This window comes from Arcobacter sp. s6 (assembly GCF_040884245.1).
GTDB lineage: Bacteria > Campylobacterota > Campylobacteria > Campylobacterales > Arcobacteraceae > Aliarcobacter.
In genome coordinates this window covers 107,639-149,068 of record NZ_JBEVTN010000005.1, presented here as the reverse complement: position 1 = coordinate 149,068, position 41,430 = coordinate 107,639, and the positions used below count along the sequence as shown (strand labels likewise).

Below are 41,430 nucleotides of genomic sequence, written 5' to 3'. Positions count from 1 at the left end.
TATAATTCAAAGGGTTCTTTTACATCTCCAATTCTTACTTTTGGTCCTGAAATATCTTGTAAAATTCCTACAGTTTTACCTGTATTTTTCATAGCTGTTCTAATATTATTTAATGTTTCTAAGTGATATTCATGACTTCCATGAGAAAAGTTTAATCTAAACATATTTGCGCCAGCTTTAATTAATCCTTCAATCATTTCTATACTATGGCTCGCTGGGCCTAATGTTGCTAATATTTTTGTTCTTTTTTGCATAAATTCTCCTTTTAACTTATGAAAATTATAACATAAAATTATTACAATAAAGTAACTAGACTTGTTCAATTATTCTTTCACAATAGTTATGTTAAAATTAATTACAAAATAAAAAAAGGTCTAATTATGAAATTAATTAATATAAAAACTTTATTATCAAGCGCCCTAATTGCTACTATGATTAGTGGATGTGCACAAAAAACTGGAAATGAAACTTATGACCAAAATCAAAACGCAATTATTGGAACAACATTAGGAGCAATTGCAGGTGTTGTTCTTGGAAATAATGTTGGTGGTGGAAGTAAAAGTCGAAACAAAGTAATAGGAGCAGTTGCAGGTGCTGCAATTGGTGGAGCTATTGGTTATAGTATGGATAAACAAGCAAAAGAAGTGGCTGAAAGCTTAAATACAAATGTAAATAATAATCCAAATGCAGCTTTAGATCCAAACCAAGATTTAATAGTGTCAAATACAGACAATTACGTAAAAATCATGTTTAGAGATGATATGATGTTTGAAACAAACTCTGCAAATCCGACTCCAAGTGCTAGTGCTAAAATCATGAAAATCAATTCTGTTTTACAAAAATATCCAAATACTTTAGTGCAAGTAGTGGGTCACACAGATAGTAGAGGAAGTCATGCATATAATTTAAATTTATCAAATCAAAGAGCTACAAATGTTGGAAATATTATTTTTAACTCAGGTGCTCAAAATCAAATCTTCTCAAGAGGTTGTTCATTTGATAAACCAGTTGCTTTAAATAACAGTGAAGCTAATATGGGATTAAATAGAAGAGTAGAAGTTTATTTATATCCAAATCAAGAATCAGTTATTGATGTTTGTAAATAGAAAGAGGAATCTTTTTATTTACACTCTTTTTGATACAATTGCTTTATGATAAAATTTAGCGATTACTTTAATGATTGGCTATATGGCCAAGATGCATACTACTCAAACTACAAACAAATTGGGAAAGATGGTGATTTTTTTACCTCTGTTTCAACATCACCTTTTTTTGGTGGCTCAATAGCAAAAAAAATAATTGATTCTATTGAAAGTGGTTTTTTAGCAAATAATACAACTATTTTAGAAATTGGTGCTCATCATGGATATTTATTAGCTGATGTTATTCAGTTTATTTACACATTAAAACCTACTCTTTTAGAAACATTGAGTTTTGCAATAGTTGAGAGATTTTCAAATCTACAAGAACAACAAAAAAAATATATAAATGACTCTTTTGGAGATGTAATAAAATTAAAACATTATAATGATATAAGTGAAGTAAAACTACAAAATGCTTATGTACTTGCAAATGAAATATTTGATGCTTTTGCTTGTGAATTAGTTTATACAAATAAAGAAAATAACTTACAACAAGCCTTTGTATCAAATAATAAAATAGAGTTTATAGATTGTATTGATGAGAATATCATAAATCATTGTAAGAAATACTCTATTACAAAAGGTGAAGTTGCACTTTCATATAAAGATTTTATAAAAACTCTTTGTGAAAATATAGAGTGTTTTGAATTTTTAACTTTTGATTATGGAGATAGATATCCAAGAAATGATTTTTCAACAAGAGTTTATGAAAAACATAATGTTTATCCTATTTTTGAAGATAATTTACCTTTAGAAAAGCTATTTAAAAAGTCTGATATTACCTATGATGTTCATTTTAATTATCTAAGTGACTGCTTTAAAGAAAATGGTATAACTCAAATAAAATTTAACACCCAATTAAAATCTTTAGTTGAATTTGGAATTTTAGATTTATTGGAGATTTTAAAAGCAAATGTAAATGAAAATGAGTATTTAAGACAAACTCAAAAAGTAAAAGTATTGCTAGAGCCAACTGGAATGGGAGATAGATTTAAAACCTTGAATATAAGAAAATAAGTTAACTACTTGTATAATCATTTTTTTATAAAATATTAAAGGTTTTAAAATGACACTTATTATAAATGGTGAAACAAAAGATTTTAAAGATGATTTTACACTTCAAAATATTATTACAAACTTGCAAATAGAAGATAAAGTAATGGCTGCTGCTGTTAATATGAATATAGTTAAAAAAGATGATTGGAATAGTTTTATTCCAAAAAATGATGATAAAATCGAACTGCTTCAGTTTGTTGGTGGTGGTTGATTTTTTATGAGTAAAGAAAAAGGAGATTTTGCTGAAAAAAGAGCAATCTCTTTTTTGGAAGATCTAAATTTTAAAATAATAGAAAAAAACTTCTATGCAAAAAAGTTAGGTGAAATTGATATTATTGCTTTAAAAGATAATATCTATCACTTCTGCGAAGTAAAATCAGCAAGTGATTATGAAACTGCTATAAATAATCTAACATCTTCAAAACTCTCAAAAATCAAAAGAAGTGTTAACTACTATTTACAAACAAAAAAACTAGATGTTGCTTTTTGTATTGATGCTATTATTGTTGATGATAAGGAAATTACTTTATTAGAAAATATAACTTTATGATTTTTTATTAAAATGAAGCAAGAGGTGAAGGTCGCAAAAACACCTCTTACTAGTTTGTGTTTGTATATAAAATTAGTAGAAGGAATTGTAACAATATAAAATAGCAATAGTCTAGCATCCTATAAATTTATTAATTTATCTTATTCTTAATAGTTTTTAGTTAACATACAAAAATACTTATGGAGAATTTTTTGTACTCAAAAGAACTGTCATCTATTAAAAAATCAAACCGCTTTAGAACTAGAGAATTATTCAATGAAAACCTTATTGATTTAGCATCGAACGATTATTTAGGATTATCAACAAAAAAAGAAATTTTTCAAAAAGCTTATCAAAAAGTTTTAAAAGAAAATTACCATTCTCCAAAAGCATCAATGCTTGTAAATGGTTATAGTAAAATACATAAACAATTTGAAGATAAACTGTGTGAATTAAATAAATTTGAAGCTGCAGTTACAGTTGGTTCTGGGTTTTTAGCTAATATCTCTATGATTGAAGCTCTTTGTAGAAAAAATGATACTATTTTCATAGATGAAGAGTATCATGCAAGTGGAATTCTAGCAAGCAAGTTACTAAAACCTGAGCAAGTAATTGTTTTTAATCACAATGATTACAATGACTTAAAAACAAAAATATTAAACAATAAAAGAACTGGTAGAAATATAATTGCTATTGAAGGAGTTTACTCAATGGGTGGAGATTTAGCACCTATTGAAATATTTAATTTAGCAGATGAATATAAAGCTATTTTAATTGTTGATGAAGCGCATAGTTCAGGTGTTATTGGTGAAAACCTACTAGGTATTTTCGATTATTATAAAATTACACCAAATAAATATCATGTAAAAATGGGAACACTAGGAAAAGCTTATGGATCTTATGGGGCTTATATTTTAGCTTCTAAAGAGATAATAGATTTTTTAGTAAATAGAGCTAAACCGATAATCTATTCAACTGCACCATCTTTATTTGATACAGCACTTGGTTATGAATCATTAAAATTTATTATTGAAAATAAAAAAGAACTAAAAAAAAGAATTGAAGAAAATTTAAATATTATTTATAAAGAATTAGGAATAAGATCTCAAAGTTTAATTATTCCTATATTAATAGGAGATAACAAAAAAGCCAAAGAAATTCAAGGAATTTTAAAAGAACATGGTTATTTAGTTGGAGCTATTAGGCAACCAACAGTTAAGGAAGCAATTATTAGATTAATTGCAAAAATTGATATACAAAGTGATGTTTTAACAAATATATGTAAATTATTGAAGGATTTAAATGTTAATAAATGATTTAATTAAAGGTAATAAAAAATTTAGGGAAGTTAGTTTTCCAAGATATGAAGGTGATGTTAAAGAATTAGTAGAAAATGGTCAAAAACCTGAAATACTTTTTGTAGGATGTAGTGATAGTAGAGTTACTCCTGATTTAATGCTTGATACAAAACCAGGTGATATGTTTATTTTAAGAAATGTTGGTAATTTTGTACCCCCTTATAGTCCTGATGATGATTTTCACGGTAGTTCTGCTGTTATTGAATATGCTGTTTCAATTTTAGGAGTAAAACATATTATTATTTGCGGTCATTCTCATTGTGGAGCATGTAAAAGTTTATATCAAGATATTGGTCCTTCACCTGATTTAATACACGTTAAAAAATGGCTTGAACTTGGGAAAAGAGCAAAAGAATACACCCTTCTTGCAATTCAAGATAAATCAGATCAAGAGAAATTATATAGAGCAACAGAGAGAATTTCAATCGTTCATCAAATGGAAAATCTTTTAACTTTCCCACAAGTGGAGAGAAAAATTAAAAGTGGTGAATTACAAATTCATGGTTGGTATTATAGAATTGAAGATGGAACTATTGAATATTATGATGGAGAAGAGTGTTCATTTAAACCACTAAAAGAAAATATAAATGCAAAGTGAAATAAGAAAATTACCTAAAAAAACTGTATTTATTATTTCAATTTTAATTTTAATGGGATTTGTAGTATTCTTTTTATTAAAAAATCTAAAAGAATTAAAATTAGAAGAAGTATTAGCTAAAATTGGTCACTCTAATATTGAAAAATTGGAAGTTATAAATAAATTAAGCGTTGAAGATACACAAACTAGGTACAAAAGTAGTGTTTTTAAAGTAACATTTTATGATAATGATTTAAAGCAGACATGTATTGGCTTTGTTCATCAAAATAGAGATGGAAGCTATACAAAAGATTTTGATTGTAAATAGGAAAAGAAATGAATATTATAGAAAAATTAGAAAAACAAGAAAGATTAAATTATGAAGATGCGATTAAATTATATGATTTAGATTTATTTACATTAGCATCTTATGCAAATAAAATTAGAGAAGAAAAACATGGTAAAAAGACATATTTTAATATAAATAGACACATTAATCCGACAAATGTATGTAAAGATGTATGTCAGTTTTGTGCATATAGTGCAAGTAGAAAAAATCCAAATCAATGGACAATGACTCATGAAGAGATTTTAGAAATTGTTAAAAATTCATCAAAAAATGATATAAAAGAAGTTCATATAGTATCTGCTCATAATCCAGATACTGGATTACAATGGTATATGGATGTATTTAAAAAAATAAAAGAGAATTTTCCATCAATTCATGTGAAAGCGTTAACAGCAGCAGAAATTCATTTTTTAGCAACAGAATATAAACTTTCATACCAAGAAATTATTGATATGATGATATCTCATGGTATTGATTCAATGCCAGGTGGTGGTGCTGAAATTTTTGATGAAAAAGTGCGAAAAAAAATCTGTGGTGGGAAAGTTACATCAGAACAATGGTTAGAAATTCATAGACTTTGGCATACAGCAGGTAAAAAATCTAATGCAACAATGCTTTTTGGTCATGTAGAAGATAGAAATCATAGAATTGATCATATGATAAGACTAAGAGATTTACAAGACATTACAGGTGGATTTAATGCATTTATTCCTTTAGTATTTCAAACGGAGAATAATTACTTAAAAGTAAAAGAACCATTAACTGGTCAAGAAATACTAAAAACTTATGCAATTGCTAGAATTTTACTTGATAATATTCCAAATATAAAAGCTTATTGGGCAACTTCAACTGTAAAATTAGCTTTAATAGCTCAAGAGTTTGGGGCAAATGATGTTGATGGAACAATCGAAAAAGAATCAATTCAAAGTGCTGCAGGTGCAACTAGTGCAAATGGAATTGCTCAATTAGAGTTTGTTGATTTGATTAAAAATTCTGGCTTTATTCCAGTTGAGAGAGATTCTATTTATAATGAACTAAAGGTTTGGTAATTCCAAATCTTTAATTCTTTATTTTATTTAAGCTGATTAAATACTAAATTAAATTCTATTTCAATACCAGTTTCAGTTCTTATCATACTTAAAGGATAAGCTATATTAATAGAATATAATTCATGGCTAATTGTATCAATTAATTCAAAAAATTCATTTGGATCTTTTACTAATATATTTACAATATAATTGTATTCCGTTACATAATTATTTGAAGATGATACAAATTTTATAATAGAGTTTTCGGGCATCAATATTTTTAATTGTTCGCTAACTCTTTCTACCGAAATAAGTTCATCTGTAATATATTTTTTTGTATTTACTTTATATGTTACATCTTTTAATTCAAGTATATCTTTTGCAAAAACTGTACCTTCAATATTTACTTTTTTACTTTGATCTAAAGGTAGATATTGTGTATCTTTATACAATAAATCTAATTTTTGCTTTAATGAAGTAAGATATGTATCTTCTTTTAAAAATATTCCTTTTAACTCTAATGAATTTTCTTCTATTTTTAACTCTTTTAAAATAATATCATATTCAATTGTATTAAAAATAGCTCTTATTCTTTGTTCTATTTTATCATTTAATGTTATATGATCAGGCAATTCTAATTTTTTCTCTATTTTTTTTGATTCAAGAACTTTTTGTGGAGTATTTTGTTTTGACATAATTAATTCATAGAAATAATATACCCCAATTAATAATAAAATTAGAAGAATAAATGCAGATATATTATTATAATTTCTTTTTTTAACTTTTTTTCTAGGTTTAGTAAAGCTCTTTTTTAAATGCTTATCTTTCGATAATTCAAATATTTCTTCATCTATATTAATAGGATGATATTCTACTTCTAACATTAATTCATTATTTAGTTGCTCTATTTGCTCATTTGAGAGTTGTTTTAGAACATAAAGAAGAGTTACTTTTTCAACAAATACATCAGTTTTCTTTTCATAAAAAGTTGCTAATACATTATGAATTATTTCATTTAGTTCTAAATAATATATTTCATCAAACAATTTCTGACCATCTACATCATCTTCATAAAAATGTGTTTTTTTTACTGATTCAAAAGTTGGTAAATCAAATGTTTGATGAAATGCAATCAATCCTTTTTGATCAACTATTATAACAAAGGCTTTATTATTGAACAAAAATAGTAATAACTCATTTTTACATACTTTTTTTTCTAAGTGTAAATTCATAATATGAAAAGCAGAATAGATATAATCAATCCCTGTTTTTATAAAATAATTTTTAGTTTCAAAAAGTGTAGTTTTTAATACTGCAATATCGAATTCATTATTAAATTTTGCTATTTCACAATCTTTTAATTTTGAAGATAATGCTTTTGGTACAAGCTTTGTTGTATCACTAATTAAAAGTGTAGAAATATAAGTAAAATCATTTTCTTCTTGTGAAAGATTTAGTTTTTCTGCAATTTCAGTAGATAAGATATCATCATCAACTAAATAAATAGCATTAGTATTATCTATAATGATTTCATTAGTTATTTTTTTATAGTCAAGCTTTAACTGAGAATCATATTTGATAACATTAATATACAAAGACTCTTTAGTAAACATATATTTCCTATTTTAATTCTTTAAAGTATTGCATTTAACATCATTTTATCTTTGATAAAACTTCTTGCCTCTTCAAACTCTAAATCATTTATATTAAAAGGCTCAGACATATAAAAATTTATTTTTCCAAAAGGTTTTGGCAAAATAAATTTATCCCAAGAATTAAATTGCCAATAAGATGAGGGTTTAGAATTTAAAACAACAATTCTGGCACCACTTTTTTGAGCAATTGCAATTACACCATCAGCTACAGTGTGTCGGGGTCCTCTTGGACCATCAGGTGTTAACGCAACATCAGCACCAGACTTAATTTCTCTAATTGTACTAATTAATGCTTTAGTTGCACCTTTAGAAGAAGAACCTCGTATAGTTTCTCCCCCAAATAAATTGTAAATCTTAGATAAAATTTCACCATCTTTACTTTGACTAATTAATGTTTTTATAGTGCCATTGGGTCTATTATGATAATAATTCAAAGGCTGACAAATTAGATCATCATGCCAAGTAACAAATATCAAAGCTTCATCATCATTCAGTTTAGGATGATGAAACTCTTTTCTATTTGTTAGATAAATAAACTTTACTATTAAATATAATACATAAGGTAATATTTTTAATTTAAGAAAGTTTTTCATTATGGAACCACAACACCTTTTAAAGAAGTTCGTGATGCTTCTGTAATTTTAATATTTACAAATTGACCTAAAAGCTCATCGCTTCCTTTTGTAAATACTTGTAAAAAATTGTCTGTAAATCCACAAACTTCACCATTTGGCTTTAAAGATTCAATCAATACATTCATTGTTTCACCAACATAAGTATCCATAATTTCTACTAAATGTTTTTTATGTAATTCAATTAATTCAATTAATCTTGCACTTCCGATTTCATCAGGAATTTCAATATCAGCAAAATTCAAAGCTTCCGTTCCTGGTCTTGGTGAATATTTAAAGTTAAAGATTTGATTAAATTTAACTTGATTTACAACATCTAATGTATCTTCAAAATCTTCTTGTGTTTCACCTGGAAATGCAACAATAATATCTGTTGTAATTCTAAGATTTGGAACAAGTGATCTCAGTTTAGCAGCTCTATTTAAAAACCACTCTTTAGTATATCCTCTTTTCATCGCTCTTAAAATAGTTGTTGACCCACTTTGTAAAGGCATATGAATACATTTAGAGATTTTTGGATTTTTTGCAAATTCTTCAATAAATTCATCATCCATATGTAAAGGATGTGGTGAAGTAAATCTAATTCTTTGTAAACCTTCTACTTTTGAAACATCTTGTAAAAGATTTGTAAAAGTATACTTTGATCTTCCATCGGAAAAATTTCTTCCATAAGAATTAACATTTTGTCCTAGAAGTGTAACTTCAACAGCACCTTCTGCAACAGATCTTCGTACTTGATCAACAATCATTTCAGGAGGAATTGAAATCTCTTCACCTCTTGTACTAGGAACAATACAATAAGTACATTTTTTATCACAACCAACCGAAATATTAACACTTGCTCTATATTTATTTGTTTTTGCAGTCGCAAATTCATAAGTTGATTCATCGTGGTTAATAGAAATCTCTACTGAACCTTTAATATCTACGATATCTTTAATTTTTGATATATTTCTAGCACCTAAAACAAAATCAACTGCAGGTGCTCGTCTAATAATATCTTCACCTAAATGTGATGCAGTACAACCAGCAACACCAATTTTTGCACCTGCTTTTTTCTTTTTATTAAATTGACCTATTTCAGAAAAAAGTCTAGACACAGGTTTTTCTCTAACAGAACAAGTATTTATGATAATTAAATCTGCTTCTTCCATTATATTTGTTTGAACATAATCTTTATGCTTTTCTAATTCAGATGCCATATGCTGACTATCTGTATCATTCATTTGACAGCCTAAAGTTTGTATAAATAGTTTTTTGTTTGAACTCATATTTTTTATAACACTATTAAAAGATTAAAGTGCATGAACCTCATACATATATTCATCATCAGCTAAACCATATTTTACTTCTCTAAAATATACGTTATACCCATCAGCTTCTAAAGCATCTACTAATGCCATCATGTCTTTGTGTGAATTATCTCTGTCAAAATAAAATATTCTTTGACCATCTTTTTTCAACTCATCTTTTATTTTATCTAGTTGCACTTTTTTTGGTTTTTCATTTAACTCATTTCTTGCAAATAATAATTCCATATATTAAGCCTTTTCTCTTTATTAATTAATCATATATTTTATCTCAAAATTACTTTAATTTGTATAAAAGGCTATTTTAGCTATACTAATATTCTATACTACATTGGAAATCAAAACAATCATTTCAATGTCAACAAATAAAAGGTTATTAATGGATAAAATAATAGATATTTTAGATTCAATTGCATATGAAAAAGGTCTTAAAATTGACGACGTTGAAAATGCACTTAAAGAGGCTTTAATTAAAACTGCTCAAAAAATGGTTGATGAAACACTAACTTTTGATGCAAATATAGACAGAGCAAATAAAAAACTTGAACTATTTCAAAAGATTGAAGTTGTAAGTCAAGATGATGAAAGATTACTTGCAAATGCAGTTAATAAGTATGGTGAAGCTTTAAATTTTGAAAATTATATTACATTAGAAGAAGCAAAAGAAATTGATCCAGATTTAGAAATTGGTGATTTTATGAACTATGACTTAGAGTTCGAAAATATGGGTAGAAATGCAGCTACTATATTACACAGTAATTTTGAATTTAGGCTTCAAAGATTTGTTGAAGAAAATATTGTAAATAAATACAAAGATAAAATTGGAAAAACTGTTTCAGGAACAGTTACAAGAATTGATAAACAAGAAAATACATTCATTGAGATTGGTGAAGTAAAAGGTATTTTACAAAGAAAAAGTAGAATAAAAGGTGAAACTTTTAAAGTTGGAGATGTTGTTAAAGCTGTTGTTAAAGGCGTAAACATTGATAAAGCGAATGGATTATTAGTTGATATTTCAAGAACATCACCAAAATTCTTAGAAAATCTTTTAGTGTTAGAAGTTCCTGAATTAAAAGATAAAAAAGTAACTATTGAAGCGAGTGCTAGAATTCCTGGAACTAGATCTAAAATTGCCTTATCAACTATTGAGCCACAAATTGATCCAATTGGGGCTGTTGTAGGGGTAAAAGGTGTTAGAATTGGTTCTGTTTCAAAACAATTACATGGTGAAAATATTGATTGTGTAGAATATTCAACAATTCCAGAAATGTTTATTTCAAGAGCATTATCACCTGCTATGGTAAGTAGTGTTAAAATTGAAAAAGCACCTGAATATGGAGAAAAAGGAAAAGCAATAGTTACAGTTCCAAGTGATCAAAAATCAAAAGCAATTGGTAAAGCTGGATTAAATATCAGACTTGCTTCTATGCTTACAAAATATGATATTGAACTTGTTGAAATTGCAGCTTTAAGTACTGGAACTGCAAATAATGAAACTAATAATGTGGCTGAAGAAAAAACAACAGATACGGCATCTTTAGAGGCATTATTTAAATAAAATGAATAAAATACACATATATGACTCAGTAAAAAAAGAAAAAGTAGAGTTTGTTTCTATTAAAGAAAAAGTTGCTAAGATTTATGTTTGTGGACCCACTGTTTATGACGATTCACATCTAGGACATGCTAGAAGTGCAATTGCATTTGATTTACTTCATAGGGTTTTAAAAGCCAATAACTATGAAGTAATCATGACTAAAAACTTTACAGATATTGATGATAAAATTATAAAAAAAATGCAAGATACAAATAGAACTCTAGCAGATATAACAAACACTTATATAAATACCTACAAAGCTGATATGAAAGCTTTAAACATCTTAGAAAATACAATTGAACCAAAAGCCACTGAAAATCTTGAAAGTATGAAAAATATGATTTCTAATCTGATGTCAAAAGATTTAGCTTATAAAACAAGTGATAGTGTTTATTTTGATACATCAAAAGATTCCTTATATGGTTCTATCTCACATAAAGCAAGTGATGAAAATTCACAAGCTAGAGTTGAAGCTAATATTGAAAAAAGAAATCCATCTGATTTTGCACTTTGGAAGTTTGCTAAAAAAAATGATGTAAGTTTTGAAGCACCATTTGGCCTTGGTCGTCCTGGTTGGCATATTGAATGTTCTGCAATGATTGAAAAACATTTAGCTTATAAAGATGGTGATTTTCAAATAGATATTCACGGTGGTGGAGCAGATTTACTTTTTCCTCACCATGAAAATGAAGCAGCGCAAACAAGATGTTCATCAAATCAACAATTAGCTAAATATTGGATGCACAATGGTTTTGTAAATATTGATGGTGAGAAAATGAGTAAGTCACTTGGAAATTCATTTTTCTTAAAAGATGTTTTAAAATCATATTCAGGTGAAGTAATTAGATTTTATTTAATGTCTACACACTATCGAGCAAATTTCAATTTTAATGAAGAAGATTTATTATCATCTAAAAAAAGATTAGACAAACTTTATAGAATTAAAAAAAGAGTATATGCTCTTGAATCATCAAGCGTAAATAAAAAGTTTTCTGAAGATATTTTTAATGCTTTAAATGACGATATAAACACTTCTAAAGCACTTTCTTTAATAGATGAAATGATAGGTAATGCAAATGATAAATTAGATTCTAATCCAAAAGATAAAAATCTAAAAAAAGAAGTTCTTGCTAATATCTTATTTATTAATGATATTTTAGGAATAGGTTTTAACGATGCCTATGAATATTTCCAATTTGGAATAAATGAAGAGACTAAAGCTAAAATAGAAGAATTAATTGAAAAAAGAAATGCAGCAAAAAAAGAAAAAGATTTCACAACAGCAGATGCTGTAAGAGAAGAACTTAGTAAAATGGATATCTCTTTAATGGATACAGTAAACGGAACTGTTTGGGAAAAACTATAAGTTTTTCTCATACTCTTCTAATAATTTAGGCATTATTAAAGAAATCTCTTTAAAATCATACTGCAAACTTTTAACTACAACATCATATAAATCATGCCCTTTATATCGTTCATGCCAAAGTTTTTCTTTATTTTCATAAGTGTTATAATACATAAAACGTAATTTCAAAGCTTCTTTTAAGTACTTTTGCATATTTTTCTTTCTATAAATTTTAGATATAAAAAAAGGGAAGAAGTAAAACTTCTCCCCTTTTTAGCTTACTAAAAATAATTCTTAGTAAAATGATCTTGCATATGCAGAATCAGTAATATTTTTAGTATCAACAATGTAAGGAACTAAAGCCATATGTCTAGCTCTTTTGATTGCTTTCTCTACCATTTCTTGTGAATTTTTAGAGTTACCAGTAAGTCTTCTAGGCATAATTTTACCTCTTTCACTCATTGATAATTTTAATAAATCTGTATTTTTATAATCGATGAAATCAACTTTCATTTCAGTATATTTACAATATTTTTTTCCGTATTTTCTTCTTTCTGCCATTTGATTTTCCTTTTCTATTAGAACGGTATTTCGTCTTCGTCTATATCAATTTCAGGTATTCTTTGCTCAACTTTTGGTTTAGCTTGATTCATACCACCGTAGCTTCCTTGAGAACTTGATTCATTGTATTGAGGTTGTTCTGGTTGATTATATGATCCTTGAAGATTATAACCTTGGTTGTCCCCAGAACTTGATGAATCACCCTTAGAATCTAACATTTTCATAGAATCAACTCTTAAAGAGTGTCTACTTCTTGTTGATCCATCTTGAGCTGTCCATTGTTCAAATACAAGTCTTCCTTCTAATAAAACTTTAGAACCCTTTTTCAAATATTGATTAGCAACCTCAGCAGATCTACCAAAAATATTAAAATCTAAAAAACAAACTTCATCTTTTTGTTCACCAGTTGAAGATTTGTATTTAAAAGATGTTGCGATTGCAGATTTTGCAATTGCAGAACCTGAAGGCAAATATCTTAATTCAATATCTCTTGTTAAATTTCCTACCATTATTACTTTATTATACATGTTAAGGTTCCTAAATAATTGTTACTTGTTAGCTTTTTTAGCTGCTTCGTCGCTCATTTTAGTCCAAGAAGTAATCTCTTTTTTACTATCATATTTAATGAAAATAAATCTGATTAAGTTCTCGTTAATTCTATAATTTCTTTCGATTTCTGCGATTCCAGATGGATTACCTCTGAAATAGATTACATAGTAGTAACCTCTTTTACATTTTTCGATTTCGTAAGCAAGTTCTCTTGTTCCTACGTTATCAAATGATACGATTTCTCCACCATTTTTCTCAATGATAGCTCTGATACCCTCAATTTGTGCTACTGTTTCTTCTTCAGTAAGAGTAGGTTTTAAGATAAACATAGTTTCGTAATGTTTTAATTTTGACATTAATTCTCCTTATAGATTGTGCCGGTATTCTTTACATTTCCTAATATCAGCAAGGATTTCTTTTTTTGTAAAGTTTGAGATTTTATCTAAATAAAACTGTAAACTTTCTTAGACTAGCCTGAATATATGAATTTTGATCAGTGATTTTTGAAGTTTTCAATTCAAGTTCGATATTTAAAAGATATTCCAAAATTTCTTGAAAAACTTCTGGTTTTTTATTAATTGCTAATTTTGATTTCTTTTCCCATACATTTTTTGGAGGAACAAAACCTAGTATTTCTTTTGGATTTGGTTGACCTAAAGTTCTTGCATATGAGCTTATCATAAATAATTGTTGAACAAAAGAAGTAACTTGCGTTAGTAAAAATATTTCATTCATTCCCTCTTCTAGAATTAAACTCAAATTATCACCAATATCTTTACCACTTAATAAATCATGTAAAAAATCTTCAAAATTAATAGCACCAATTCCAAAACAGTTTGCATCGACTAAATTTATAGTTATTAATTGATCTAAAATAGCTAATTTTTTTAAATCATTTACACATAACGCTAAATCATTTTTGTGCATAAAATATAAATGATTCAAGGCAGATATTTCATACTGCATTTGAAGTAATTTTGCTTCATATTCTAAAAATCTAATAGCTTCCATATCAGTTGGTTGAAAAAATCTAACTGCTGCAGAATTTGTTTTTAGTGAAAAACTACCTTCCATAGTTTTAAAATCACTATCACCTAAACATGCAAAGATAAGAGTACTATCAGGATTTGCATTACATGCTTCAATTAAAGTATCAACTTCTTTTTTTGGCAGTTTTTTTTCTACTTTAATCAATAAGATATTATTTGATGAAAATAGTGAAGATTGCAACAATTTATCTTTTGCATATTTAAAATTATAATCCTCAAAATATAATTTTTCTATTTCATCATTTTTTCCAAATGATTGAGCAATTGCAAGAGAATATTGTTCAACCAAAAATATTGATTGCCCATAAAACATATAAGATTTAAACTTTTTATTTTGTTTTAAATAATTATCAAACTCATTTTTATACATGCTAAAATACTATCCTAAATTTACTGTTAATAGAATTTAATTATCTATTTATCTTATTTTGTTACTTTATTATTGCAACTATAACTTTTGTTACTACATCGGCAGATTTTATTTTCACTTTCATTTTAGAAAATAATTTCTGTCCTTTATAATTTTCTAAAATCACTTTCATTCCAATCATATTTTCATAACAAACAGCTCGTCCTTTTTCAGTATCAACAACTTTTACTTTTATATCTTCATCAATATTATCAGCAGCCCATCGTGCGTATTTCCTATCTTCAAAATCCCAGACAAGTTGATCAACTTTTCTTTCATTTAAAGAAATATGAGAACAAATATCATCAATATTTTTTGGAGTCTGTTTAGTTTTTAAAATTCTATGTAAAACTAAATCCGAATATCTCCTAATAGGAGATGTAAAATGTGAATATGAAGAAAATCCCAAACCAAAGTGTCCTAAGTTTTTTGATGAATATTTAGCTTGTGTTTGTGATTGAATAATAAGTTCATCTATTTCAGCACTTAACATAGCTACTTTTGCTTTTTCTTGAATATGTAAAATAGTTTCATGAACATCACTTTGGAGTTTAGCATTCACTCCTAAAATATTTACATCATCAACTAGTTTTGAAATTGCTTTAAAAGCTGGTTCTTCATGTATTCTATAGATTCCAACTGTATTTACTTTTTTACTTGCTTCAATATTAGCTAATAACATACACTCTTCGACTAATTGATGAGAAGCGGTAGATGTTTCAACTTCAATTGACTCAAGCTTTGAACTTTTTAATTTTAATCTATTTTCACTTGTTCTAAAGTCATAGCCCTTTAACAATCTTTTTGCCCTAAATTTTTTACTTATATCATATAATGGAATTAAATAATCGAATATCTCTTTTTCTAACTTTGAATATTGATCAAGATGTCCTTCAATAACTCTATCAATTCTTCCATAAGAAAAGTTTTTATGTGAGTTAATTATTGCTTCAAAAAGTTCAGCTTTTTTTACACTTTGATTTTGTACATCCAAATACATTTTAAATACATAAGAATACCTATCTTGTCCCTCTTTTAATGAACACATTTCTTCACTTAAAATAGGAGGAAGCATTGGAAGTACTTTTTGAGGAAGATAAATAGAAGTTGATTTTTTAAAAGCTAATAGATCTAAGTCACTTCCCTCTTTTACAAAATATGAAACATCTGCTATTGCAACATATAATATATTTTCTTTTGTATCAAAATAAATAGCATCATCATGATCTTTTGCACTATTTGGATCAATTGTACAAAAATATAAATCTCTTAAATCCACTCTTTGTTTTGTATCATCCATTTTAGCATCAACTTCTAGATGTTTTTCAAGTCTATATATTTCTTGATATAAATGTAAAGAGATTAATTCATCAATTTTAGGGTCTTCTATATTTCCTAAATTTTTTATTAAATCTAAGGATTTATTGTCAACAAGTAAAACATCACCCTCACTATATTTTAATGCATTTTTATTTTCTAAGGTTATATTTTCTTTTATTGTATGAAAGGCTTTATCTTTTATATAGACTAATACATCATTTTTTTTACCATCAAGAATTTTTACTATTTTTGCTTTTACCCTACTTCTTGGATTGAAGATTCTTTTTGCTAAGACTAAATCTCCATTATAGGCACCATTTAAATCATCAAACTCAATTTTAATATTTTTATGCTCACTTAATAAGTCTTCTAGAATTACTAAATTCTTTCCAACATTTACAATTGCTACTTTATATTTTGAATTTAATTCATAGTTATTGTTTTCATTTTTAACAATAATATCTTCTTTTAAAAAATTTTCAATTTGAATTAATTCATCTTTTGAGTATGTTTTACAATCAGTTTGAATTTTTTTAAATAATTCTTTTAACAAATTTATTCCTTTTTTATAATCCTATAATAGTAGCTAAACTAAGAGTATTCTTCCCTTTAATTTTATAAGTTATCTAACATTTAGATACTTTTTTGTATAATCACTAAAATTTTATATTTAGAGGGTTTACATATGGCATTAGACGTATACTATGATAAAGATTGTAATATTGATTTAGTTAAATCAAAAAAAGTAGCAATGATTGGATTTGGATCACAAGGTCACGCACACGCTGAAAACTTAAGAGATTCAGGTGTTGAAGTTATTGTTGGTTTAAGAAAAGATGGTGCATCTTGGAAAAAAGCTGAAGCAAAAGGTTTTGCTGTTAAAACAGTTGCTGAAGCTACTGCAGAAGCTGATATTGTTATGATTTTATTACCTGATGAAAATCAAGGTGATATCTATAAAAATGAAATTGCTCCTAACTTAAAAGCTGGTGCAACTATAGCATTTGGACATGGATTTAACATTCACTATGGAAGAATTATTCCTGCAAAAAACATCAATGTAATGATGGTTGCTCCTAAAGCTCCAGGTCATACTGTAAGATCTGAGTTTGTAAAAGGTGGGGGAATTCCTGACTTAATCGCAATTCATCAAGATGCAACTGGTAATACTAAAGAATTAGCATTATCTTATGCTTCTGCAATTGGTGGTGGTAGAACTGCAATTATTGAAACAACTTTCAAAGATGAAACTGAAACTGACCTTTTCGGAGAGCAAGCAGTATTATGTGGTGGAGCTGTATCTTTAGTTCAAGCTGGATTTGAAACATTAACAGAAGCTGGTTATGCTCCTGAAATGGCTTACTTTGAATGTTTACACGAATTAAAATTAATCGTTGACTTAATGTTCGAAGGTGGAATCGCTGATATGAGATATTCAATTTCTAATACTGCTGAGTATGGTGATTATGTATCTGGTAAAAGAGTTATCAATGCTGAATCAAAAGCAGCTATGAAAGAAATTTTAAAAGAAATTCAAGATGGTAGATTTGCAAAAGACTTCATCTTAGAAGGTCAAGCTGGATACCCAAGAATGAATGCTGAAAGAGCGAATGCTAGAGCTTCATTAATTGAGCAAACAGGTAGAAACTTAAGAGAAATGATGCCTTGGATTTCTTCTAACAAAATCGTTAACCAAGAAACTAACTAAAAATTAATTTAAGGAAGATTTTCTTCCTTGAATGAAACTACTTATATGAATCATAAAAAAAATAAATCAAAAAATAAATCAAAAAAGAATATTCAGAAAAATAAACTACCTCAGTATTTTCTCTCAATATTAATAATTACTATAATAGCTTCAGCTCTTAGCTATTACTTAATGAAAAAAGAAACTCCTAGTAAAGAAACTTCTAGTGCAGTAAAAACAGATAATATTTTAGAAAATAAAAAAGAAATACTCAAAACTCAAACAGATGAAATCAAAACATTTGAAGAAAAAACACCTGAAGAATATTTTGATGAACTTAATAAAACACAAGATAAACATGAAAAATTTGAAGAATATACAAAAGAATTTGAAAATATTATTATAGAAAAAGATGAAGCAGCAGATTTAATAAACAAAGAAAATGAAAAAGTATTAAAAAAAATTGAAGAAATAAAAGAAGATAAAAAAAAGTTAGAAACAATTATTAAAGATAATAAAGAGAAAAAAGAAGAAGTTAAAGAAGAAATAAAAGAGATTAAAGAAATAAAAAAAGTAGCTCCTGTAGATGATAAAAATATTGTTACAAAAAAAGATACTTTTAAATATGATAAGAATTCTAAACCAAAAATTGTAATACTAATTGATGATGTTAGCACAAAAGCTCAAAAAGATAAAATACTAAGTATTGGTTATACTGTAAATATGGCATTTTTACCTCCTACAAAAATGCATAAAGATTCTGCAAAAATAGCTCAGGATTTACCATTTCATATGATACATTTTCCAATGCAAGCATCAAGTGCTTTTAAAGGTGAAGAGATTGATACTTTGAAAATTACTGACTCTTATGAAACTATCGAAAATAGAGTTAAGCAACTAAGAGCTTGGTATCCAAATGCAATTTATACAAATAATCACACAGGTTCTGTTTTTACTGAAAATGAAGAAGCTGTAGATAAATTATTTAAAGCATTAAAAAAATACAATTTTATTTTTGTTGATAGTAGAACAAGTGCAAAATCTGTAATCAAAAAATATGCGGCAAAATATAATATGCCTTACATTGTAAGGAATACTTTTATAGACAATGATAGAGATTATAAATCTATACAAAGTCAATTAAAAAAAGCTATAGATATTGCAAAAAAACAAGGATATGCAATAGCTATTGGGCATCCGCATAATATAACACTTCAAGTTCTAAAAGAGTCAAAACATCTTTTTAAAGATGTTGATGCTATTTATATGAACAAACTTCCATATTTGTAAAAAATCCGTTATAATAATTTATTTTATTATAATGGAGATAAATGATTTCAAACATAGACTTTAAAATTGATGAATTATCATCAATGAAAAAATACCCAGATGAACTTTTTTATATTGGTAATACTAAATTATTAAAGAAGAAAAAGATTTCAATAGTAGGAACTAGAAGACCAAATTCTTATACAAAAGAGTTCACATACAAGCTAGCATCTAAACTTTCTGATGCTGGAATTTGTATTGTAAGTGGTGCTGCTATGGGAGTTGATGCTATTGCTCATCAAGGTGCAAAATCAAATAATACCATTGCTGTTGTTGCAAATGGATTGGATATAAGATACCCTACAATAAATAAAAATTTAATTATCGATATTGAAAGAAATGGATTAATTCTTTCATCTTATAAAAAAGGTCAAAGTGCAAGAAATTATACCTTTGTATTAAGAAATGAAATTGTTGTAGCCTTAGGAGAAATATTAATTGTAACCCAAGCTGATATAAATTCAGGAACATTAACTTCAATTGAATATGCAATTAAAATGGGGAAAAAAGTTTATACTATACCACATAGACTAAATGAAAGTTTAGGTACTCAAAATCTAGTTAAACAAAATTTAATCAATGTAATTTATGATATTGATGAATTTATTGAAAAAATTACTGGTATTAAAAATAGTTCTTCAGAAGATGAAGTTTTAACATTTTGTAAAAATAATCCAACTTATGAAGAGGCTATGAATAAATTCCCCAATAAAATATTTGAATATGAACTAGAAGGAAAAATAAAAATAGTAAATGGAAAAGTTCAAGTAATTTAAATTGATTTCTTATTTTTTACATTTAATAAAATGATATAACCAGTAACACCAGAAAATAAAGATCCTAATAATATAGCCAATTTATCAGTATAAAAAAATGCTGATGAATCAACATAAGCTAAAGAATCAATAAATAAACTCATAGTAAAACCTACTCCTGTAAGTATTGCAACACCATATAATTGAGGCCATGAAACATTTGTAGGAAGCTTTGTTAAGTTTAATTTAACAGCAATATAAACAAAAGAAAAAACACCCAATTGCTTTCCTATAAATAATCCTAAAAATATTCCCCATGAAACAGAGTTATTCATTTGCTCTAAAGATATCAATCTTAAATCAATTCCTGCATTTACAAAAGCAAACATAGGTAAGATAAAATACGCTACCCAATTATGAATAAAATGCTCTAAAGTTCTAATAGGAGAAGTATGTTTTCTTTTATCATTTATAACACTTAGAGGTATTGTAAAAGCTAAAATTATCCCTGTTAAAGTGGCATGGACTCCTGTTTTTAATACACAAATCCAAAGAATAAATCCAATAAGAGCATATAAACTTAAATATGTAACTCGAAATTTATTTAATAATATTAATAAGAAAATACATATTGTTCCAAAAGCTAGTGATATAAAAGATAATTCAGCTGTATAAAAAAACGCAATAATTAAAATTGCTCCTAAGTCATCAAAAATAGCTAAAGCCATTAAAAATATTTTTAATGAAGTTGGTACTCTTTTACCAAGAAGAGATAATATTCCAAGTGCAAAAGCAATATCAGTAGCTGTAGGAATTGCCCAACCTCTTAAGGCAAAATCATCACTGTAATTAAAAGCTGCAAAAACTAAAGCAGGAATTATCATTCCTCCTAAAGCCCCAATTAAAGGAAGAGTCACATGTGAGAATTTGGACAGATGTCCAAGTATCAATTCTCTTTTTATTTCTAAGCCTATCATTAAAAAGAATATTGCCATAAGGCCATCATTTACCCACAATATTAAGGGTTTAGATATTTCAAGTACTGTTCCTACTTTAAACTCTATTTTTGTATGTAAAAATGTATTATAAAATTCTGAAAGAAAAGTATTACTAAATATTAATGCAACAATAGTAACAAAAATTAAGATGATGCCAGAAGAAGATTCTTTTTCTAGAAATTTTCCAACTAAAACTTTCATAATAATTATCCTTAAAGTTAATACATATATTTTAGTATAGAAAGCTTTATTTATTTTTAAATATTAACTATAACATAAAAGATACACTTATTAAAAATGATAATAATAAAATCTAAAAAAAGAACAAACCCATCTTCAACTTAAAAAAATAAAATTAGAAAATGGGGAATTTAAGAAATTTTAGTGTCTTAATTGGTAAGTAATATCACCTGCTCCAACACCTAAAAATATACCCTCATCATAACTTTTTACAATCTTTTCGTCTTTAATTAAATCAACTCTACCTTGAGTTGTAGAAATTCTATCAGCAAAAATAGGATTATAAGAAGCAAACTCTTTTTGGAAATCTATTTCAATTTTTTTCTCACCTGGGATTGTCCAAATTGGTAAAATAATTAGCTCATCACATCTTCTAAAACATTTTTTAAATCCTTCAAGATTATCACTTGTTCTACTATATTTATGTGGTTGCCAAAGAACTATTCTTTTATTTAGATTTGTTAGATTATCATATAACTCAACTGATTTCATAGTTGCTTCAATCTCTGTTGGATGGTGAGCATAATCATCAATTACAACAAATTTATCATTTGCTTGAACAATATCAAATCTCTTTTTAATACCTTTATAATTTAAAAGATTTTTTCTAATAGTTTCAACATCAAGTTCATTTAAAGCAGCTAATATCGCCAATGAAGCATTTGAAGCCATATGAAACCCAAAGCCCCAAACTTCAAATGTACCTAAATCTTTCAAATCAAATTTAGTACAAGGCTGATTATCTTTTAATGTATAACAAAGATTTTTAATATCTTTTGATGGATAAAGATAAATTGCATCATCTATTTTTAACTTATTTATATCTTTATCTTCACCATTTACTACTCTTTTTGTTGCAAGAGAAATAAATCTTTCGTATGATTCATAAAATTTATCATAATCATAGTGATAATATTCCATATGTTCAGGCTCCGCATTTGTAACAATTGCACAATATGGATTTGAAAGTAAAAAAGAGGCATCAGATTCATCGGCTTCAAATGCTATTAAATCATTTACATATCTAAAATTTGAACCAAAATCCTTTGATATAGCTCCAATTAATGCACTACTTTGTAGTATTGAAGCTAAAATTGCAGTTGTAGTAGATTTCCCATGTGCTCCTGCTACACAATAGTTTTTCTTATCGCCTAAAATAATAGGAAGTGCTTCTTTTCTTGAAAGTGTTCTTATTTGTTTAAGTCTTGCTTCTATTAATTCAGGATTTTCATCTGTAACAGCAGCTGAGTATATTACTAAATCAAAATCATCTTTTATATTTGTTTCACTTTGTGGACAGAAAACTTTTATTCCTTCATCCTCTAAAGCTTTTGTAATCAAAGAGCTTTTCATATCAGAACCACTTACTTCATGCCCATCAAAATTTAAAAATCTAGCTAAGGCAGAAAGTCCAATTCCACCAATTCCAATAAAATGTACTTTCAATTAATTTCCTAATAAATGTTTTAAGTTTTTATATTCTGTTTCTAAAATATTTTTATTTTCATCTAAAAATTCTTCATTATCAAATCTAAATTTTGTAATAAAATATCCATATTTTTCATCATCAACATCAGCTTCTAAATCAACTCTTGTATCATAAAAATCATCAAGACCTATTTTTGAAAATAAAAAGATAATTAAAATATTTAAAGATTTTACTAAAGCAGCATCCTCAACTATATTTGCTAATACAAAAATTAGATCTTTTGCTCCATCAAAATTATCATGTGACCATTTCTCAATAGCGTGTTCATATAGCGCTCTTACATATAATAAATTATCACCTTCAAGATCTAATTTCGCATGCTTACTTAATAACTTTTCTACATTAGAAAATGATGTTTTTAAAATTTGCTCATATAATTTATTTACTTTCTCTTCATCTAAATCAAGAACTAACATAGAGTCTAATGTTTCATACATTAGCCCTATATCTTCAGCTTTCATAGAATTAATTCTAGCTTCTTCTAAATATTTTAAAAAATCCGGGTTTGTTCTTGCTTGAAATAGCGCTTCTTTATCCATCTATAAAATCCTTTAATCTTGTAAGAACATCTCTTGTTTTTTCTTCATTTTCAACAAGAGCAATTCTAATATATCCTTTTCCTAAACCATTTCTTCCTAAATAACTTCCTGGTAATACTTTTATATTTTTTTCTTTATATAAATTTTTTGTAAATTCAAGCTCATCTTTTACTTCAAGCCAAATATAAAAAGTTGCATCAGGAATTGGCGTACCTAAAATCTCATTTGCTATTTCAAAATTCTTTTTATAAATTTTCCTAAAACCTTCTACATGCACTTGATCATTCCAAGCAACCGCAGCTGCTTCTTGTAAGGGAACAGGACTTGCACACCCTACATAAGTTCTATATTGTAAATACTCTTTTAAAATCTGCTCATCACCTGCAATGAATCCACTTCGTAAACCTGGCGCACTACTTCTTTTTGATATAGAATTCATAACAAGAACATTTTTGAAGCTTTCATTTCCAACAAGAATTGAAGCTTCTAAAAGTGAAGCTGGTTTTGTTTTTTCATCAAAATATATTTCAGAATAACATTCATCATTTACTAAAATAAAATCATATTTTAAAGCTTTTTCAACCCAAGATCCAAGCTCTTCTATACTCATTGAAGCTGATGTTGGATTGTTTGGGAAATTTATTATTACTAAATCACATTTTTTTAAATCTTCATCACTAAGAGTTGCTTTAAAATTATTCTCTTTTGTTAAATCTATATGAATAACTTCTGCTCTTGATGCAATTGCAGCACCTTCGTAAATTTGATAAAAAGGATTTGTAAAAGCAATTACAGGATCTTTTTTATTAAATAAAGCAAATTGAGGAAAATTAAATAAAACTTCTCTTGTTCCAAAAGATGGAATAATTTGATTCATTTCTAATGATACATTAAATCTAGTTTTTACAAAGTTTATCATTGATTCTCGTAAATATGGTTCACCTATTGTTGATGGATATTTTTTCAATAAAGAACTTGTTTCTTTTAATTTATCTTGTATAAATTGAGGTGTTTCAAATTTTGGTTCACCTATTGTTAAAACTGATAATTCATATTTTTCATTTGGTACAATATCTTGCAATAATTCATTTAATCTTTCAAATGGATATTTCTCAAAATTCATTAATTTTTCCTTTTACTCTTCAACTATTGGAATCAATAGTTGATTAAATTTATTCATATCAAATGCTATAAAATCACTGTTTGTATAGAAAAATTTAAAAGAGAATCGTTTCTTAAACATTTCATCTTTTAAAGGTAATATTTGTAGCATATTTCTTTGTTTTTTTAACTCTCTAATTGGATTTTCACCACTAGTAACAACTTCAAGTTTTTCATTGAATATTTTTGCAAGATTTTCAAAATGATCTAAAAGAGTTGATTTTCCATCTTTTTCACCAATTGGATCTAGATCGAATATCTTAGTTTTAACTTTTAATTGACTTGAAATATCAAATACAATTGGTGAAATTTGCTCATAAGAGTTTGTATCATTTAAAACAACAACTGTTCTTTTAATAGATTTCAATTTTTCTTTTCCAAACTTGAATACAGGAATCCTCAATTCCATAACTGATTTAGTATGCTCTTTATTTTTAAACATTTCAGAAGTTAACATAATCATACCAATATTATTTTTTCGTGAATCTTCTTTTATGATTTTTGAAAAACCTTTATTTGAATAATCAATTAATAGATTAATAGTTGGGAAATATTTTAATTCATTTTTTATTAAATCCATAATCTGAACAGTTGTTGGTCTTGTAACTCTAACTATCAATAAATTATTTTTTAATTTCTGATTTAAATATTTAGCTTCTTCAATAGCTTTTCTTACACTATTTTCATCTTCAAAGTATAAATCTAAATATAAATAAATATTACTTCCAAATGGCATAGGAAATTGACCTTGTGTTTTTCCTATTACATTATAAACTTGCATTAGAACTTCAGGTTTTCCAATAACTAAAATAAGATCATTTGGTTTTAAAACTAATGATGGTTTTATTGTAATCATCTTTTGATTTCTATAAAGTCCAAAGATTTTCCACTCTTTTTGCTCAATAGAACCAATGTATCTATATGCATAAGAACTTCCAAAAGGAACTCTAATTTCCATAATTTCACCTTGTTTTAATCCAATATTTTGAGCTAAAACAGGTACATTTGGAAGTTTTTCAACCATTCCATTAGCAAGAACATCAATACCTCTATAAATATTTACTAAAGGATCAGATGATTTCATTCCCCAATAATCTAAAACAGTCATTTGTAGATTTTTTGTATGTTCTCTTATGTTTTTTATTACATTTAACATTTCATCTTTTGAGTTAAGTGCAATTAAAACTTCTGTATGGATATTTTTATCCAAGACCATTGATAATTTAGATTTAGAAGTTGGATCAAACTTATAAAATGTAAAATTAGAAGGTTTTTGTACAGGTAATATTACATCACTTATATAAATAACATCATAACTATTGTCACCTGTATTAGCTTCAATAATTCTTTGCATTAATTTTTTTGCAACAATACCATCTAGTATAATTAATATTTTTTTCATAAAAGGATTATATCTTTTTCGTACTAAATATTTGTTTTGAAAAAAATATTGTTAAATTTACTATTTATTTTTTGGAATTGCAAAAATAAATTTTGCTCCGTTTACTGTATTTTCAACACTTAAATTTCCATTCATATTTTTTTCGACAATCATTTTTGACATATAAAGACCAATACCTGTACCTTGATTTTTATGTTTTGTTGTAAAATAAGGGTCAAAAATTTTAGTCATAATATCATCATTTATTCCACCAGCATTATCTTCTATTTCTAAAAAACCATACTTTTTATTTTCATAAATATATATTGATACAAATGGATTTTCTATATTTTTTTCTATTAATGCATCTTTTGCATTAGCTAGAACATTTAATATTGCTTGAGAAAATTCATTTGGAAATCCATAAACTTCTTCTATCTTATTAAAGTTCTTATTTATGGTGATATAATGAAAATTGAAACTTGCTGCTACTAAAGTAATAGATTGTTCAGTCATTTCTTCTATTGAAAAATTAACTTTTTCTTTATTTGGCTTAAAAAAATTTCTAAAATCATCAATTGTTTTTGATAAATAATTTGAAGATTGAATAATTGTATTTAATTTCTCAATTTCTATTTCTTGAGTGGAAATACCAAACTCTTTTTCAAGTTTAATTCCACTAGCACAAGTAGTTATCAAAGATAAAGGTTGTCTCCATTGGTGGGCAATATTACCTATCATTTCACCTGTTGCTGCTAATCTTGATTGCTGAACTAATATACTTTCTTGTTGAATTCTTTTTTCAATCTCTTCTTTTATTTTAATGTCAAGGTTTTTATTAAGTTTTTCAAGTTCTATTGTTTTTATTTCAAGTAATTTATTTGTAGAATCTAATTCTTTTGTTCTTGATTTTACTCTTTCTTCAAGTTTTTCATGGGAAAGTTTTAACTGTGTTTGTGTTTCATCAATTGCTGCTATCATAGTATTAAAACCTTCTGCTAAAGCTCCTACTTCATCATTACTTTCATATTTAGCTCTTAATTTTAAATTACCTTCAGAAATTTTACTTACGATATTTTTTAATGAAACAATTGGATCTGAAATTGATTTTGATAGAATATATGAAATAAATAAAGAAAATCCTAACAGTATTATAAAAAATGTGAAAAAACCTAAATATACAGTTTCTAACCTCTTATTATATTCCTCAAGACTCATACTTAAATGAATCCATCCTAAATGTATTCCTGAAGAATATATAGGAAAAGTATAATGAAAAACTTCAGTATTTAGTATTGGTGATTTTAATAATGAAGAACTCTCAATACTTTTTTCCAAATTTTTATATTTTTGGTCTAATTGTGGCTCAAACGACCAGAAATCTTTTTCAATAATTATGTAATCATTATTTTCTTTTGAAATAATTATATTTTTTAGCTTTTCATTTTTCTTTGAGTAATCTATTAAAAACTCTACAATAGCTGAATTATCATTTAGAAGTAATGCATCAGATAAAGCAAATTCAATAAATTTATTTATATCTTTTGCCTCAATTTTTAAAGAATCTAAAAGCATTTTCTTTTGAGTAGCAATAGAATAAATTATTAGTGGGATACTAACAAAGATAAACAATACAAATAATAATCTAAATATTTTTAGAAATATCGTATTTTTAGTAAAAAACATTTATTATTCTTTTCTTTTTAGAAATTTGTACTCAGAATAAAAATCTTCAAAATCTTTTAAATCTTCAAATTCAATTCTTAGTGCTGAATCAAGATTTATCAATTTCAAAAATTCTTTAAAATCATCTTTAAAACTTTTATTATCAAGTGTTTGATTTATTAAAGTTATTAATTCAGCAGATGCATCTTTATGAATTGATGTAAGAGCAGAAAAAAATATCTCTGGAGATTTTTCTATAATTTTTAGTTTTTTTTCTAAAGATGGATTAAGAATTAACATATTCACATAGGTTTCTTTTTCAATTACACAAAAATCTGCTTTATTAAAGTAAACATCCAATAATGCAGTAGATGATTTATTAGATATTAATTGATTTCCAATTACATTTTTATATGATTTATTGAAATTCTTCAATGTCAAGTAATCTAACCAAGTCCAATAAGTATCATTAAAATCTATATTCATAAAAATTTTATTATTTATATCATTGATTGAGTTAATATTCGAATTTTTATTAGCTATTAAAAATAATTGAGAATTACTAGAAGCACTACTTTTATAAATAAATGGATTTTTTGATATTTTTTTTATTAATTCTTTATTATCAAAATAAAACTCTGGATAGATAACAACTGCATTTATCTTTTTTTTATCTTTAAAATCTTTTAATAAAGATGTTTGATTATCATAAAAAATTGCATCAAAATCTTTTTTATAGTCAACATTCATTTTATTAATCATATTAGAAGCTAATTTTCTTATACGGTGTTCATCAGCTGCATAGTTTTGTCCAACTGTAATACCAAAAACTAACTTTTCTTCAGCATATAAAGTTATATTTAAAAATAAAAAAATTAAAAATAAAAAGTTTTTAAAAATTTTCATTTATTTTTTGCCCTACTAATTTATCAATTGTAGCTAATGAGAGTAAATAATCATGCATATTTTTCAAATAATCAGCTCTTATATAAGCTTCCGTTAACTGTGACTGAACTAAATCTCTTGCTTCTACCATTTCATACTCGAAGCCTTTTAAATTTAATTCACTATTTTCACTAGCTGTTTCAACTGCTTCTTTTAATATATTAATTTGCTTAAATCCTAATGCTGAAGTTAAAAACTCATTTTTCAACTGTAAAGCAAGAGCATTTTCTAATAATATTTTTTGCTCATTAATTACTTTTTTATTTAAACTTTTTTCTAAAACATTATTTTTGGTTTTAAAACCATCAAATAATGACATTTGTATTGCAACCCCAATATTCCAAGTATCTTGATTATCATCACTTAAATATCCATATTCATAAGAATTATAAGTACGACTTATTCCTCCAAAAACTCCTACTTGAGGATAATAAGCTGATTGAGCTTCCTTTATCTGTTCATCTTTTATTTTTACTGCTATATTTATTTGATTTATATCTGGATTTAATTCATATGCTTTTTCTACTATTTTTTGTAAAGAAAGATTTTGATTTAGAACTTCATTTTCTTCATATAAAATTTCAACTTTATCATCCCAATTTAAGCCTATTAAATTTCCAATTGCATTTTTTAACATTTCTCTATTTAATTCTAATTTAGAAAGTGTTGATTGAAGTAAAGAAGTTGTTAATTTTGCATTTAAATAATCAGTTTTATTTATTTTCAAAGTAGTACTATTTTCTAAGAATTCTTTTGCTAAATCTGTACTAAATTTCATATTCTTATAAATTTTATTTACAATTTTATGCAATTCATTAGTTAATATATATCCATAATAATATTTTTTTACATCAAAAGTAACATCATTTTCACTTCTCACTATTGCAACTTTTGATAGCTCTTTATTTAATTTGGCTTGATTAATAATAGCATCAATTTTCCCACCTGTATAAAGTGCATAATTCATTTCAAGTGAACCTTTAATTGTGTCTCTTCCATATGCTGTTGCATCTATATCTGCGGGTATTGTAGTAACTGGTTGTCCATTATTAATAGCTGATAATCCATATGCTAATGATGTGGGTAAAGTAAAAGTACCCCTTTGTTGATATATTAAATCTTGCTTATCTCTATTTGCATATAAAACGGCATCCAAACTTGGATAATTTGCACTTAAAGCTTGTTGATATTGAGCTTCTGCAATTTCTAAATTTATTTTTGAAATTTTATTTAAACCATTATTTTCTAAAGCTAAAGAGATAGCTTCATCTATATTTATTTTTATATCTTTTGCTAAAATTTGAGTGATTATAAGAATTGAGAGAAAAATAATTTTTTTCATATTTACCTTACTTGATTTTATTATTATATTATACATCAAAATTATTTTTATTAGTATAAAATACTATATAAATATTACAAAACTTTATTATTATTTAACTTTAGATATAATCAATATATTTTATTTAAGGTTTATATTATTTATGCAATTTACAATAAACGCTACATCAAACAAAGCTAGAGCTTGTACTATAGTTACAGCTCATAGTACAATTCAAACTCCTGTTTTCATGCCTGTTGGAACTCAAGGTACAGTAAAAGCACTTGATGCAAATGACATGTTAGAACTTGGAGCTAAGATTATTCTTGGAAATACTTATCACTTATATTTAAAACCAGGAAGTAAATTAGTTAAAAAATTTGGTGGGCTTCATGGTTTTTCAAAATTTCCTAACTCTTTTTTAACAGACTCAGGTGGTTTTCAAGCATTTTCTTTAAGTGATAATTCAAAACCTGACGAAAATGGAATTATGTTTAAGTCACATCACGATGGAAGTAAACACTACTTTACTCCAAAAAGTGTTCTTGATACTCAGTATGACTTAGGAAGTGATATAATGATGATTTTAGATGATTTAGTTGCACTTCCTAACACTCAAGAAAGAATTTCAAAATCTATTGAAAGAACAACTGCTTGGGCAAAAGAAGCTATTGAATATCATATGAGCCAAAAAGAAAAAGGTATTGGTGTAAATCAAAATATCTTTGCAATTATTCAAGGTGGAACAGACAAAAACTTTAGAAAACAAAGTGCTGAACAACTTTGTGCACTTACAGATTATGATGGTTTTGCTATCGGTGGACTTTCTGTTGGTGAACCAAATGCTGATATGTATGAAACAGTTGAGTGGACTACTCAATTTATGCCCGAAGATAAACCAAGATATCTAATGGGAGTTGGAACACCTGAGGATTTAATAGAAAACATCGAACGTGGTGTTGATATGTTTGACTGCGTTATGCCTACAAGAAATGCAAGAAATGGAACACTATTTACTACTTTTGGAAGATTAAATATTAAAAAAGCTGAGTATAAAGATGATATGACACCTATTGATGAAGCATGTGATTGTTATACTTGTAGAAATTTTTCAAAGGCTTATTTAAATCATTTATATAGAGCAAAAGAAATTACATATTTTAGATTAGGCTCTATTCATAATATTCACTACTATTTATCACTTATGAAACAAGCGAGAGAGGCTATTTTAAACGATAATTGGCTTGAATTTAAAAAAGAATTTTATGCTAAAAGAAGCAAATAAACACTTTTTAGCTAAAATGTATTAATAAATATTTTGGTTCTATAAAAAAGAACTTTTAAAAGGACAATTATGACTGTTGATGATAATTTAATAACAAAACTATCAAAACTTTCTAGTTTAGAAATTGATGATTCTAAAAAAGAAAAATTAAAATCAGAATTGGGTGATATTATAAATTTTGTTGAAAATTTAAATGAAATTGATGTTTCAAAAATCGAAGCTACATTTAGTACAATTGAGGGAGGAACTCCTCTTAGAGAAGATGTTGCTATTCAAGATTTAGAATTATCTTCACATATTTTAAAACATGCACCAAAAACTGAAGATGGATACTTTATAGTTCCAAAAATCATAGAATAAAAGTTGGTATTATGATAAAAGTTTACGGAATAAAAACTTGTGGTAGTGTAAGAAATGCTCTTAAATTTTTTAAAGACAATAATATAGAAGTTGAATTTTCTGATTTTAAAAAAGAAACACCATCTACTAGCACAGTTAAAACTTGGACACAGAAATCTGATATAAATATACTTTTTAATTCAAAAGGTACAAAATATAAAACATTAAATCTAAAAGAATTAGATTTAGATGAAAATGGTAAATTTGAATGGTTATGTAAAGAGCCTATGCTTTTTAAAAGACCAGTTATTGAGTATGATGATAAAGTTCTTGTAGCTTGGAATGAAGAAATTTATAAAGAAACTTTTTTATAGAGTAGAAAATTCTACTCTATTTTTAATCTATTTTTTAAAATAGGTCGTTTCTAGCTTCTTTTAAAGTATCAGCTATCATAAATGATAATTCTAATGCCTGATCAGCATTCATTCTAGGGTCACATTGAGTATGATATCTAGAAGCTAATCCTTCTTGTGTAACGTTAGAGCTTGCACTTCCTGTACATTCAGTTACATTTTGACCTGTCATTTCTAAGTGAATTCCACCTGCATATGTACCTTCTGCTTTATGGATTTGGAAAAATTGTTTTACTTCTGATAAAATTGCTTCAAAATCTCTTGTTTTATAACCATTATCAGCTTTGATTGTATTTCCATGCATTGGATCACAAGACCATAATACATTTTTACCCTCTGATTTTACTTTTTTCAATAATTTAGGAAAATAATCACCTACTTTATTAGCACCCATTCTAACAATTAGATTTAATCTTCCTGCTTCATTTTGGGGATTTAAAGTATCAATCAATTGAATTAATTCATCTTCTCTCATAGTTGGTCCTACTTTACAACCAATAGGATTTTTGATTCCTCTGAAGTATTCAATATGAGCATCTCTTAAATCTCTTGTTCTATCACCAATCCATAACATATGAGCAGCACAGTTAAACCAATCACCTGTGATTGAGTCTTTTCTTGTAAGAGCTTGTTCATAATTTAATAATAGTGCTTCGTGAGAAGTAAACAGAGTTGTTTGATTAATTTGAGGAGTTGATTCACTAGTAATTCCACAAGCTTTCATAAACTTTAATGTTTTTGAAATTTCATCTGCTAACTCTTCATATTTAGCACCTAAATAGTTATCTTTTACAAAATCTAAATTCCATAAATGAACTTGATTTAAATCAGCCATTCCACCTCTTGAAAATGCTCTTAAAAGATTCATTGTTGCTGCACTTTGATTATATGCTTTTAAAAGTTTTTTAGCTTTTGGGTTTCTAGCTTTTTCAGTAAATTCAATATCATTTACAATATCACCTCTATATGAAGGTAATGATATTCCATTTATTTCTTCAAAATCTGAGCTTCTAGGTTTTGCAAATTGACCTGCAACTCGCCCTACTTTTACAACTGGACATCCACCTGAAAAAGTTAAAACAACAGCCATTTGCATCATTACTTTAAATAAATCTTTAATATTTGCTGCATTGAACGATGAAAATGATTCTGCACAATCTCCACCTTGAAGTAAAAAAGCTTTTCCATCTACAACATCAGCTAACTGTTTTTTTAAATTTAATGCCTCACCTGCAAAAATTAAAGGGGGATAAGAGGCTAATTCATTTTCTACTTTTTTTAATTTTTCTAAATCATTATAAGTAGGTTGTTGCTTTATAGGGAAATCTCTCCAAGAGCTTGGATTCCAATTATTCATTTAATCTGCCTTTTGTTTTTAATTAATTGTATAAATTTTATCTAAATAATTCTTAAGTTGTTGGATTATTATTGTTCATAAATTGTAATAGTAGTTTTTGGAATTCTTATTTAAGTAGCTAAAAATAGCTACTTAAAAATATTTAGTTAATTAATTTTGAAAGTAAATCTCTAAAAGAAACTTTAAATGCATCTAAACCGTCAATTAAAAGTTTGTCATAAATAGCTTGCATTTTGATACCTTTTTGTTTTAAAGTCTCAAAATATTTATCACATTCAACTTCGCTCATAAGTGGTGTTTCTTCCTTTGAACCATCTGTTAACCAATCTTCAATAGTTGCAAGTGGTGCCGTGTTTACAGAGTTTGGGAAAATTAAGTTATCAATATAGTAAGATGGACTTAATTCATTTCCTTTAACTCCTGTACTTGCAAATAATGTTCTAATATTTAGATTTTTAAATTTATTTACTTCGTGATAGCATTTAATTGCATTTATGATTCCAAGTTTTGAAGTTTGTAGACCTTTTAATGCAAAATCACCATCAGTTAATCTATCAAATCTTGAAACAAAAACTGAAATAACTGCTTTAATATCTTTATTTGAATCTTTAATTCCTTCATCTAAAGCTTGGGCACATTTAATAGCTTGAGCAGGAGAAAAAATCAAAGTTGCATTTACATTAATTCCTCTTGATGTTAATTCTCTCATAGCGATATATCCAGCTTCAGTCGCAGGAACTTTAATCATTACATTTTCAGCATTAATTTGAGAATAAAGCCTAACACCTTCTTCAATTGTTCCAGCTGCATCATCACATAATAATGGGTCAACCTCTATCGAAATAAATCCATCATCACTATCATTTTTATGTAATTTATCAAGTAAAAATGCAGCTCTTTTAATATCTGTTAAAGCTAATTCTTCATAAATTGTTTTTGCATTATTTGCTTGTAACATATCAAGTTGTTGTTTGTATGCAACAGAGTTTGAGATTGATGATTCAAAAATCGCAGGATTTGAAGTAGCACCTTGGATAATACCTTTTTTTATAATCTCTTTAAATCTATTTTCTAAGAAATCTCTTTCAATAAAGTCACACCATAAAGAGTAATTAATTTCTTCTTTTAAACTCATTTTTAATCCTTTAAAATGTCCTAGTAAAAGGACTTATATTTTCGACTTCTTACTATATATAAGAAGCAAAGCCTATTTAATATAATCTAAAATTTTTGTTAAATCTTTTGTATCAACAACAACATTGGCTTCTTTTTTAAGAACTTCTCTTGCACAAAAAGCAACTCTAATATCAGCATGAGCAAACATAGATAAGTCATTTGCACCATCTCCACATACTAATGTATCAGCTCTTGTAATACCCATCAATGATTGAATTCGTTGAAGCATATCACCTTTTGAATATCCAAACATCATATCTCCACCAACAAGACCTGTTAATTTTCCATCTTTTTCATGTAATACATTTGAAAAATCTGCATCAAGTCCAAGTTTTTCACGAGCAGGACCTGTACCTAATCTAAATCCACCTGAGAAACACACTACTTTATATCCCATTTTTTGTAATTGGGGTACAAGTTGCTCTGCACCTGGCATTAAAGGAAGTTTTGAACAGATATCAACAACTTTTTGATAATCCATACCTTTTAGAAGAGCAACTCTTGTAGTTAAAGATTCAAAAAAATCTAGTCTACCACTCATTGCTTCTTCTGTAATTTTTGCAACCTCTTCTCCAATACCTAATTCATCTGCAAGAAAGTCAATAGTCTCACCATCCATAAGTGTTGAATCAAAATCAAAAACAGCTAATTTCATTAATTTTCCCTAGTTTTAGTCTTTTAAGGGTATAATATTACCTAAATTTAACTAAATATACTAAAAGGAATGTTTTTCACAATGTTTGAAACACTAATACAAAAACTGCAAGAAGACAAATTTTTAACACTTGAAACAACACCTCAACACGAACCTTCTATGCATAATATTATTGAAAGAATCAAAAAATTTAAACTGCAAGATAGAGTTGATGGTTTTTCATGTACTGATAATCCACTGGCAAAATTAAAATATAACGCACTTTTTGCATCACTTAAATTGCAAATGGAATTTAAAAAACCTGTAATCGCAACTATGACTATGAGGGATAGAAATAAGATTGCATTACAATCTGATTTAATGGGAGCAAATGATTTTGATGTAAGAGCAATACTAGCCCTTACGGGAGATCCTGCAAAAATGAGTGATCAACCTCATACTAAAGGTGTATTTGAATCAAATTCTTTAATGCTTTTAAAAATCATAAAATCATTTAATTATGGAATGGATTATTCAGGACATCCTTTTAAAATCGAACCAAAGCAAATTTTTCCTTTTGCTGTTGTGAACTCTTATGCTAAAAATTTTTCAAGTTTAGAAAGAAAAATGCATCAAAAAATTCAAAATGGAGCTTTGGGAATAATTTCACAACCTGTTTTTGATATAGAAAATGCAAAAAAACTTTTAGAATCATTTAATACTGCACGAGAAGATGTTGAAGGTGATAAGAAAAAAGCACAACTTATTTTTGGATTATTTCCAGTTACAAAACTTCGAACTGCTCTATTTTTATCAGCACAAGTTCCAGGTATTCATGTGCCTCAATTTTGGATTGATGCTCTAGAAGCTGCTCATAATATTTCTGAAGAAGAAGAATATAAAGTAGGAATGCAATTAAGTTCTGATTTATTTAAAGAAATAAATAAAATTCATCCAAAAATTCACTTAATGACAGCAAATAGATTTGATGTAGCAAATGAGATTATTTCTTGAAATTAGCTTGTATTGATGTGGGTCTTAAAAGAATTGGTCTTGCTATTTGTTTAGCTTCAAATATTGTAACTCCACAAAATGCAATTTTGCGAAAAAATAGAGACCAAGCAGCAAGAGATGTAAATACATTTTTAAAAGAATGGGAAATAGAAAAACTTATTGTTGGCTTTCCAAGTGCAAGCGAAGAAATGCAAAGAAGAATAAAACACTTTGTCTCTTTACTTGATTTATCAATTCCTTATGAATTTTGTGAGGAAAATATGAGCTCTATTGAAGCAGAAGAGATGATGAAAGGTGATATTAAATATAAAAGAGATGGAAGAGTTGATTCACTTGCTGCAAAAATAATATTAGAGCGATTTTTAACTAAGAAATAAAGTTTAAAAAATAAACTTTATTTCTTTAAAGTATTCACAACAACAGCTATTACAAAACCTGCATCATGAGTAATTGAAAGATGAGAATCTTTTATATTAAATGCTTTTCTTACTCTTTTTTTATATTTGATTAAAGGAGCTCCAAGTTCACTTTTTGATATTTTAATATCATGAAAACCACAGGATGCACCAATTCCTGTACCAATAGCTTTTGAAGCAGCCTCCTTAGCAGCCCAAAACCCAGCAGCAGTTTCAGGTCTTTTTATAAGTCCTATCTCTTTTTGATTTAAAAACTTCTGGTAAGCTCTTTCACCAAATTTTTCATACATTCTTTTTATTCTATCAACTGATGTTATATCTATACCTATCATTTAAACCTATCTTTTGTATAATGTGAACATGAAATTATTTATTAAAAAAGTATTATATCTTATCATTATGTTATTTATTATTAGCCTTATTTCTTTTATAGCAATAAATGCTGCTCCTAACTCATTTTTTGCAAGTGGCGAATTAAATCCAAATATAACACCTGAATCAATAGCCCAATTAAAAGCTATTTATGGATTAGATAAACCATTATATGTTCAATTTTTTTCTTGGCTTTACTCTATTATACAACTTAATTTTGGAATATCTTTTTCAAGTGGTGAGATGGTTAAAAATGAGATATTAACTAGAATTCCAATTACACTTGTTATAAATATAGTTTCGATGGTATTAATTTTTATCATTTCTTTATATTTTGGAATAAAATCAGCTTTAAATAAAAATAGCTTTTTTGATAGATTTACGGGACAATTATCACTTTTAAGTTTTTCAATGCCTTCATTTTATTTAGCACTTTTATTGGTTTTAGTTTTTGCTATAAATTTTGAAATTCTTCCAATAGCAGGACTTCATAGTGTTCCTGATGATGGAAGTTTTGCTTATTATTTAGATTATGCATGGCATTTAGTTTTACCTATATTTATAATTGTATTTGGTGGAATTGGCAGTTTAATTTTATATATTAGAAGCTTAACAATTGAAATTTTGAAATCTGATTATATCTTTTTTGCACGCGCACGTGGTTTGAGTCAAAAACAGATTTTAAGATATTATATTTTACCAAATCTCTATCCTCCTGTTATTACTTTACTTGGACTTTCACTACCTGGAATTATTGGTGGTTCTGTAATACTTGAAACAATATTTTCAATAGATGGGATGGGATTATTGTTTTATCAAAGTGCTCTATCTCATGATTACCCTGTTATTATGGGAATTTTAATTATTGGTGCCTTTTTGACACTAATTGGTAATATGATTGCAGATTTAGTTTTATTAAAATTAAATCCAAATTATGAAGAAAAATAAATTATATATATTATTTAAATAAGGAAAAAAATTGCAAGTTTTAAAAACTATTGAAGAATTACAAGAAATAAGAAAGAATATAAATAGCTCAGTTGGTTTTGTTCCAACAATGGGTGCACTTCACAATGGTCATATTTCACTTATAAAAAAAGCAAGAGAAGAAAATGATATTGTTATCGTTTCTATTTTTGTAAATCCTACTCAATTTTTGCCAACAGAAGATTTAGCTGCATATCCAAGAAAAGATGAAGCTGATAAAAGAATTTGCCAAATGTGCAAGGTTGATTATGTTTTTATGCCTGAAATTTCTACAATGTATGGAAATGAAGAAGTTTTAGTAAAAGCTCCAAATAAAAGCTATATACTTGAAGGTAAAACAAGACCTGGTCACTTTGATGGAGTTTTAAGAGTTGTTTTAAAACTATTTAACTTAGTTCAGCCAACAAATGCTTACTTTGGTAAAAAAGATGCTCAACAACTTTCACTTATAACTCAAATGGTAAAAGATTTTTTTATGCCTATAAATATAGTTCCATGTGAAATAATAAGAGAAGATGATGGATTAGCATTAAGTTCTAGAAATGTATATTTAGATAGCACTCAAAGACATGATGCACTTTTAATTTCAAAATCACTTTATATGGCCGGTTCACTTATTTCAAAAGGTGAAAGAGATGTGCAAAAAGTAAAAAATAAAATTTATGAAATAATGCAAACCTTAGAAGTTGAATACGTAGCAATTGTAGACAGAGAATTTAATGAACTTCAAATTATTGAACCCAAAAATACAATTATTCTAGTAGTTGCAAGATTTGGAACAACTAGGCTACTTGATAATATTTGGCTTTAGCATTTTGTTTTAAGAAGAGTTTATGATAAAATTGCAAAAAAATTAAGATAAAAAGAATAATAATATGAAATTTTCAACACAAAATCCTAAAAAATCTCTACACTTAGTAAGTCTTGGTTGTACAAAAAACCTTGTTGACTCTGAGATTATGTTAGGTAAATTAAAAGATTATACAATAACAAATGATGCAGCTAGTGCTGATGTTATTATTGTAAACACATGTGGATTTATCGATAGTGCAAAACAAGAAAGTTTAAATACTATTTTAAATCTTCACGATGAAAGAAAAAAAGAATCAGTTTTAGTAATGGCTGGATGTTTGAGTGAAAGATATCAAGGTGAGCTTCAAAAAGAGTTACCTGAAATTGATGTTTTCACAGGAGTTGGTGATTATGACAAAATTGATTTACTTGTAAATGAAAAAAGAAGTGCATTTACAAATGAAGTATTTTTAGCATCAGATACAAATGAAAGGGTAATTACAGGATCTTCATACCATGCTTATGTGAAATTAAGTGAAGGATGCAATCAAACTTGTTCATTTTGTGCAATTCCTTCATTTAAAGGAAAACTTCACTCAAGAACTCTTGAGTCACTTGTAAAAGAGGTTAAATCACTTGTTGCTCGTGGTTATATTGATTTTTCTTTTGTATCACAAGATTCATCATCATTTTTAAGAGACCAAGGAATAAACAACGGACTTGAACTTTTAATTGAAGAAGTTGAAAAAATAGAAGGGATTAAAACAGCTAGAATTTTATACCTTTATCCTTCAACTACAACTTTATCACTAATTGATAAAATTGCTGACTCAAATGTTTTTGTAAACTACTTTGATATGCCATTACAACATATAACTCCTTCTATGCTTAAAATCATGAAAAGAGGAAAAGGTGTTGAGAAGTTAAATGAGCTTATGAGTCATATGAGAAGTAAACCAAACTCGTTTGTAAGAACTACATTTATAGCAGGTCATCCAGGAGAAACAGTTGAAGATCATGAAGCTTTATGTAAATATATTGAAGAGTTCAAATTTGATAGGGCAAATGTTTTTTCTTATTCAACTGAAGAAGGAACAACAGCAGCCCAATCAAAAGATTTAATAGAGCAAGATATTATTGATGAAAGAGCTGACATTATTGGTGACATAATTGCTCAAACTACTCAAGAATCTTTAGAAGCAGAAGTAGGAAAAACTTTTGAAGTTTATGTTGATGGTGAAAGTGATGAGCATGAATATTTATTAAGTGCTAGAAAAACTATTTGGGCACCTGATATTGATGGTGAAATATATATCAATGATAATGAATTAGCAGATGGTGAACAAATTAAATTTGGACAAATTTATACGGTAAGAGTTACTGAACTTGCTGGAGATAAATTACTAGCTACTGTTATTAAATAAAATTATGAATTTAGATTTTAGTGCAATTAAGAATCAAAAAAATCTTCTAGCTTTTTCAGCAGGAGTTGATTCAACTGCACTATTTTTTTTACTACTTGAACAAGATATTCCATTTGATATTGCAATTGTTGATTATAATTTAAGAGAGCAAAGCAAAGAAGAAATTTCTTATGCAAAAGAGCTTGCAAATAAATACTCTAAAAATATTTATATTAAAAATATTGAAATATTAAATCATTCAAATTTTGAAAAAAATGCAAGAGATATTAGATATGCATTTTTTAAAGAAATTATACATGAACACTCTTATGAAAACTTAATTACTGCTCATCAATTAAACGACAAACTAGAGTGGTTTATGATGCAGTTAAGTAAGGGTGCAGGACTTATTGAACTTATTGGTTTTAATGAGTTTGAACAAAAAGAAACATACAAAATTTATAAACCTCTTTTAAATATTACAAAAGATGATTTAGAAATTTATTTACAAAAAAACAATCTAAAATATTTTATAGATGAATCAAATTTTAATGAAAAATATAAAAGAAACTTTTTTAGACATAATTTTTCAGATAAGTTATTAGAAGAGTTTAAAGAAGGAATATCTAAATCTTTTGAGTATTTACAAAATGATTTAAACTCTATGAATATACAGTATAAAGCAATTAAAAAAATTGAGGAATTAGAGATATTTTTAAATCAACATGATGATAATTTAAATATTAGAACAATAGATTTATCTTTAAAAAAAAGAGGAATACTTCTTTCAAATGCACAAAGAAATGAGATATTAAAACAAAAAGAAATTACAATATCAAATAAAATAAATATTTCTATCTATGAAAATAATATTTGGATAGCACCAATGTTAAAGATAATAATGGATAAAAAGTTTAAGGAACTTTGTAGAATAAACAAAATTCCTAAAAATATAAGGGCTTATATTTTTTCTTTGGATATTAATTTAAAAGATTTAATGCTTTAGAAATCTTTTCATTTTTTGGATTTGCACTAATTCTAAACGTGTTTCTTCTTTATGATTTTTTAGAAAATTTATATTTTTAAAAAAAAGTTCTCTAAGTTGTTTAAATTGATTTAATTCTAAATCAAAATCTTCTATGGAATCAGTACTTAAATAATTTTCATACCATTTCACTAAAGCATCTGCCTTAGCAAAAGAATCTAATGAATCAATATAAATTAATTCTTTTAGAGCTTTTAAAGACCTGTCTCTTCTTTCCATGC

Annotated in this window: 47 protein-coding genes (1 of these 47 running past the window's edge); 22 read left to right on the top strand and 25 right to left on the bottom strand. The window is 26.7% G+C overall.

What is annotated here, in order from left to right; translation table 11 throughout:
- A partial coding sequence (locus ABVS04_RS04415; RefSeq protein ID WP_368029466.1) for a pyruvate kinase occupies positions 1 to 254 on the bottom strand: 254 nt, incomplete at its 3' end.
- A 126-nt stretch (positions 255 to 380) separates the two neighbouring features.
- Here ABVS04_RS04415 and ABVS04_RS04410 point away from each other — a divergent pair.
- The 8 genes from ABVS04_RS04410 (at position 381) to mqnE (ending at position 6,060) form a co-directional block, all read left to right on the top strand.
- Positions 381 to 1,106, top strand: a complete 726-nt coding sequence (locus ABVS04_RS04410) for an OmpA family protein (protein WP_368029465.1) — start codon at positions 381 to 383, stop codon at positions 1,104 to 1,106.
- A gap of 45 nt (positions 1,107 to 1,151) precedes the next feature.
- Positions 1,152 to 2,159 (top strand): SAM-dependent methyltransferase, encoded by a 1,008-nt coding sequence (locus ABVS04_RS04405; protein WP_368029464.1) that lies wholly within the window; start codon positions 1,152 to 1,154, stop codon positions 2,157 to 2,159.
- 49 nt (positions 2,160 to 2,208) lie between these two features.
- A complete protein-coding gene (gene thiS / locus ABVS04_RS04400) occupies positions 2,209 to 2,409 on the top strand; it encodes a sulfur carrier protein ThiS (protein ID WP_368029463.1) in 201 nt (66 codons plus the stop codon).
- Positions 2,410 to 2,415: 6 nt separating this feature from the next.
- A complete protein-coding gene (locus ABVS04_RS04395) occupies positions 2,416 to 2,748 on the top strand; it encodes a YraN family protein (protein ID WP_368029462.1) in 333 nt (110 codons plus the stop codon).
- A gap of 191 nt (positions 2,749 to 2,939) precedes the next feature.
- A complete protein-coding gene (locus ABVS04_RS04390) occupies positions 2,940 to 4,043 on the top strand; it encodes an aminotransferase class I/II-fold pyridoxal phosphate-dependent enzyme (RefSeq protein WP_368029461.1) in 1,104 nt (367 codons plus the stop codon).
- On the top strand, positions 4,030 to 4,683 hold the full coding sequence (locus tag ABVS04_RS04385; RefSeq protein ID WP_368029460.1) for a carbonic anhydrase: 654 nt from the start codon (positions 4,030 to 4,032) through the stop codon (positions 4,681 to 4,683). The genes ABVS04_RS04390 and ABVS04_RS04385 overlap by 14 nt, the downstream gene beginning before the upstream one ends.
- A complete protein-coding gene (locus tag ABVS04_RS04380) occupies positions 4,673 to 4,990 on the top strand; it encodes a hypothetical protein (RefSeq protein ID WP_368029459.1) in 318 nt (105 codons plus the stop codon). The genes ABVS04_RS04385 and ABVS04_RS04380 overlap by 11 nt, the downstream gene beginning before the upstream one ends.
- Before the next feature lie 8 nt (positions 4,991 to 4,998).
- Complete coding sequence (gene mqnE, locus ABVS04_RS04375; RefSeq protein ID WP_368029458.1) at positions 4,999 to 6,060, top strand: aminofutalosine synthase MqnE; 1,062 nt, start codon at positions 4,999 to 5,001, stop codon at positions 6,058 to 6,060.
- A 23-nt stretch (positions 6,061 to 6,083) separates the two neighbouring features.
- Here the strand turns inward: mqnE and ABVS04_RS04370 are convergent, their stop codons facing one another.
- Genes ABVS04_RS04370 through ABVS04_RS04355 form a run of 4 tightly spaced genes read right to left on the bottom strand, consistent with a single transcriptional unit; the run spans position 6,084 to position 9,864 of the window.
- Positions 6,084 to 7,652: a hypothetical protein gene (locus ABVS04_RS04370; protein ID WP_368029457.1), complete on the bottom strand. Its 1,569-nt coding sequence runs from the start codon at positions 7,650 to 7,652 to the stop codon at positions 6,084 to 6,086.
- Between the two features lie 20 nt (positions 7,653 to 7,672).
- Positions 7,673 to 8,287: a lysophospholipid acyltransferase family protein gene (locus tag ABVS04_RS04365; RefSeq protein WP_368029456.1), complete on the bottom strand. Its 615-nt coding sequence runs from the start codon at positions 8,285 to 8,287 to the stop codon at positions 7,673 to 7,675.
- On the bottom strand, positions 8,287 to 9,597 hold the full coding sequence (gene miaB, locus ABVS04_RS04360) for a tRNA (N6-isopentenyl adenosine(37)-C2)-methylthiotransferase MiaB (RefSeq protein ID WP_368029455.1): 1,311 nt from the start codon (positions 9,595 to 9,597) through the stop codon (positions 8,287 to 8,289). The genes ABVS04_RS04365 and miaB overlap by 1 nt, the downstream gene beginning before the upstream one ends.
- Positions 9,598 to 9,621: 24 nt before the next feature.
- Positions 9,622 to 9,864, bottom strand: a complete 243-nt coding sequence (locus ABVS04_RS04355; protein WP_368029454.1) for an HP0268 family nuclease — start codon at positions 9,862 to 9,864, stop codon at positions 9,622 to 9,624.
- Positions 9,865 to 10,015: 151 nt separating this feature from the next.
- Here ABVS04_RS04355 and nusA point away from each other — a divergent pair, with 151 nt between their 5' ends.
- Together nusA and cysS are read left to right on the top strand one after the other, a co-directional pair.
- Entirely contained in the window at positions 10,016 to 11,194 is a 1,179-nt protein-coding gene (nusA, locus tag ABVS04_RS04350) for a transcription termination factor NusA (RefSeq protein WP_368029453.1), read from the top strand.
- 1 nt (position 11,195) lies between these two features.
- Positions 11,196 to 12,599 carry a cysteine--tRNA ligase gene (gene cysS, locus ABVS04_RS04345; RefSeq protein ID WP_368029452.1) on the top strand — a complete coding sequence of 468 codons (1,404 nt, stop codon included), beginning with the start codon at positions 11,196 to 11,198 and terminating at the stop codon, positions 12,597 to 12,599.
- Here the strand turns inward: cysS and ABVS04_RS04340 are convergent.
- The 6 genes from ABVS04_RS04340 to ABVS04_RS04315 form a co-directional block, all read right to left on the bottom strand.
- Positions 12,594 to 12,791 (bottom strand): hypothetical protein, encoded by a 198-nt coding sequence (locus ABVS04_RS04340; protein WP_368029451.1) that lies wholly within the window; start codon positions 12,789 to 12,791, stop codon positions 12,594 to 12,596. The genes cysS and ABVS04_RS04340 overlap by 6 nt on opposite strands.
- Before the next feature lie 81 nt (positions 12,792 to 12,872).
- Entirely contained in the window at positions 12,873 to 13,139 is a 267-nt protein-coding gene (rpsR, locus tag ABVS04_RS04335) for a 30S ribosomal protein S18 (protein WP_172124536.1), read from the bottom strand.
- Between the two features lie 17 nt (positions 13,140 to 13,156).
- Positions 13,157 to 13,666, bottom strand: coding sequence for a single-stranded DNA-binding protein (locus tag ABVS04_RS04330; RefSeq protein ID WP_368029450.1), 510 nt, complete (start codon positions 13,664 to 13,666; stop codon positions 13,157 to 13,159).
- Between the two features lie 21 nt (positions 13,667 to 13,687).
- On the bottom strand, positions 13,688 to 14,044 hold the full coding sequence (gene rpsF / locus ABVS04_RS04325; protein WP_368029449.1) for a 30S ribosomal protein S6: 357 nt from the start codon (positions 14,042 to 14,044) through the stop codon (positions 13,688 to 13,690).
- A gap of 82 nt (positions 14,045 to 14,126) precedes the next feature.
- Positions 14,127 to 15,107 (bottom strand): DNA polymerase III subunit delta, encoded by a 981-nt coding sequence (gene holA, locus ABVS04_RS04320; protein WP_368029448.1) that lies wholly within the window; start codon positions 15,105 to 15,107, stop codon positions 14,127 to 14,129.
- Positions 15,108 to 15,168: 61 nt separating this feature from the next.
- Positions 15,169 to 17,019 carry an RNB domain-containing ribonuclease gene (locus tag ABVS04_RS04315; RefSeq protein WP_368029447.1) on the bottom strand — a complete coding sequence of 617 codons (1,851 nt, stop codon included), beginning with the start codon at positions 17,017 to 17,019 and terminating at the stop codon, positions 15,169 to 15,171.
- A gap of 132 nt (positions 17,020 to 17,151) precedes the next feature.
- Between ABVS04_RS04315 and ilvC the strand changes: the two genes are divergently transcribed.
- From ilvC to ABVS04_RS04300, 3 genes are read left to right on the top strand one after another with little or no spacing between them, the layout of a single operon-like run.
- A complete protein-coding gene (gene ilvC / locus ABVS04_RS04310; protein ID WP_368029446.1) occupies positions 17,152 to 18,174 on the top strand; it encodes a ketol-acid reductoisomerase in 1,023 nt (340 codons plus the stop codon).
- 27 nt (positions 18,175 to 18,201) lie between these two features.
- On the top strand, positions 18,202 to 19,443 hold the full coding sequence (locus tag ABVS04_RS04305; RefSeq protein ID WP_368029445.1) for a divergent polysaccharide deacetylase family protein: 1,242 nt from the start codon (positions 18,202 to 18,204) through the stop codon (positions 19,441 to 19,443).
- A 41-nt stretch (positions 19,444 to 19,484) separates the two neighbouring features.
- Positions 19,485 to 20,258, top strand: coding sequence for a DNA-processing protein DprA (locus ABVS04_RS04300; RefSeq protein ID WP_368029444.1), 774 nt, complete (start codon positions 19,485 to 19,487; stop codon positions 20,256 to 20,258).
- On the opposite strand, the gene nhaA is transcribed toward ABVS04_RS04300, so the two are convergent.
- The 8 genes from nhaA to ABVS04_RS04260 all read right to left on the bottom strand — a co-directional run bounded on the left by nhaA (position 20,255) and on the right by ABVS04_RS04260 (position 29,997).
- Positions 20,255 to 21,436: a Na+/H+ antiporter NhaA gene (nhaA, locus tag ABVS04_RS04295; protein ID WP_368029443.1), complete on the bottom strand. Its 1,182-nt coding sequence runs from the start codon at positions 21,434 to 21,436 to the stop codon at positions 20,255 to 20,257. The genes ABVS04_RS04300 and nhaA overlap by 4 nt on opposite strands.
- 180 nt (positions 21,437 to 21,616) lie before the next feature.
- On the bottom strand, positions 21,617 to 22,921 hold the full coding sequence (gene murC, locus ABVS04_RS04290; RefSeq protein WP_368029442.1) for a UDP-N-acetylmuramate--L-alanine ligase: 1,305 nt from the start codon (positions 22,919 to 22,921) through the stop codon (positions 21,617 to 21,619).
- Entirely contained in the window at positions 22,922 to 23,503 is a 582-nt protein-coding gene (locus tag ABVS04_RS04285) for a hypothetical protein (protein ID WP_368029441.1), read from the bottom strand.
- Positions 23,496 to 24,626 (bottom strand): succinyldiaminopimelate transaminase, encoded by a 1,131-nt coding sequence (locus ABVS04_RS04280; RefSeq protein WP_368029440.1) that lies wholly within the window; start codon positions 24,624 to 24,626, stop codon positions 23,496 to 23,498. The genes ABVS04_RS04285 and ABVS04_RS04280 overlap by 8 nt, the downstream gene beginning before the upstream one ends.
- Before the next feature lie 12 nt (positions 24,627 to 24,638).
- Positions 24,639 to 26,066 carry a COG3400 family protein gene (locus ABVS04_RS04275; protein WP_368029439.1) on the bottom strand — a complete coding sequence of 476 codons (1,428 nt, stop codon included), beginning with the start codon at positions 26,064 to 26,066 and terminating at the stop codon, positions 24,639 to 24,641.
- A 60-nt stretch (positions 26,067 to 26,126) separates the two neighbouring features.
- Complete coding sequence (locus ABVS04_RS04270) at positions 26,127 to 27,731, bottom strand: ATP-binding protein (RefSeq protein ID WP_368029438.1); 1,605 nt, start codon at positions 27,729 to 27,731, stop codon at positions 26,127 to 26,129.
- A gap of 3 nt (positions 27,732 to 27,734) precedes the next feature.
- Positions 27,735 to 28,616, bottom strand: coding sequence for a PhnD/SsuA/transferrin family substrate-binding protein (locus tag ABVS04_RS04265; protein ID WP_368029437.1), 882 nt, complete (start codon positions 28,614 to 28,616; stop codon positions 27,735 to 27,737).
- Positions 28,603 to 29,997 carry a TolC family protein gene (locus ABVS04_RS04260; RefSeq protein WP_368029436.1) on the bottom strand — a complete coding sequence of 465 codons (1,395 nt, stop codon included), beginning with the start codon at positions 29,995 to 29,997 and terminating at the stop codon, positions 28,603 to 28,605. Before ABVS04_RS04260 ends, ABVS04_RS04265 begins: the two co-directional genes overlap by 14 nt.
- A gap of 142 nt (positions 29,998 to 30,139) precedes the next feature.
- On the opposite strand from ABVS04_RS04260, the gene tgt reads away from it, so the two are divergent.
- The 3 genes from tgt to ABVS04_RS04245 all read left to right on the top strand — a co-directional run bounded on the left by tgt (position 30,140) and on the right by ABVS04_RS04245 (position 31,974).
- Positions 30,140 to 31,261, top strand: coding sequence for a tRNA guanosine(34) transglycosylase Tgt (gene tgt, locus ABVS04_RS04255; RefSeq protein WP_368029435.1), 1,122 nt, complete (start codon positions 30,140 to 30,142; stop codon positions 31,259 to 31,261).
- 69 nt (positions 31,262 to 31,330) lie between these two features.
- Positions 31,331 to 31,621 carry an Asp-tRNA(Asn)/Glu-tRNA(Gln) amidotransferase subunit GatC gene (gatC, locus tag ABVS04_RS04250; RefSeq protein WP_368029434.1) on the top strand — a complete coding sequence of 97 codons (291 nt, stop codon included), beginning with the start codon at positions 31,331 to 31,333 and terminating at the stop codon, positions 31,619 to 31,621.
- Between the two features lie 11 nt (positions 31,622 to 31,632).
- Entirely contained in the window at positions 31,633 to 31,974 is a 342-nt protein-coding gene (locus ABVS04_RS04245; RefSeq protein WP_368029433.1) for an arsenate reductase family protein, read from the top strand.
- A 34-nt stretch (positions 31,975 to 32,008) separates the two neighbouring features.
- Here ABVS04_RS04245 and ABVS04_RS04240 read toward each other — a convergent pair whose 3' ends face one another.
- The 3 genes from ABVS04_RS04240 to serB all read right to left on the bottom strand — a co-directional run bounded on the left by ABVS04_RS04240 (position 32,009) and on the right by serB (position 35,201).
- Positions 32,009 to 33,370 (bottom strand): class II 3-deoxy-7-phosphoheptulonate synthase, encoded by a 1,362-nt coding sequence (locus ABVS04_RS04240; protein WP_368029432.1) that lies wholly within the window; start codon positions 33,368 to 33,370, stop codon positions 32,009 to 32,011.
- A 142-nt stretch (positions 33,371 to 33,512) separates the two neighbouring features.
- Positions 33,513 to 34,505 (bottom strand): transaldolase, encoded by a 993-nt coding sequence (locus ABVS04_RS04235; protein ID WP_368029431.1) that lies wholly within the window; start codon positions 34,503 to 34,505, stop codon positions 33,513 to 33,515.
- A 72-nt stretch (positions 34,506 to 34,577) separates the two neighbouring features.
- On the bottom strand, positions 34,578 to 35,201 hold the full coding sequence (gene serB, locus ABVS04_RS04230; protein WP_368029430.1) for a phosphoserine phosphatase SerB: 624 nt from the start codon (positions 35,199 to 35,201) through the stop codon (positions 34,578 to 34,580).
- 81 nt (positions 35,202 to 35,282) lie between these two features.
- On the opposite strand from serB, the gene ABVS04_RS04225 reads away from it, so the two are divergent.
- Together ABVS04_RS04225 and ruvX are read left to right on the top strand one after the other, a co-directional pair.
- Complete coding sequence (locus ABVS04_RS04225) at positions 35,283 to 36,194, top strand: methylenetetrahydrofolate reductase (RefSeq protein ID WP_368029429.1); 912 nt, start codon at positions 35,283 to 35,285, stop codon at positions 36,192 to 36,194.
- Positions 36,191 to 36,571: a Holliday junction resolvase RuvX gene (ruvX, locus tag ABVS04_RS04220; RefSeq protein WP_368029428.1), complete on the top strand. Its 381-nt coding sequence runs from the start codon at positions 36,191 to 36,193 to the stop codon at positions 36,569 to 36,571. Before ABVS04_RS04225 ends, ruvX begins: the two co-directional genes overlap by 4 nt.
- 17 nt (positions 36,572 to 36,588) lie before the next feature.
- Here ruvX and acpS read toward each other — a convergent pair whose 3' ends face one another.
- Positions 36,589 to 36,942, bottom strand: coding sequence for a holo-ACP synthase (acpS, locus tag ABVS04_RS04215; protein ID WP_368029427.1), 354 nt, complete (start codon positions 36,940 to 36,942; stop codon positions 36,589 to 36,591).
- Between the two features lie 28 nt (positions 36,943 to 36,970).
- Here acpS and ABVS04_RS04210 point away from each other — a divergent pair, with 28 nt between their 5' ends.
- From ABVS04_RS04210 to tilS, 4 genes are all read left to right on the top strand, one after another.
- On the top strand, positions 36,971 to 37,930 hold the full coding sequence (locus ABVS04_RS04210; protein ID WP_368029426.1) for an ABC transporter permease: 960 nt from the start codon (positions 36,971 to 36,973) through the stop codon (positions 37,928 to 37,930).
- A 31-nt stretch (positions 37,931 to 37,961) separates the two neighbouring features.
- Positions 37,962 to 38,780: a pantoate--beta-alanine ligase gene (gene panC / locus ABVS04_RS04205; protein ID WP_368029425.1), complete on the top strand. Its 819-nt coding sequence runs from the start codon at positions 37,962 to 37,964 to the stop codon at positions 38,778 to 38,780.
- Between the two features lie 64 nt (positions 38,781 to 38,844).
- Positions 38,845 to 40,185: a 30S ribosomal protein S12 methylthiotransferase RimO gene (gene rimO / locus ABVS04_RS04200; protein ID WP_368029424.1), complete on the top strand. Its 1,341-nt coding sequence runs from the start codon at positions 38,845 to 38,847 to the stop codon at positions 40,183 to 40,185.
- Between the two features lie 4 nt (positions 40,186 to 40,189).
- Positions 40,190 to 41,170: a tRNA lysidine(34) synthetase TilS gene (gene tilS / locus ABVS04_RS04195; RefSeq protein WP_368029423.1), complete on the top strand. Its 981-nt coding sequence runs from the start codon at positions 40,190 to 40,192 to the stop codon at positions 41,168 to 41,170.
- On the opposite strand, the gene ABVS04_RS04190 is transcribed toward tilS, so the two are convergent.
- Positions 41,159 to 41,428, bottom strand: a complete 270-nt coding sequence (locus tag ABVS04_RS04190; protein WP_368029422.1) for a hypothetical protein — start codon at positions 41,426 to 41,428, stop codon at positions 41,159 to 41,161. The two genes, tilS and ABVS04_RS04190, sit on opposite strands and share 12 nt — an antisense overlap.
- A protein-coding gene (gene fliS / locus ABVS04_RS04185; RefSeq protein ID WP_368029421.1) for a flagellar export chaperone FliS crosses the window boundary here: on the bottom strand, positions 41,404 to 41,430 show its final stretch. The gene runs 330 nt beyond the window's last position; the window shows 27 of its 357 coding nt (coding positions 331-357); its start codon lies off the right edge, out of view; its stop codon occupies positions 41,404 to 41,406. Before fliS ends, ABVS04_RS04190 begins: the two co-directional genes overlap by 25 nt.

What these genes read in the sequence shown, in the direction of transcription:
- ABVS04_RS04410 (WP_368029465.1), top strand. Translation starts at nt 381, where the DNA reads ATGAAATTAATTAATATAAAAACTTTATTATCAAGCGCCCTAATTGCT.
- ABVS04_RS04405 (WP_368029464.1), top strand. Translation starts at nt 1,152, where the DNA reads ATGATAAAATTTAGCGATTACTTTAATGATTGGCTATATGGCCAAGAT.
- thiS (WP_368029463.1), top strand. Translation starts at nt 2,209, where the DNA reads ATGACACTTATTATAAATGGTGAAACAAAAGATTTTAAAGATGATTTT.
- ABVS04_RS04395 (WP_368029462.1), top strand. Translation starts at nt 2,416, where the DNA reads ATGAGTAAAGAAAAAGGAGATTTTGCTGAAAAAAGAGCAATCTCTTTT.
- ABVS04_RS04385 (WP_368029460.1), top strand. Translation starts at nt 4,030, where the DNA reads ATGTTAATAAATGATTTAATTAAAGGTAATAAAAAATTTAGGGAAGTT.
- ABVS04_RS04380 (WP_368029459.1), top strand. Translation starts at nt 4,673, where the DNA reads ATGCAAAGTGAAATAAGAAAATTACCTAAAAAAACTGTATTTATTATT.
- mqnE (WP_368029458.1), top strand. Translation starts at nt 4,999, where the DNA reads ATGAATATTATAGAAAAATTAGAAAAACAAGAAAGATTAAATTATGAA.
- ABVS04_RS04370 (WP_368029457.1), bottom strand. Translation starts at nt 7,652, where the DNA reads ATGTTTACTAAAGAGTCTTTGTATATTAATGTTATCAAATATGATTCT.
- ABVS04_RS04365 (WP_368029456.1), bottom strand. Translation starts at nt 8,287, where the DNA reads ATGAAAAACTTTCTTAAATTAAAAATATTACCTTATGTATTATATTTA.
- miaB (WP_368029455.1), bottom strand. Translation starts at nt 9,597, where the DNA reads ATGAGTTCAAACAAAAAACTATTTATACAAACTTTAGGCTGTCAAATG.
- ABVS04_RS04355 (WP_368029454.1), bottom strand. Translation starts at nt 9,864, where the DNA reads ATGGAATTATTATTTGCAAGAAATGAGTTAAATGAAAAACCAAAAAAA.
- nusA (WP_368029453.1), top strand. Translation starts at nt 10,016, where the DNA reads ATGGATAAAATAATAGATATTTTAGATTCAATTGCATATGAAAAAGGT.
- cysS (WP_368029452.1), top strand. Translation starts at nt 11,196, where the DNA reads ATGAATAAAATACACATATATGACTCAGTAAAAAAAGAAAAAGTAGAG.
- ABVS04_RS04340 (WP_368029451.1), bottom strand. Translation starts at nt 12,791, where the DNA reads ATGCAAAAGTACTTAAAAGAAGCTTTGAAATTACGTTTTATGTATTAT.
- rpsR (WP_172124536.1), bottom strand. Translation starts at nt 13,139, where the DNA reads ATGGCAGAAAGAAGAAAATACGGAAAAAAATATTGTAAATATACTGAA.
- ABVS04_RS04330 (WP_368029450.1), bottom strand. Translation starts at nt 13,666, where the DNA reads ATGTATAATAAAGTAATAATGGTAGGAAATTTAACAAGAGATATTGAA.
- rpsF (WP_368029449.1), bottom strand. Translation starts at nt 14,044, where the DNA reads ATGTCAAAATTAAAACATTACGAAACTATGTTTATCTTAAAACCTACT.
- holA (WP_368029448.1), bottom strand. Translation starts at nt 15,107, where the DNA reads ATGTATAAAAATGAGTTTGATAATTATTTAAAACAAAATAAAAAGTTT.
- ilvC (WP_368029446.1), top strand. Translation starts at nt 17,152, where the DNA reads ATGGCATTAGACGTATACTATGATAAAGATTGTAATATTGATTTAGTT.
- ABVS04_RS04300 (WP_368029444.1), top strand. Translation starts at nt 19,485, where the DNA reads ATGATTTCAAACATAGACTTTAAAATTGATGAATTATCATCAATGAAA.
- nhaA (WP_368029443.1), bottom strand. Translation starts at nt 21,436, where the DNA reads ATGAAAGTTTTAGTTGGAAAATTTCTAGAAAAAGAATCTTCTTCTGGC.
- ABVS04_RS04285 (WP_368029441.1), bottom strand. Translation starts at nt 23,503, where the DNA reads ATGGATAAAGAAGCGCTATTTCAAGCAAGAACAAACCCGGATTTTTTA.
- ABVS04_RS04280 (WP_368029440.1), bottom strand. Translation starts at nt 24,626, where the DNA reads ATGAATTTTGAGAAATATCCATTTGAAAGATTAAATGAATTATTGCAA.
- ABVS04_RS04275 (WP_368029439.1), bottom strand. Translation starts at nt 26,066, where the DNA reads ATGAAAAAAATATTAATTATACTAGATGGTATTGTTGCAAAAAAATTA.
- ABVS04_RS04270 (WP_368029438.1), bottom strand. Translation starts at nt 27,731, where the DNA reads ATGTTTTTTACTAAAAATACGATATTTCTAAAAATATTTAGATTATTA.
- ABVS04_RS04265 (WP_368029437.1), bottom strand. Translation starts at nt 28,616, where the DNA reads ATGAAAATTTTTAAAAACTTTTTATTTTTAATTTTTTTATTTTTAAAT.
- ABVS04_RS04260 (WP_368029436.1), bottom strand. Translation starts at nt 29,997, where the DNA reads ATGAAAAAAATTATTTTTCTCTCAATTCTTATAATCACTCAAATTTTA.
- tgt (WP_368029435.1), top strand. Translation starts at nt 30,140, where the DNA reads ATGCAATTTACAATAAACGCTACATCAAACAAAGCTAGAGCTTGTACT.
- gatC (WP_368029434.1), top strand. Translation starts at nt 31,331, where the DNA reads ATGACTGTTGATGATAATTTAATAACAAAACTATCAAAACTTTCTAGT.
- ABVS04_RS04245 (WP_368029433.1), top strand. Translation starts at nt 31,633, where the DNA reads ATGATAAAAGTTTACGGAATAAAAACTTGTGGTAGTGTAAGAAATGCT.
- ABVS04_RS04240 (WP_368029432.1), bottom strand. Translation starts at nt 33,370, where the DNA reads ATGAATAATTGGAATCCAAGCTCTTGGAGAGATTTCCCTATAAAGCAA.
- ABVS04_RS04235 (WP_368029431.1), bottom strand. Translation starts at nt 34,505, where the DNA reads ATGAGTTTAAAAGAAGAAATTAATTACTCTTTATGGTGTGACTTTATT.
- serB (WP_368029430.1), bottom strand. Translation starts at nt 35,201, where the DNA reads ATGAAATTAGCTGTTTTTGATTTTGATTCAACACTTATGGATGGTGAG.
- ABVS04_RS04225 (WP_368029429.1), top strand. Translation starts at nt 35,283, where the DNA reads ATGTTTGAAACACTAATACAAAAACTGCAAGAAGACAAATTTTTAACA.
- acpS (WP_368029427.1), bottom strand. Translation starts at nt 36,942, where the DNA reads ATGATAGGTATAGATATAACATCAGTTGATAGAATAAAAAGAATGTAT.
- ABVS04_RS04210 (WP_368029426.1), top strand. Translation starts at nt 36,971, where the DNA reads ATGAAATTATTTATTAAAAAAGTATTATATCTTATCATTATGTTATTT.
- rimO (WP_368029424.1), top strand. Translation starts at nt 38,845, where the DNA reads ATGAAATTTTCAACACAAAATCCTAAAAAATCTCTACACTTAGTAAGT.
- tilS (WP_368029423.1), top strand. Translation starts at nt 40,190, where the DNA reads ATGAATTTAGATTTTAGTGCAATTAAGAATCAAAAAAATCTTCTAGCT.
- ABVS04_RS04190 (WP_368029422.1), bottom strand. Translation starts at nt 41,428, where the DNA reads ATGGAAAGAAGAGACAGGTCTTTAAAAGCTCTAAAAGAATTAATTTAT.